This window comes from Roseovarius halophilus (ex Wu et al. 2025), assembly GCF_047086965.1.
The window spans coordinates 1-51,282 of sequence record NZ_JBKOTX010000020.1; the positions used below are offsets into that span (position 1 = coordinate 1).

52 protein-coding genes, 1 tRNA gene and 1 riboswitch are annotated in these 51,282 nt (G+C 64.0%); of the genes, 29 read left to right on the forward strand and 24 right to left on the reverse strand.

Going from position 1 to position 51,282, the window contains the following annotated elements:
- The 5 genes from ACH107_RS06050 to ACH107_RS06070 form a co-directional block, all read right to left on the reverse strand.
- On the reverse strand, positions 1-806 hold an 806-nt coding region (locus tag ACH107_RS06050; protein WP_412505051.1), incomplete at its 3' end, for a glycosyltransferase.
- On the reverse strand, positions 803-1,852 hold the full coding sequence (locus tag ACH107_RS06055) for a glycosyltransferase family 2 protein (protein ID WP_412505052.1): 1,050 nt from the start codon (positions 1,850-1,852) through the stop codon (positions 803-805). The genes ACH107_RS06050 and ACH107_RS06055, both read right to left, overlap by 4 nt.
- A 102-nt stretch (positions 1,853-1,954) precedes the next feature.
- On the reverse strand, positions 1,955-3,070 hold the full coding sequence (locus ACH107_RS06060) for a site-specific DNA-methyltransferase (RefSeq protein WP_412505053.1): 1,116 nt from the start codon (positions 3,068-3,070) through the stop codon (positions 1,955-1,957).
- Between the two features lie 91 nt (positions 3,071-3,161).
- On the reverse strand, positions 3,162-3,794 hold the full coding sequence (locus ACH107_RS06065) for a ribonuclease HII (protein WP_412505054.1): 633 nt from the start codon (positions 3,792-3,794) through the stop codon (positions 3,162-3,164).
- Between the two features lie 72 nt (positions 3,795-3,866).
- A complete protein-coding gene (locus ACH107_RS06070; protein ID WP_412505055.1) occupies positions 3,867-4,397 on the reverse strand; it encodes a hypothetical protein in 531 nt (176 codons plus the stop codon).
- A 189-nt stretch (positions 4,398-4,586) separates the two neighbouring features.
- On the opposite strand from ACH107_RS06070, the gene ACH107_RS06075 reads away from it, so the two are divergent.
- Both ACH107_RS06075 and ACH107_RS06080 read left to right on the forward strand, forming a co-directional pair.
- Positions 4,587-4,826 carry a hypothetical protein gene (locus ACH107_RS06075; protein ID WP_412505056.1) on the forward strand — a complete coding sequence of 80 codons (240 nt, stop codon included), beginning with the start codon at positions 4,587-4,589 and terminating at the stop codon, positions 4,824-4,826.
- Positions 4,827-4,848: 22 nt separating this feature from the next.
- The gene (locus ACH107_RS06080) at positions 4,849-5,553 is read left to right on the forward strand and encodes a winged helix-turn-helix domain-containing protein (protein WP_412505057.1); all 705 of its coding nucleotides are present in this window, start codon (positions 4,849-4,851) and stop codon (positions 5,551-5,553) included.
- A gap of 6 nt (positions 5,554-5,559) precedes the next feature.
- Here the strand turns inward: ACH107_RS06080 and ACH107_RS06085 are convergent, their stop codons facing one another.
- The 6 genes from ACH107_RS06085 to ACH107_RS06110 all read right to left on the reverse strand — a co-directional run bounded on the left by ACH107_RS06085 (position 5,560) and on the right by ACH107_RS06110 (position 12,766).
- Complete coding sequence (locus tag ACH107_RS06085) at positions 5,560-6,744, reverse strand: aromatic amino acid transaminase (protein WP_412505058.1); 1,185 nt, start codon at positions 6,742-6,744, stop codon at positions 5,560-5,562.
- Positions 6,744-7,601: a 3-mercaptopyruvate sulfurtransferase gene (gene sseA / locus ACH107_RS06090; protein WP_412505059.1), complete on the reverse strand. Its 858-nt coding sequence runs from the start codon at positions 7,599-7,601 to the stop codon at positions 6,744-6,746. The genes ACH107_RS06085 and sseA overlap by 1 nt, the downstream gene beginning before the upstream one ends.
- A gap of 113 nt (positions 7,602-7,714) precedes the next feature.
- The gene (smpB, locus tag ACH107_RS06095; protein ID WP_412505060.1) at positions 7,715-8,191 is read right to left on the reverse strand and encodes an SsrA-binding protein SmpB; all 477 of its coding nucleotides are present in this window, start codon (positions 8,189-8,191) and stop codon (positions 7,715-7,717) included.
- 74 nt (positions 8,192-8,265) lie between these two features.
- Positions 8,266-10,620 carry a TRAP transporter large permease gene (locus tag ACH107_RS06100; protein ID WP_412505061.1) on the reverse strand — a complete coding sequence of 785 codons (2,355 nt, stop codon included), beginning with the start codon at positions 10,618-10,620 and terminating at the stop codon, positions 8,266-8,268.
- A 17-nt stretch (positions 10,621-10,637) separates the two neighbouring features.
- Positions 10,638-11,576, reverse strand: coding sequence for a TRAP transporter small permease subunit (locus ACH107_RS06105; RefSeq protein ID WP_412505062.1), 939 nt, complete (start codon positions 11,574-11,576; stop codon positions 10,638-10,640).
- Between the two features lie 104 nt (positions 11,577-11,680).
- Entirely contained in the window at positions 11,681-12,766 is a 1,086-nt protein-coding gene (locus ACH107_RS06110; protein ID WP_412505063.1) for a TRAP transporter substrate-binding protein, read from the reverse strand.
- Between the two features lie 496 nt (positions 12,767-13,262).
- Between ACH107_RS06110 and ACH107_RS06115 the strand changes: the two genes are divergently transcribed.
- Positions 13,263-15,020, forward strand: coding sequence for an acetolactate synthase 3 large subunit (locus tag ACH107_RS06115; protein WP_412505064.1), 1,758 nt, complete (start codon positions 13,263-13,265; stop codon positions 15,018-15,020).
- Here the strand turns inward: ACH107_RS06115 and ACH107_RS06120 are convergent.
- Complete coding sequence (locus tag ACH107_RS06120) at positions 14,997-16,019, reverse strand: hypothetical protein (RefSeq protein ID WP_412505065.1); 1,023 nt, start codon at positions 16,017-16,019, stop codon at positions 14,997-14,999. The genes ACH107_RS06115 and ACH107_RS06120 overlap by 24 nt on opposite strands.
- A gap of 209 nt (positions 16,020-16,228) precedes the next feature.
- On the opposite strand from ACH107_RS06120, the gene ilvN reads away from it, so the two are divergent.
- From ilvN to ACH107_RS06175, 11 genes are all read left to right on the forward strand, one after another.
- Positions 16,229-16,786 (forward strand): acetolactate synthase small subunit, encoded by a 558-nt coding sequence (gene ilvN / locus ACH107_RS06125; RefSeq protein ID WP_412505066.1) that lies wholly within the window; start codon positions 16,229-16,231, stop codon positions 16,784-16,786.
- A gap of 218 nt (positions 16,787-17,004) precedes the next feature.
- Positions 17,005-18,165: an aromatic ring-hydroxylating oxygenase subunit alpha gene (locus tag ACH107_RS06130; protein WP_412505067.1), complete on the forward strand. Its 1,161-nt coding sequence runs from the start codon at positions 17,005-17,007 to the stop codon at positions 18,163-18,165.
- Positions 18,162-18,374 carry a hypothetical protein gene (locus tag ACH107_RS06135; RefSeq protein WP_412505068.1) on the forward strand — a complete coding sequence of 71 codons (213 nt, stop codon included), beginning with the start codon at positions 18,162-18,164 and terminating at the stop codon, positions 18,372-18,374. Before ACH107_RS06130 ends, ACH107_RS06135 begins: the two co-directional genes overlap by 4 nt.
- 197 nt (positions 18,375-18,571) lie before the next feature.
- Complete coding sequence (gene rpsT, locus ACH107_RS06140) at positions 18,572-18,835, forward strand: 30S ribosomal protein S20 (RefSeq protein ID WP_412505069.1); 264 nt, start codon at positions 18,572-18,574, stop codon at positions 18,833-18,835.
- Between the two features lie 484 nt (positions 18,836-19,319).
- Positions 19,320-20,693, forward strand: coding sequence for a chromosomal replication initiator protein DnaA (gene dnaA / locus ACH107_RS06145; RefSeq protein WP_412505070.1), 1,374 nt, complete (start codon positions 19,320-19,322; stop codon positions 20,691-20,693).
- 138 nt (positions 20,694-20,831) lie between these two features.
- Positions 20,832-21,950, forward strand: coding sequence for a DNA polymerase III subunit beta (dnaN, locus tag ACH107_RS06150; protein WP_412505071.1), 1,119 nt, complete (start codon positions 20,832-20,834; stop codon positions 21,948-21,950).
- A 193-nt stretch (positions 21,951-22,143) separates the two neighbouring features.
- Positions 22,144-23,256, forward strand: a complete 1,113-nt coding sequence (gene recF / locus ACH107_RS06155) for a DNA replication/repair protein RecF (protein ID WP_412505072.1) — start codon at positions 22,144-22,146, stop codon at positions 23,254-23,256.
- A gap of 2 nt (positions 23,257-23,258) precedes the next feature.
- Entirely contained in the window at positions 23,259-23,690 is a 432-nt protein-coding gene (locus ACH107_RS06160; RefSeq protein WP_412505102.1) for a VOC family protein, read from the forward strand.
- Complete coding sequence (locus ACH107_RS06165) at positions 23,687-24,307, forward strand: LysE family translocator (protein WP_412505073.1); 621 nt, start codon at positions 23,687-23,689, stop codon at positions 24,305-24,307. Before ACH107_RS06160 ends, ACH107_RS06165 begins: the two co-directional genes overlap by 4 nt.
- Before the next feature lie 119 nt (positions 24,308-24,426).
- Positions 24,427-26,844 (forward strand): DNA topoisomerase (ATP-hydrolyzing) subunit B, encoded by a 2,418-nt coding sequence (gyrB, locus tag ACH107_RS06170; RefSeq protein ID WP_412505074.1) that lies wholly within the window; start codon positions 24,427-24,429, stop codon positions 26,842-26,844.
- A 403-nt stretch (positions 26,845-27,247) separates the two neighbouring features.
- Positions 27,248-28,144, forward strand: a complete 897-nt coding sequence (locus ACH107_RS06175; RefSeq protein WP_412505075.1) for a LysR family transcriptional regulator — start codon at positions 27,248-27,250, stop codon at positions 28,142-28,144.
- A gap of 12 nt (positions 28,145-28,156) precedes the next feature.
- Here the strand turns inward: ACH107_RS06175 and ACH107_RS06180 are convergent, their stop codons facing one another.
- From ACH107_RS06180 to ACH107_RS06215, 8 genes are all read right to left on the reverse strand, one after another.
- On the reverse strand, positions 28,157-28,936 hold the full coding sequence (locus ACH107_RS06180) for a carbon-nitrogen hydrolase family protein (protein ID WP_412505076.1): 780 nt from the start codon (positions 28,934-28,936) through the stop codon (positions 28,157-28,159).
- On the reverse strand, positions 28,933-29,964 hold the full coding sequence (locus ACH107_RS06185; RefSeq protein ID WP_412505077.1) for an alcohol dehydrogenase catalytic domain-containing protein: 1,032 nt from the start codon (positions 29,962-29,964) through the stop codon (positions 28,933-28,935). Before ACH107_RS06185 ends, ACH107_RS06180 begins: the two co-directional genes overlap by 4 nt.
- On the reverse strand, positions 29,957-30,757 hold the full coding sequence (locus ACH107_RS06190; protein WP_412505078.1) for an ABC transporter permease: 801 nt from the start codon (positions 30,755-30,757) through the stop codon (positions 29,957-29,959). The genes ACH107_RS06185 and ACH107_RS06190 overlap by 8 nt, the downstream gene beginning before the upstream one ends.
- Positions 30,754-31,608, reverse strand: coding sequence for an ABC transporter permease (locus ACH107_RS06195; RefSeq protein WP_412505079.1), 855 nt, complete (start codon positions 31,606-31,608; stop codon positions 30,754-30,756). The genes ACH107_RS06190 and ACH107_RS06195 overlap by 4 nt, the downstream gene beginning before the upstream one ends.
- Positions 31,605-32,651, reverse strand: coding sequence for an ABC transporter ATP-binding protein (locus ACH107_RS06200; protein WP_412505080.1), 1,047 nt, complete (start codon positions 32,649-32,651; stop codon positions 31,605-31,607). The genes ACH107_RS06195 and ACH107_RS06200 overlap by 4 nt, the downstream gene beginning before the upstream one ends.
- Positions 32,652-32,714: 63 nt before the next feature.
- Positions 32,715-33,785 (reverse strand): ABC transporter substrate-binding protein, encoded by a 1,071-nt coding sequence (locus tag ACH107_RS06205; protein WP_412505081.1) that lies wholly within the window; start codon positions 33,783-33,785, stop codon positions 32,715-32,717.
- A gap of 2 nt (positions 33,786-33,787) precedes the next feature.
- Positions 33,788-34,762: an agmatinase gene (gene speB / locus ACH107_RS06210; RefSeq protein ID WP_412505082.1), complete on the reverse strand. Its 975-nt coding sequence runs from the start codon at positions 34,760-34,762 to the stop codon at positions 33,788-33,790.
- 205 nt (positions 34,763-34,967) lie between these two features.
- Positions 34,968-35,105 carry a hypothetical protein gene (locus ACH107_RS06215; RefSeq protein WP_412505083.1) on the reverse strand — a complete coding sequence of 46 codons (138 nt, stop codon included), beginning with the start codon at positions 35,103-35,105 and terminating at the stop codon, positions 34,968-34,970.
- 34 nt (positions 35,106-35,139) lie between these two features.
- Here ACH107_RS06215 and ACH107_RS06220 point away from each other — a divergent pair, with 34 nt between their 5' ends.
- The 4 genes from ACH107_RS06220 (at position 35,140) to ACH107_RS06235 (ending at position 36,277) form a co-directional block, all read left to right on the forward strand.
- A complete protein-coding gene (locus ACH107_RS06220) occupies positions 35,140-35,427 on the forward strand; it encodes a hypothetical protein (protein WP_412505084.1) in 288 nt (95 codons plus the stop codon).
- Positions 35,424-35,630, forward strand: coding sequence for a hypothetical protein (locus tag ACH107_RS06225; protein WP_412505085.1), 207 nt, complete (start codon positions 35,424-35,426; stop codon positions 35,628-35,630). The genes ACH107_RS06220 and ACH107_RS06225 overlap by 4 nt, the downstream gene beginning before the upstream one ends.
- Positions 35,627-35,884, forward strand: coding sequence for a hypothetical protein (locus ACH107_RS06230; protein WP_412505086.1), 258 nt, complete (start codon positions 35,627-35,629; stop codon positions 35,882-35,884). Before ACH107_RS06225 ends, ACH107_RS06230 begins: the two co-directional genes overlap by 4 nt.
- Before the next feature lie 123 nt (positions 35,885-36,007).
- Positions 36,008-36,277 (forward strand): hypothetical protein, encoded by a 270-nt coding sequence (locus ACH107_RS06235; protein ID WP_412505087.1) that lies wholly within the window; start codon positions 36,008-36,010, stop codon positions 36,275-36,277.
- Between the two features lie 26 nt (positions 36,278-36,303).
- Here ACH107_RS06235 and hemE read toward each other — a convergent pair whose 3' ends face one another.
- Positions 36,304-37,338: a uroporphyrinogen decarboxylase gene (hemE, locus tag ACH107_RS06240; RefSeq protein WP_412505088.1), complete on the reverse strand. Its 1,035-nt coding sequence runs from the start codon at positions 37,336-37,338 to the stop codon at positions 36,304-36,306.
- Between the two features lie 97 nt (positions 37,339-37,435).
- Between hemE and hemC the strand changes: the two genes are divergently transcribed.
- Together hemC and ACH107_RS06250 are read left to right on the forward strand one after the other, a co-directional pair.
- On the forward strand, positions 37,436-38,395 hold the full coding sequence (hemC, locus tag ACH107_RS06245; protein WP_412505089.1) for a hydroxymethylbilane synthase: 960 nt from the start codon (positions 37,436-37,438) through the stop codon (positions 38,393-38,395).
- A gap of 101 nt (positions 38,396-38,496) precedes the next feature.
- A tRNA-Met gene (locus ACH107_RS06250) sits at positions 38,497-38,573 on the forward strand.
- A 578-nt stretch (positions 38,574-39,151) separates the two neighbouring features.
- On the opposite strand, the gene ACH107_RS06255 is transcribed toward ACH107_RS06250, so the two are convergent.
- Positions 39,152-39,676 (reverse strand): YcbK family protein, encoded by a 525-nt coding sequence (locus ACH107_RS06255; protein WP_412505090.1) that lies wholly within the window; start codon positions 39,674-39,676, stop codon positions 39,152-39,154.
- Between the two features lie 142 nt (positions 39,677-39,818).
- Here ACH107_RS06255 and ACH107_RS06260 point away from each other — a divergent pair, with 142 nt between their 5' ends.
- The 4 genes from ACH107_RS06260 (at position 39,819) to ACH107_RS06275 (ending at position 43,719) form a co-directional block, all read left to right on the forward strand.
- A complete protein-coding gene (locus ACH107_RS06260) occupies positions 39,819-40,760 on the forward strand; it encodes a LysR family transcriptional regulator (RefSeq protein ID WP_412505091.1) in 942 nt (313 codons plus the stop codon).
- A gap of 418 nt (positions 40,761-41,178) precedes the next feature.
- Positions 41,179-41,649 carry a hypothetical protein gene (locus ACH107_RS06265; protein ID WP_412505092.1) on the forward strand — a complete coding sequence of 157 codons (471 nt, stop codon included), beginning with the start codon at positions 41,179-41,181 and terminating at the stop codon, positions 41,647-41,649.
- A gap of 32 nt (positions 41,650-41,681) precedes the next feature.
- Positions 41,682-43,046, forward strand: coding sequence for a magnesium transporter (mgtE, locus tag ACH107_RS06270; RefSeq protein WP_412505093.1), 1,365 nt, complete (start codon positions 41,682-41,684; stop codon positions 43,044-43,046).
- Positions 43,047-43,059: 13 nt separating this feature from the next.
- The gene (locus tag ACH107_RS06275) at positions 43,060-43,719 is read left to right on the forward strand and encodes a cell wall hydrolase (protein WP_412505094.1); all 660 of its coding nucleotides are present in this window, start codon (positions 43,060-43,062) and stop codon (positions 43,717-43,719) included.
- Positions 43,720-44,417: 698 nt separating this feature from the next.
- Here ACH107_RS06275 and ACH107_RS06280 read toward each other — a convergent pair.
- On the reverse strand, positions 44,418-45,005 hold the full coding sequence (locus ACH107_RS06280; protein WP_412505095.1) for an SAM-dependent methyltransferase: 588 nt from the start codon (positions 45,003-45,005) through the stop codon (positions 44,418-44,420).
- 115 nt (positions 45,006-45,120) lie between these two features.
- Between ACH107_RS06280 and ACH107_RS06285 the strand changes: the two genes are divergently transcribed.
- From ACH107_RS06285 to ACH107_RS06305, 5 genes are all read left to right on the forward strand, one after another.
- Complete coding sequence (locus ACH107_RS06285) at positions 45,121-45,606, forward strand: flavodoxin family protein (RefSeq protein ID WP_412505096.1); 486 nt, start codon at positions 45,121-45,123, stop codon at positions 45,604-45,606.
- Positions 45,607-45,617: 11 nt separating this feature from the next.
- Entirely contained in the window at positions 45,618-46,226 is a 609-nt protein-coding gene (locus ACH107_RS06290) for a methyltransferase domain-containing protein (protein WP_412505097.1), read from the forward strand.
- On the forward strand, positions 46,216-47,499 hold the full coding sequence (locus ACH107_RS06295) for an MgtC/SapB family protein (protein ID WP_412505098.1): 1,284 nt from the start codon (positions 46,216-46,218) through the stop codon (positions 47,497-47,499). Before ACH107_RS06290 ends, ACH107_RS06295 begins: the two co-directional genes overlap by 11 nt.
- Before the next feature lie 188 nt (positions 47,500-47,687).
- Complete coding sequence (locus ACH107_RS06300) at positions 47,688-49,178, forward strand: SulP family inorganic anion transporter (RefSeq protein WP_412505099.1); 1,491 nt, start codon at positions 47,688-47,690, stop codon at positions 49,176-49,178.
- A 13-nt stretch (positions 49,179-49,191) separates the two neighbouring features.
- Entirely contained in the window at positions 49,192-50,049 is an 858-nt protein-coding gene (locus ACH107_RS06305) for a universal stress protein (protein WP_412505100.1), read from the forward strand.
- A 31-nt stretch (positions 50,050-50,080) separates the two neighbouring features.
- Here the strand turns inward: ACH107_RS06305 and ACH107_RS06310 are convergent, their stop codons facing one another.
- Positions 50,081-51,016: an ABC transporter substrate-binding protein gene (locus tag ACH107_RS06310; protein WP_412505101.1), complete on the reverse strand. Its 936-nt coding sequence runs from the start codon at positions 51,014-51,016 to the stop codon at positions 50,081-50,083.
- A 63-nt stretch (positions 51,017-51,079) separates the two neighbouring features.
- Positions 51,080-51,183: riboswitch (TPP riboswitch) on the reverse strand.
- Between the last annotated feature and the right edge of the window lie 99 nt (positions 51,184-51,282).

The following is a 51,282-nucleotide window of genomic DNA, read 5'->3' on the forward strand; positions in this document are numbered from 1 at the left end:
GCGGCGCGGCGGTACAATCCGGCCCCGAAGACACGACCCCGGGCCGGGCTTTGCTCAATGAGGCGCATGGCCTCGGCTGCCCGGCGCGTTTCGGCGACCCAGTGACGTTCCGGCGCGGCCCCGTGCAGCGCCGCGCCCTCGGCAAAGGCATGGCCGGCGCGACGGCTGCGGCGCCACCATTGCGACAGCCGCGTCATCGCCGCGTCGTGCCATGTCATCTCGGCGTCCAGCCGTTCGATCCGCCACCCCGCCTTGCGCAGCCGCACGCACAGCTCCGGCTCTTCTCCCGCGATCAGGTCGTCGCGGAACCCGCCCACCGCGCGCACCGCGTCGAGGCGCATCAGCGCGTCACCGCCGCAGGCTTTCGCGGGGCCCACGGGCGTATCCCATTCCGCGTCGCAAAGCCGGTTGAAAACGCTCGCCTCCGGGTGGCGTTCCCGGCGCCGGCCGCAGACGACCGCCAGACCGTCATCCGCCCGCAACGCGGCCAGCCCGCGCGCGACCCATCCGTCGCGCAGCGCGCAATCGCCGTCGATGACCTGCACGAACACGGCGGCGTCACCGTCCAGCGCGGCCAGCCCCGCATTGCGCGCCCGCGCCGCGGTAAAGGGCATGTCGGCGTCCAGCGTCACAACGCGCGCGCCGGCCTCTCGCGCCGCGGCCACGCTGCCATCGGTCGATCCCGAGTCGACATAGACCACCGGCGCGACCGTGTCGGGCAACGCCGCGAGGCAGGCAAGGAAACGCGCCCCCTCGTTCCGCCCGATGATGACCACGGCAACGCCCGGCCGTGCCCCGGCGCTCATGTCGCGGTGCCCGCCGCGCCGGCCACGGCCCCGGTACCACCGGGCGCGCGGATCAGGAACCCCTCGTGATAAAGCTGGTCCAGCCCGAGCAAGCGCCGGCAGTCCGCGGTATGAAGCGTCAGGTCGGGCGTGGCGTCGAAAACGCTCAGCCGCTTGTGATCGTCCCCGTGAAGGATCGCCTGCCGTCGCGCCACGTCGGCATCGCGCGCCGCCGGATCATTGGCGAACTTGTAATGCCGGATCACCGCGGTAAAATCGGCACAGCGCACGTTCGTGGCGCAATGCGGATGCACGCCCGGCACGACATCACCCACCACGTGCACCAGCGGATGTTTCGTCAGGCAGCACATCTCGCCGAAAACCCGGGCCCGGACCCCGCCCGAGAAAACCTTGATCGCCGGGTTCGTGACCTCGTTGGCCTGCAGGAAATAGGAAAAGTCGATGGCGGGGTCGTGATACGCCTGCCGCAGCAGGTAATCCGGTTCGTAATGAACGAATTGCGCCAACACGTCGGAATACGGCAGGCTGGCGACCTCTCTCAGCGGCCGGTCGGGAAACAGGTCCAGCATCTGCGCGACCAGCGCCGTGTGGCCGCGCGCCTCTAGCCGGGCGGTCAGGCCGCGCAGGCCCATCTCGGCCGCGCCCTCGAAATCCAGCATCTCGTCCATGTCCGCATAAAGGCACCACCGGCCGGTGGCGTATCGTTCGGCGGCATGGCGGCGGAAATCCGATTCCATGTGCCCCCAGGGCTCCAGCGATTGCAGGATCACGGTGTCGGGCTCGGCCCGGAGCCTGTCGAGCGTGCCATCGGCCGACCCGTTGTCGCAAAAGACGAAAAGCCCCGCGCCCAGCGCCCGGTAATGGGCAAGGAATTCGTCAAGGTAGAACATCCCGTCGCGCACCAACGCGACCACGACCACCTCGCGCGGGTCATCACCCGGCCCCTTGGGGCCGTGCAGATGCCGGATGGAACGGCGATTGCGCGCCGCGCGCGCCTTGCGCCGCACGCGCGCCGCGACACGGCTGACCATGTTCCCGCCTTTCATCCCGCGCGCCTCGATCTCCGGAAACCCTTTCAGGTCGCGAGCCTAGTCGATGAATACCGCATCGCAAAGTCCGCCTTGCGCCTCGTTGGCGGAAATGCGGGCTCAGTTCGGGCGCTCGCCCATTTCCGCGCGGATCTGCTGGCGGAAGATGTCTATGGGCACGCGCTTGCCGTCCCGCTTGATGCACCAATAAGTCCAGCCGTTGCAGCTGGGCGCCCCTTCCAGCGCGGCCCCGACCTGGTGGATCGACCCTTTGACGTCGTCGCCCACCAGCGTCCCGTCGGCGCGCACCTTCGCCTTGTGCCGGTCGTTCATCGAGTACAGCTCCTCGCCCGGGCGCAGCATGCCGCGCTCGATCAGCTGGCCGAAGGGCACGCGCGGCGCGGCGCGCTTGCTGGTCGAAACCTCCAATGCGGCGCTGTCGTACTTGCGGATCGTGGCCAGCCGCCGCTCGGCTACCTCGCGATAGGACGCTTCGCGCTCGATCCCGATGTAGTCGCGGCCCAGCATCTTGGCCACGGCGCCCGTGGTGCCGGTGCCGAAGAACGGGTCCAGCACCACGTCGCCGGGGTTCGTCGTGCCCACCAGCACCCGGTGCAGCAGGCTCTCGGGTTTCTGCGTCGGGTGCGCCTTCTCGCCATCCTCGGTCTTGAGGCGCTCTTGCCCGCTGCAGATCGGCAGAACCCAGTCGCTGCGCATCTGCACCCCGTCATTGAGCGATTTCAGCGCCTCGTAGTTGAACGTGTATTTCGCGCCTTCCTCCTTGCTGGCCCAGATCAGCGTCTCATGCGCGTTCGTCAGCCGCTTGCCGCGGAAATTCGGCATCGGGTTCGATTTGCGCCAGACGATGTCGTTAAGGATCCAGTATCCCGCGTTCTGCATCGCCGCGCCGACGCGGAAAATGTTGTGATAACTGCCGATCACCCAGATCGCGCCGTTGGGCTTAAGCAACCGCCGCGCGGCGCGCAACCATTCCTGCGTGAACCGGTCATAGGTCGCGAAGGAATCGAACCTGTCCCAATCGTCGTCCACCGCATCGACCTGGCTGTTGTCGGGGCGGTGCAAATCGCCGCGCAATTGCAGGTTATACGGCGGGTCGGCAAAGATCAGGTCCACCGACGCCTCCGGCAGGCTGTCCATCACCTCGATGCAATCGCCGTCCATGATCGTGTTGAGGGGGAGCGCAGTCGCGCCCTTGGGCTTGGTCATCGTTTTCATTCTCTGCCTCTATCCACGGCGCGTTGCTGCGCTCTGGTTCATTGAAGACAAAGATGAGTCAAAGGCGATTCGCCGTCAATTTCTTTTTAAATCAGGGACTTATACTTTTTTCTTGATACAATATATTGTGTACCGGTTTGAACGATCGCCTATGGTGTGGGGTGACCCCGAGATTTAGGAGCGCCGCCCGATGGCTTTTCGACGGGTAGCCCGCATTGGTCTCCCAGCCATAGCCGGGAAACTGTTGCGCCAAATCCCGCATCAGCCTGTCACGCCGTGTTTTCGCCACGATCGACGCCGCCGCGATACTCAGCGAAACGCCATCGCCCTTGATCACCGCCCGGGCCGGCACGGCCATGTCGCGCGGGATCATGTTGCCGTCCACCAGCACGAACCCCGGCGCGCGCACCAGACCCGCCACCGCGCGCGCCATCGCAAGGTGCGACGCGCGCAGGATGTTCAGCCTGTCGATCTCCTCGACGGTGGCATGCGCGACCGAAACCTCGGCCACGGCCATCAAGCTGTCGTGCAGGGTCGTGCGCCGCGCCGCCGTCAGCTTCTTGGAATCGTTCAGCCCCTCGGGGATGTTGCCCGGATCAAGGATCACGGCCGCGGCCGTGACCGGCCCGGCCAGCGGCCCGCGGCCCACCTCGTCAACGCCGGCAACGGGGCCGGTATTTCCGGCAATCGCCGCGCGTTCCAGTTGGTAATCGGGTCCCGTCATGCCGCCACAAAGCACGGATCGCCCGGCGATGCAAAGCCGGACGGGAAGGCCGAACCTTCCCGCCGGTGACGGTCAGCGGCGCCCGGTCCCGTAGCCGTGGCCCGAAAGGCATTTGTCGCGGTAGATCGTCCCGAACTGCCCGCCGACCACGATCGCGCAGCGTCGCGGCAGGCCGCGATACCCGGCATAGTGCTTGCGCAGGCAGCGGCCCGAATAGCCGTAGCGTGCCCCGTGTTCGGCATGGTGGTAGACCCGGCAGGCGCGTGGCAGGGCCGCCTTGCGCCGTTTCCCGTGCCGGTACCCGTCGCGGTGATCACCCCGGTGGTAGCGGTCGCCCCGGTAACGATCGTGGCGATGCCTCTCTTTCGCCCGGGTGCCGCGGTGCCTGTCCTTGTCATGCGCGAAACCGCCGCGATGCCGACGCGATACCGCACCGTCATCCCGGCCCCGATGCTCGGCGATCGCGGCCCCGATCAGCCCCAACGCGACAGCGCCCGCGATGATCTTCGCAGCATCCTTGCCATCCGCCCGGGCCGGCGCGGCCCCGAGGCTGGCCACGGCCAACGCCGTCACCAGAACGGTTGCTATGAATTGTCGATGCATGGTCGAGTTTCCCTTGTTTTGATGGCGTGACAGCCGCCCCGGCAACGGCCGGCGCCAGCATGTCAAAGGCTGCACGCCACTTGCCCGACAGGCAATAACGGCCCCCTGCTATCGGATATCACCGCTATCCGTGCCCCCGGCCCACCGGGGTCATTGAATAGCAACACGATTGCGCGCATGTTGGCGGGCATGAAATGGATGTTGCATATCGCGGCCCTCGCCACCGCCCTCGGCTTTTTCGCCACGGGCGCCCACGCCGCCTGCCTCGTGGAATACAAGGCCAAGCGTGATAGTCCGCTGGAACTGTTCTACGATGTGGCGTCCGTGAGCGGCCCCTGCACCGTGGCCGCCGCCCGGCAGGAGTTGAAGACACGTCTCGAACGGCAAGGTCTGACCCTGCTCAAGATCCTGTCGGTAAAGGAAGAATGAGCCCCCTGATGGAGAAAACGCGGTGACCCCTCCCGACGGCACCGCCGCGGATGCGCGCCGCTCGGGCAACCGGGTTGTCATTGCCGGGGTCGTGGCGATCGTCGCGATCCTGTCGCTGGCGGCGGTTTTCCTGTTCCTGTCGCTGCCTGACGCGAATGCCTTCAACGCCCGCGTCGAGCGGATATTCGTTGAAAACGACGCGCTGACCTCGGACGCTGAAATCAAGCTGCTGGAAATCCTTGCGCTGTCCGGCACCGCGTTTTCCGAAACGCTGACAAGCTACCGGATGGTGATCTTCGTGCTGCTTGTCTTTGCCGCCGCGCTGCTGGTGGCGTCACTTGTCTTTCTGGTCATGCTGGTCGCGCTTAACCGCCGCATGGCCCAGATCGAACGCTCGGGCATCCAGGTTTCGTCGCTGCTCATCAGTCGCGACGAAAAGAAGGTCTACCTCAACAACATGGGGTTCCGGCTGACAGACGCGGCAATGGAAACCCTCGGCGTGCTGGCCGAGGCGCGGTTGGATGACGACGTGCTGTCAGGCGCCGAGATCGAGGCGATGATTTCCGGCCGCCCCGCCGCAGATTGCGAGGAAGCCGCCGGCGCCACACGCATCAAGCGGCTACGCGATTCACTTGGCAATCAACTTGTCAGCGAATTGCTGGTCAAGAACATCGCGCGTCGTGGTTACATGCTGGCCATCGAGAAGGACGTCATCAAGATGATGTAGGCGGGGTCAGCCCCCCGCCTCCATGATCGCCTTGGCCAGCACCGGCACCGTCCGGGTATTCAGCCCGGCAATGTTGATCCGGCTGTCACCGGTCATGTACACGCCGTGATCCGCCCTGAGCCGCGCCACGGTGTCGCCATCCAGCCCGAGACGTGAAAACATGCCGCGATGCTGCGCGATGAACCCGAACCTGTCAGACCCCGACAGGCGCTGGAGTTCGCCGGCCAACTGCTCACGCAGGGCCAGCATACCCAGCCGGACCTCCTCAAGCTCAGCCTGCCAGTCGGCGCGCAAGGCGTCGTCCTGCAAGACCAGCGTCACAAGCCGTGCGCCGTGATCCGGCGGAAACGAATAGGTTTGCCGGTTCAGATATGTCAGGTTATCCTGGGTCACTTTTTGCAGGCGCTTGTCCTGCCCCACCGCCATGATCAGTCCGGCACGTTCGCGGTAGATACCGAAATTCTTGGAACAGCTCGCCGCGATCAACACCTCGGGGCATCCCGCGGCAACCGCGCGCGTCCCCGCCGCGTCGGCCTCGAGCCCGTCACCGAACCCCTGGTAGGCGATGTCGATCATCGGCAACGCGCCGGCATCGTTCAGGCGCTCGATCACGCTGTGCCATTCCGTCATGTTCAGGTTGGCACCAGTGGGGTTGTGGCAGCAGCCATGCAACAGCACCACGTCCCCCGCGCGTAACCCGCCCAGATCCGCCATCATCCCGGCAAAATCGACACCGCCCGTGGCGGCATCGAAATACCGGTAGGGCACGGTCTCCATCCCCATGTACTTGAGGATGCTCAGGTGGTTGGGCCATGTCGGGTCGCTCACGAAAACCCGCGCGTCAGGGTTCATCATGCGTGCCAGTTCCAGCCCCTGCCGGACAGCGCCCGTGCCGCCCGGCGTGGCAACCGCCGCCACGACCTCGCCCGGCACCGCATCACCGAGGATCAGGCCCGACAGAGCCTCGGCATAACCCGTGGGGCCCGCGAGCGAGGTATAGGCTTTCGTGGTTTCCTCCTGCCACCAGCGCTTCTCGGCTTCCTTCACCGCGCGCATGATCGGCGTGACCCCTTCGGCGTTGCGATAGACCCCGACGCCAAGGTCAATCTTGGTCTCGCGCGGGTCGGCACGGAATTCCTGCATCAGGGCAAGGATCTTGTCGGCAGGCTGTTCCTTGAGTTGGTCGAACATCACTCGTCTCCGGTCGCGACGGGCACGGTGGGGAAGGCGCCCCATTCCGCCCATGAGCCGTCGTAAAGCGCATGGTCGGTCTTGCCGATCCGCTCCAGCGCCAGGTTGATGATGGCCGCCGTCACACCCGAGCCGCAGGTCGTGATCGCCGGCTTGGCCAGGTCCACGCCGGCGGCGGCGAACGTTGCGCGCAGAGCCTCGGGCGATTTCATGGTGCCGTCGTCGTTCAGCAGGCTGGCATAGGACACGTTCCGTGATCCGGGTATGTGCCCGCTGCGCAAGCCGTCGCGCGGCTCCGGCGCGTCGCCGCGGAAACGGTCCGACGCGCGGGCATCCAGTATCTCGTGATCCCCCAGCTTGGACGCCGCCGAAACCTGCGTGACATCCTTGATCATGTGATTCTGCCGGCGCACCGTCATGTGCCTGTCGCGGATGACGGGCGGCATGTCCTCTACCGGCCGCCCCTCGGCCAGCCATTTGGGCAGGCCGCCATCCAACACCGCGACACTGTCCTGTCCCATCAGCCGGAACAACCACCAGACACGCGCGGCCGAAAACATGCCGGCCGCATCGTAGACGACCACCTGATGCCCGTCACCCACGCCCATGTCCCGCAAGCGTGACATGAACTTTTCAACCGGGGGCACCATGTGCGGCAGGTCGGACCGGTGGTCACTGATGTCGTCGATGTCAAAGAAGCGCGCCCCGGGAATATGCGCGGCGTCATACTCGGCCTTCGCGTCGCGCCCGTCCTCGGGCATGAACCAGGTGCCGTCGAGCACCCTTAGATCCGGGTCTTTCAAGTGATCCGCCAGCCAGGCGGTTGACACGATTGTTCTGGGATCATCCTCGGCCATGGTGCCCTCTCTCGCTGTGAAAGTCCTACAACCCGCACCGCCCGAGGGCAAGCGCGCGTCTCGCGCTGCGCGCCCTGCCGGAACCGGTTGCGACCGTTCGGTCAGTGTGGGGCTCAGTTGCGCTCCTTCAACAGGCGCTGTTTCTGGCGGTTCCAGTCACGCTTGGCCTCGGTCGCGCGCTTGTCCTGTTTCTGCTTACCCTTGGCGATACCGATCTTCAGCTTCGCCAGCCCCTTGTGATTGAAATAAAGGACCAGCGGCACCAGCGTCATACCCTTGCGCTGCGTTTCGTTCCACAGCCGTGCAAGCTCCTTCTTGGACACCAGCAGCTTGCGCTTGCGCCGCTCCTCGTGGCCAAAGGTGCGCGCCTGTTCATACGGGGCGATGTAGCAGTTGATCAGCCACAGTTCACCATCCTCGACAGCAGCGTAGCTCTCGGCGATGTTGGCCGAGCGCTCGCGAAGGGATTTGACCTCCGACCCTTCAAGGATGATTCCGCATTCCAGATCGTCCGAAATCGCGTAATCGTGCCGTGCGCGCCGGTTCTCGGCGACGACCTTGTAATTCGGGTTGTCCTTCGGTTTGGCCATGGCCGCGTCCTACTGCTTCCGCCGGAGCGTGTCCAGCGGAGCAGCAGGGTACGCGGCGCGTGCCCGCGCCGCAATCAGTTCCCGATCAGTTGCGGCACGATCGTAACGATCTCGGGGAAGAACCACAGGAGCGACAGCCCGGCCACTTGGATTAGAACGAAGGGAAACACGCCGCGGTAGATATGCATGGTCGTCACCTCGGGCGGCGCGACCCCCCGCAGGTAGAACAGCGCGAACCCGAAAGGCGGCGTGAGGAAGCTGGTCTGAAGGTTCACCGCGATCATGATCGTGACCCATTTCGGGTCGAATGTGCCCCCGTAGATCACCGGGCCGACGATGGGCACGACGATGTAGATGATCTCGAGGAAATCCAGAACGAACCCGAGGATGAACAAGACCAGCATCACGATCAGGAAAACCGTGAATTCGTTGTCGAAGCTGCGCAGGAACTGCTGGATGTAGTGCTCACCGCCAAAGCTGATCACGACGAGGTTCAGCAATTGTGACCCGATGAGGATCGTGAAGACCATCGAGGTCACCTTGGCCGTTTCCCGTACCACCGGGGTCAGCACACCGCCCGAGAACAGTACCCAGCACGAGAACAGCAACCCGAACGCCGCGTAGAGATAGGCCGCGTACGCCGCGAAGAAGGCCATCCAGCTTTCGAAGCTCACGACGTCCTGGTTGATCCGCAGGTCGAAGTTGATGCCCAGCAGGATGGAAAGGATGATCGCCAGCGTGGACCAGATGATGATCCGGCCCGAGCGTTCCTCGTCACGCAGTCGCCGGTAGGCGGCCAGCATGATCGCGCCGCCAGCCCCGAGCGCGGCAGCCGGGGTCGGGTTGGTGATCCCCCCAAGGATCGACCCGAGCACGGCAACGATCAATACGAGCGGCGGAAACACCACGCGGATCACTTCGTTCTCGGCCAGCCGCACGGCGCCATGCCCACAGCCGTAAAACGCCATGCCATAAGGGATCGCGAGCAACAACAAGGACACGCCCGGCCCCGTCGATGGCGCGATCAGGGCAATATCCACCAGCAGGCCCAGCACCACGCCAAGCCCGCCGATGATCAGGGGCGTCGGCGTCGCCGTGGGCTTGATGCCCCGTGCCACCGCCAGGATCAGCGAAAGGATCAGGAAGATGGTGGCGACGCCGCTTCCGATCGGGGCCGCCGAGGCCTCTTTCTCGGCCACTTTCTCGGCGATTTCCTCCTCGGTGAGCTTGACGCTTTCGGTGACGCCGCCGGATTCCTGTATGGCCTCCCGCTCTGCGACGGCCTGATCCCACGCGGCCTGACCGTGCAGGTCGATCATGGAGTCGCGGCACTCATCGCTCACGTTCGTTCGAAGTGACGCGGTTTCCCCGGCATCGGTGAAACTGTCCACCGTCAGGTTCTGGGAGCCAATGACATTGACCTGGCCCAGAAGCAGTACGCCCGCGATCAGCGCAACGGGCACCCCCACGAACCACGTGAAAGTCTCCCCGCGGGTCCGCGGCTCACTGCCGCCGCCGCCGAGTTCCACGGCCGGAGCCTTGGACGGGTTCAGAAGCGCGTAGGTGAATGCATAGCCCGCGTAAAGCAGCGCCAGCAGGATGCCGGGCAGCAGCGCCGCCTGGAACAGCGTTCCCACCGACACGACCGCCGGTTCACCCAGGTAGGTCAGGGCATCGGAGCAGCCCGCTTCCTGCGCGCGCGTCTCCTGCGCGGTCGCATACAGATCCCCCGCCAACGTGCCCAGCAGAACGATCACGATGGAGGGCGGGATGATCTGGCCCAGCGTCCCGCTGGCCGAGATGACGCCGGTCGCGATCTCGGGCGAATAATTGTTGCGCAGCATCGTCGGCAGGCTCAGCAGGCCCATCGTCACCACGGTTGCACCGACGATCCCGGTGGAAGCCGCGAGGAACGCGCCCACCACGACGACGGAAACCGCGAGACCACCGGGAAACGGGCCGAAAACCTTGGCCATCGTGGTGAGCAGGTCCTCGGCGATCTTCGAGCGTTCAAGCGTGATGCCCATCATGACGAACATCAGCACGGCCAGTAGCGTCTCGATGGATTGCCCCGCCAGCACGCGCTCGTTGATGCGATTGACGATGAAGCTGATGTTGCGATCCAGTGCGGTTTCCCAGCCCCGGGTGAACACGGGCTCCGCGATGCGCGGCAGGTCGGGGTATCGGAAAACCGATATGTTTTGCGGCTTCACCCCCGAGGCGATGAGCGCGTCATAGGCCTGGCTGCCCGTGTCGATCGCCTGATGGATGAGCAGCCCGGCGCTGTCCAGCGCCGCGATGATCGCGAAGGAAAGCACCCCGGACCCGGCAATGGCGAACGCCACGGGAAACCCGGAAAGAATGCCACCGAAGAGACAAAGAAAGACGATGATCAGGCCGATCTCGACACCGTCAAGTCCGAAGAGCATGAGTTCCCGTCCCTTCCTTACTGGTAAACGCCGTCGTAAGCGTCTTCACCCTCGCCAAGATTGTCGTGGTCGAGGAACTTGTTTTCGCTCTCCGGGCCTTCCCTCCACTCGAGGTAGGAGCGGTAGAAGAACGCCACGGCATGAAGGAACACCATCGCGGTAAAGGCCACGAGAAGCACCTTGAAAAGAAAGTAGCCGTTGAAACCGTTGGGTGAAAATCCGATGGTTTCCACGTTCCAGCGCATTGCACGCGATTTCAGCAGCAACCGGTCGAGCGTGTCGCTCGCCGATGGTTTGGGCACGATCAGGTGGCGCCACAGGAAAAACCACCCGTACATCCAGATCAGCACCGTGACGGGCATCATGAACAGCAGGCTGCCAAGCATGTCGATCACCCGCTTCGTGCGATAGCTGACGGCCGAATATATCAGGTCCACCCGCACGTGTCCGCCCTGCACGAAGGTGTAGCTGCAGCACAGCGTGATCACCATCGCGTTGTAAAGCTTGAGTTCCTCGGCATACCAGCTGATATCCATCTCCAGCGGGATACCGAAGCCCAGCACGATATCCGGCCGGGTGAAAATGCGTTGGATGAAAACGATGATGATCTGCTGGATCACCATCAGCAGGCCGGCCCACGCAAAGAACCTGCCGACCGTGTTGGCGAAACCTTCAAGCCCGCGCACCACGCCCCACAGGACGCCGTTGTAGCGCAGGCCGACGACGGTCAGGGTGAGGAACGCCGTGAATACGACAAAGAAGAATTCAACCGATCCGCCGTAATAGACGAACCGCATGACCGCTTCCTTGTCGGACCAGTCCAGCCAGCTGCCGGGATGGGAGATCGCGTAGACAAGGTTGTAGAAGGCCATGGCCACGTTTTGCGCGACCCATGCAAGGCCACTACCAAGCCCTTGCAGGATCTCGACGAGGCCAATGCCGTTGTCACTTTCCATGAGCTCCCCCAAGACCAGCTTCACATGAGGCGTTCGACCGTACCGGGCCGACTGGCACGGCAGGCCCGCCCCGGTCCCGGGGCGGGCTTCCGTCATGGTGTGGCTCAGATGCCCACCACGCGGTTACGTTGCCGGGTAAAGGCCCCTTCCGAGCGGCTGCCCCATGCGGCCGAACTCTTGAGCGACGCCATGTAGCTGTCATAACAGGTCTTGTAGATGTCGTCGTCCATCGGCTCCTGCACGACCTCGGCCGCGGCGGCACCGAAGGCGTCCCACACGCTATCGGGGAATTCCATGAGCTTGACGCCACCCGATTGCAGACGCTGCAGCGCCGCCGAATTGTTCGCCATGAACTGCGACATCGACCAGATGTTGGCCGCCTGGGCCGCGTGGCTGACGATGGATTGATGCGCGGGCGACAGCCCTTCGTACATATCAAGGTTGACGGTCAGGTTCAGGTTGGGGCCGGGTTCGTGAAAGCCTGCGGTATAATAGATATTGGTGATCTCCTGGAAACCCGCTTTCTCGTCCGCCCACGGACCGATCCATTCGGTCCCGTCGATGGCCCCTGTCGAAAGCGCCTGGTACACTTCCGACCCCGGCAGGTTCTGAACGCTGGCGCCCAGCTTGCCCAGCACCTGGCCCCCCTGGCCCGGCATCCGGAACTTGAGGCCCTGGAAGTCATCAGGGCTGTTGATTTCCTTGCTGAACCAGCCGCCGGACTGCGGCCCCGTGTTGCCGGCCGGAAACGCCTTGAGCCCGAAGATCGAATACAGGTCATCGGCCAGCTCGCGGCCGCCGTCGTGATAGAACCAGTTGTTGAATTCCTGGAAATTCATGCCGAAAGGCACCTGGCTGAAGAATGACAGTGCCGGGTGCTGGCCGAGGAAGTAGTAATCAACCCCGTGATACATGTCGGCCTGCCCGGCGGACACGGCATCGAAGACCTCGAACGCGCCGACAAGCTCACCGCCAGCCTTGAGCTCAACCGTCAAATCACCGTCGGACATCGCGGTAATGGTGTCCGCGCAGTATTGGGCGGCGTCATGCACCCCGGCAAGCCCCCGGCCCCACGTCGTCACCATCGTCAGCGTGCGTTTTCCCTGCGCATAGGCCGGTGCGGCCAGACCGGTCGCGGCGGCGGCGCTCCCGCCAAGCGCGGATTTCTTCAGAAAAGAACGACGATCCATCAAGATACTCCTCCCAGATCATAAGGATATCCGCCCAGCGATATCGGTGGGCGGATCATTGCAAGTAATACGGATCCTATCGCGCCCCCACCAAGTTGGGAATACCCGTCGCTGCGTAAAAATCCCGCAGATAGCTTGGAATTTCGGTGATCTTACAACTCTGGCCGCCAATGCAGGCCGATCGAGCATAACATTGCCTAACCTCCAACGTGCCCGCGCTTTCGCGAGACAGCGAATTGCGCGCAATAATCGCAAAGAAGACCACGGCTCACGCGACATTTTTTCGTCAAGCGCGCTTGACGCTCCCGCGCCCCGCTCATACTGTTTGCCCTAGACGCAGCGAGGAGCCTTCGACAATGTCCGATCTTATCGTACGTGTAGGATCATGGCGCATGGGCCGGTAACGGATACCATAAAGAGACCCCATGCGCCCCCGTCACCAGCGGGGGCTTTTTTATGTGCAGTATATGGATGACGTCATGAACGGAGCAAGACAATGACACGTCAGATGACCGGCGCGAAAATGGTGGTTCAGGCCCTCAAGGATCAGGGTGTGGACGTCGTATTCGGATATCCCGGCGGCGCGGTGCTACCGATCTATGACGAAATCTTCCAGCAGAACGAGATCCGCCACGTGCTGGTGCGGCATGAACAGGGCGCGGTGCACGCCGCCGAAGGTTATGCCCGCGCGACTGGCAAGCCCGGGGTGTGCCTTGTCACTTCAGGTCCCGGCGCGACCAATGCCGTGACCGGCATCACCGACGCGCTGATGGATTCGATCCCGATCATCGTGTTGTCCGGGCAGGTGCCCACCTTCATGATCGGCAACGATGCCTTCCAGGAGGCCGATACCGTGGGTATCACCCGCCCCTGCACCAAACATAACTGGCTGGTCAGCGACACCGCGCGGCTGTCGGACACGCTGCATCAGGCATTTCATGTCGCGGCTTCGGGGCGTCCGGGGCCGGTTCTGGTAGACATTCCCAAGGACGTGCAGTTCGCCAGCGCGGACTATACCCCGCCGGCACAAGCGCGCACGTCGCATTACCAGCCACAGGTCAAGGGCGACATGGAAACGATCACCGAGCTTGTCGAGGCGCTGGAAACAGCCGAACGCCCGATCTTCTACACGGGCGGCGGCGTGATCAATTCCGGCACCGCGGCAAGCCAGTTGTTGCGCGAACTCGTCGATGCCACCGGCATCCCGATCACGTCAACGCTGATGGGCCTTGGGGCCTATCCGGCCTCTGGGCGCAATTGGCTGGGCATGCTGGGGATGCACGGCCTCTACGAGGCCAACATGGCGATGCACGACTGCGACCTGATGATCAACATCGGCGCCCGCTTCGACGACCGGATCACCGGGCGGGTCGACGCGTTCAGCCCCGGCTCGAAGAAGGCGCATATCGACATCGACCCGTCCTCGATCAACAAGGTGATCAAGACCGACATCCCCATCGTCGGCGACATCGCCCACGTGCTCGAGGACATGCTCAAGGTGTGGAAGTCACGCGGCCGCAAGACCAATTCCGAAGGCATCGCGAAATGGTGGACACAGATCGAGGACTGGAAGAAGGTGAACTGCCTCGCCTTCACCCAGGAAGGTCCCACGATCCGGCCGCAATACGCGCTTAAACGGCTCGAGGAACTGACCAAGGATCACGATCGCTACATCTGCACCGAGGTCGGTCAGCACCAGATGTGGGCCGCCCAGTACATGGGATTCGAGGATCCCAACCGGTGGATGACATCGGGTGGCCTCGGCACCATGGGCTATGGCTTCCCGGCGTCGATCGGCGTGCAGATGGGCCATCCTGACGCGCTGGTCATCAATGTTGCCGGCGAAGCATCGTGGCTCATGAACATGCAGGAAATGGGGACGGCGGTGCAATTCATGCTGCCCGTCAAGCAATTCATCCTCAACAACGAGAGGCTTGGCATGGTCCGGCAATGGCAGGAGTTGCTGCACGGGGAGCGGTACTCGCAATCCTGGTCCGAGGCATTGCCGGATTTCGTGAAACTCGCCGAAGCGTTCGGCGCCAAGGGGATTCTCTGCGATGACCCGGCCGATCTGGACGATGCCATCATGGAAATGATCCGGCATCCCGGCCCGGTGATCTTCGACTGCTTGGTCGAGAAGCACGAGAACTGCTTCCCGATGATCCCGTCGGGTGAACCGCACAACAAGATGCTTCTGGGTGAGAACGCATCGACGAAAGACGCGATCAGCTCAGAGGGAGCGGTGCTGGTGTGACCTTGACCATGCCGCGCTGCTGGCGGGCTCGTTGGCCAGCCGGCGTGGTGCGGCATGGCGTGCAACCTCACGCATCACCAAGAGAAAGGCGACTGCCGAAAGCGTTTCGCGTGCTTCGGCCAGCCTTAGCGTCGGCATGGGCTCCATGACGGCATAAACGACCGGGTCCAGCATCAGCCCGACGGCTGTCATGCCGAACGCCAGACCGATCGACGGCACCGGGAACCCGATCCGCAGCAACATCTGCCTGACCGGCCGGAACAGGTGATAGCCCAACGGGATGATGGCCGCCCATGTCAGGAAACCGAGAATGAAGACATGATCGAACAGGTAGCCGAACATGTTGTGAAGGTTGGTTTCGGCCTGCACGTTCACCGCCTTGATGCCTTCGGGCGTGTCGAACCCCAGAAGTCGCTGGCCCCAGCTTATCTCTTCTCCGCACATGACAACGAAAAGCGCCGCAAGCATCGCGTGGAAGATGAAACGCGGATGGCCACGCCCGACATTGCAGGCTACCACCCCGCTCAGGCCGGCCGCGACGATCAGGATGATGGCGGACGCGGTTTCGAGCGCGCCATCCTCGGCATTCAGCGTCCAGAGCACGTCGGTAGGAATGAAACCGGCACCGAACCGGATGTAGCCCAGCATGCCGACAAGCGCGGCAATCAGGATCAGGGCCTCGGGGGACGTCAAGCGGCGCAATTCACGTTCATAAGCCGCCGGCATCACCGGTCGATAGCCCAGCAGGCGGTGGTAGCGCGCCGAACGCTCGATCCCGGTCCAGAAAACCGCGCCGGTAACCGTCACCGCGGCGAGCACGAACAAGACAACGCGCGCCACGGCGACCTCGATCTCGGCCACGCGCCTCGTCAACGCGACATCGGATGTCAGCGACGCATCCATGAGACCGATCGCCACAAGGTTCCGCGGGGTCAGCCAGACAGCACCGGCCGCGAGACCACAGGCGACCAAGAGCGCGATGAAGCGCTTGAAACCCATTTGACACACCCCCGTTACATTCACGCCCCTCTCAGGCGGCGGACGCACGCCGAACCCACGGCAAAACATAGATCAAAAACGCGAGTCTGTCACATAATTGTCATGAAACACTCTGTTGCCATGCCTTCACGACCGTGTCTTGCGGCAGCCCGGCCGGAAGTTTATCAAACGTAAACCGCCCAGATGTACCGCCTGAAAGGAGGCCGGAAATGTCAGCCCTGAAGATCAAGAAAGGCTCGTCCAAGCATTCTGCCTACAACCTTCGACCGAATTTCTCGGACGTGAGCGAAACCCACACGCTGGCGGTCATCGTCGACAACGAGCCGGGCGTTCTGGCGCGGGTGATCGGCCTGTTCTCGGGGCGCGGATACAACATCGACAGCCTGACAGTGGCCGAGGTCGACCATACCGGCCACACCAGCCGGATCACCATCGTCACGACCGGCACGCCGCAGGTGATCGAACAGATCAAGGCCCAGCTCGGCCGCATCGTCGTGGTACATGACGTCCACGACCTTACGGTGGAGGGTCACTCGGTGGAGCGGGAACTCGCCCTCTTGAAAGTGGAGGGAACCGGCGACAAACGGGTCGAGGCGCTGCGGCTCGCTGACATTTTCCGAGCCAACGTAGTTGACAGCACGCTTGACAGCTTCGTTTTCGAAATCACCGGAACCCCCGACAAAGTAGACGCGTTCGCCGAGCTGATGCGCCCACTGGGACTGACTGAAGTCGCGAGGACAGGGGTTGCAGCCCTCCCCCGCGGATAGTCAACGCCGGCCGGTGAACGGTGTGACGGCCTGTCTTGCGACGCGGGACAGGCAGGCCATCGGCTGTATGCCGGGTTCGTGACGCGCGCGGTTTTCGCGTCTCCACCGCCTACCCATCACGATCTCTTGTCGCCTTGGGGAAAATCAGGTCGCGGATAGTCGGTTTTCGTGCGCTGTTTTCTGGTCAACGGGTCATATCCGCCAACGAGGAGTGCCCCATGACGCAGAACGTAACAGATCTGTCCAATGTCCGGTCGCGCGTGGATCGCGCGAATGGACTGCCGAATGCCCACTACATCGATGCGGGCGTCTACGAGGAAGAAAAGCAAGCGCTCCTCTTTTCGCAGTGGGCGGGCCTTGCGGTGGCCGCGGACGTGCCTGCCCCCGGTGACGCCGTTCCAATGGAGTTTCTCGGGATGCCGCTGCTGCTCATCCGGGACAAGGACGGCGCGGTGCGGGTATTCCAGAACATCTGCCGCCATCGCGGCATGATCCTGGTCGAGGAACCCCGGAAGATCGAAGGCGCAATCCGCTGCCCTTATCACTCATGGTGCTATTCCACCAAGGGCAAGCTGGTGAGCACGCCCCATGTCGGCGGTCCGGGGCACAACACCCACGACGCGATCAAGCGCGACGACCTTGGCCTTGTCGAGGTGCGCAGCCATGTCTGGCGTGACGTGGTCTGGATCAACGTCTCGGGTGATGCGCCCGCTTTCGAGGAGGCGATGGCCGACATCATGGACCGCTGGTCCGAGTTCGACCTGCCGCTCTATCACGGCGGGCATGACAGCCGCCTTCAGCTCGAAGTCGCGACCAACTGGAAACTGGCCGTCGAGAACTATTGCGAAAGCTACCACCTGCCGTGGGTCCATCCGGGATTGAACAGCTACTCGAAACTGGAGGATCACTACAACATCGAGAAGCCCGGCGAATATTCCGGCCAGGGGACGCTGGTCTATCGTCAACTCACCAACGAGAACGGTGAGAAATTCCCCGATTTCAAGGATGTCGGCGCCAAGTGGAACGAGCAGGCGGAGTATATCGCCGTCTACCCGAACGTGCTTCTGGGCACTCATCGCGACCACGCCTTCGCGATCATCCTCGAACCGCGGGGCCCGGAACGGACGGTCGAGAACATCCACCTCTACTATGCCGTGCCCAATAGTGACGAGGGACTCAGGATGCGCAACACGCAACTGTGGAAAACCGTGTTCGAGGAGGACATCTTCGTCGTCGAGGGGATGCAGCGCGGTCGTCATGCCACGCAATTCGACGGCGGCCGATTTTCGCCTGTCATGGACAGCCCGACCCACTGTTTCCATGAATGGGTCGCCGGCAAGATCGAAACCCACCGGGCCAAAGCGAGGGCGGCGGAATGAAGGATCTGGACCAGCGCATGATTTCCGCGCACGAGGCGAACGACCGTCGGCAACTGATAAAGCTCTACACGACCGCCGCCGACACGATGAACGACCTCGACGCGGCATGTTTTTACCTGACGCACGCGTATGTCTTCGCACTCGAAGCCGGTGCACCGCAGGCGTGGGACCTGCACGCGCGGCTCAAGGCCCATGGCCGCGAGGCCTGAACCGATCGCCCCGCCGCGCCATGCGCGGCGGGGGGTGGTATTTGATGTTGCAATTTCCGAAAACTTGGCTAGGAACCCCGATGCAAATGCGCGTGCGGCCCGCCTCGGCCAGAATCACGCCGGCTTGGTGGCCGGGCAGGGTTTCGCTGTGCAACCGAAAGATACACTGAAACCCGAAGTAAAGGTCTGAGTCGAAAATGGCAAACACGCCGCAGTCCAAGAAACGCGCCCGCCAGAACGCGCGCCGCATCAGCGTCAACAAGGCACGTCGCTCGCACATCCGCACCCACCTGCGCAAGGTAGAGGAGGCTATTGCGTCAGGCGACAAGGACGCCGCGCAAGCGGCCCTGCAGACGGCACAGCCGGAACTTATGCGCGGCGTGACCAAGGGCGTCTTTCACAAGAACACCGCAGCGCGCAAGATGTCGCGGCTGGCGGCACGGGTAAAGGCGCTGAGCTAAGCGCTGACACGAACCCCTTGAAAAACAAAGGCGCCTCCTTGCGGGGCGCCTTTTTCATGCATGCGTGTTTTTTGACGGGCCAAGATTCTTTCCACGACTTTAACATGTCAAGCGCTAAGAACGGTTGCCGCTCTGCCAGACAACTTGCTACTTTAATCCTGCGATTCACGCTTGGGGGGACAAGCTGCCGCCAACGTTGAAGGGACGTACCCTTCAGAGGCTGTCATAGGCTTCACGTGTGGCTTTGTCCATCTGGTATGCACGGGTAAGTAACGAACGGGTAAGGCGGCTTGTGGGGACTACCGCAATCGAGCTCGTTTGTTTTGTTGGTCAGGTTGGGTTGTTATGACACCGCTTCGGCGCGGCTACGTCGCAAGCGGGAGCTTGACCTGTACGTGTGTGGTATTCCCGGCGCGGAACGCAGGCAGAAGAGCCATAATTCCACTGTCCACGAGGCGGTCGGAAAATTCGCGGAACGGGATGAATGACCAAGGAACAATGGGGCCAAATCCGGCAACAACTGCTCGAATCTGTCGGGCAAAACAACTTTAAGACGTGGATAGAGCCGCTTGAACTATCTGGGGTTGAAGAGGGTGTTGCCACCTTCACCGTCCCCACCAGCTTCATGGGCAATTACGTGTCGCAGAATTTCGGCGACCTGATCCTGTACCAGATGAATACCTGTGCGCCCGAGATACGGCGCATACACTTCAAGGTTGTCACGCGTTCTGCCGACAAGCAGGTGTCACCGACCACCAAAACCGCCACTACGCCCGAACAACCAACAAGCGAGCGGGCCGGCACCGCAAACGGGAACCTCCCGACGGCACCGTTGGAAGAGCGGTTCACGTTCGAACGCTTCGTCGTCGGCAAACCCAACGAACTTGCCCATGCAGCCGCGAAACGCGTGGCCGAAGGCGGCCCGGTGACCTTCAACCCGCTGTTCCTTTACGGCGGCGTGGGCCTCGGCAAGACGCACCTGATGCATGCAATCGCATGGGAACTGCGCCAGAATCGGCCCGAATTGTCCGTGCTCTATCTTTCTGCCGAACAGTTCATGTACCGGTTCGTTCAGGCCCTGCGCGATCGCCGGATGATGGATTTCAAGGAAATGTTCCGCGCGGTCGATGTGCTCATGGTCGACGACGTACAGTTCATCGCCGGCAAGGACAGCACGCAGGAAGAATTCTTCCACACCTTCAATGCATTGGTGGACCAGAACAAGCAGATCGTGATCTCCGCCGATCGTGCGCCGGGCGAGATCGAGAATCTCGAGGAACGCATCCGCTCCCGCTTGCAGTGCGGGCTCGTCGTGGACTTGCATCCCACCGATTACGAATTGCGCCTCGGCATCCTGCAATCCAAGGTGGAACATCAACGCCCGCAATATCCCGACCTGGTGCTGGACGACGGCGTGCTGGAGTTCCTTGCGCACCGCATTTCCACCAATGTCCGCGTGCTGGAAGGGGCCCTGACACGGCTTTTCGCCTTCGGCTCGCTGGTCGGCCGCCCCATCACCCTCGATCTCGCACAGGATTGCCTCGCCGATGTGCTGCGCGCGTCGGATCGCAAGATCACCATCGAGGAAATCCAGCGCAAGGTGTCCGAGCACTACAACATCCGCCTCTCCGACATGATCGGGCCCAAGCGCCTGCGCAGCTTCGCACGGCCGCGGCAGGTGGCGATGTACCTGTGCAAGCAGATGACGTCTCGCTCCCTCCCCGAGATCGGGCGCCGCTTCGGCGGGCGCGATCACACCACCGTCATGCACGGGGTAAAACGCATCGAGGAACTGCGTACGCAGGATGGCCAAATCGACGAGGACCTCGAACTGCTGCGCCGCACCCTCGAAGGGTGACGGCGCGGGCCGGCACGCCCCTTGACTGCCGGCGTGAATGCCCCGAAAACATCCGAAACAAAAGGCTTGCGCGGCCGGGGGCTTTTGCTACCGTGCCCATCCCGGCGCCAGACCGATACCTGACCAGGGAGCGAGGGCATGAAACTCAGCATCGAACGCGGCACGCTGCTCAAGGCCGTGGCACAAGCGCAATCCGTCGTGGAGCGGCGCAACACCATACCGATCCTCGCGAACGTCCTGATCGAGGCCGAGGGCGACTCCGTGCATTTCCGCGCCACCGACCTCGATATCGAGGTCGTCGATCGCGCCCCGGCGCAGGTGGAGCGCGCCGGCGCCACCACCGTCTCGGCCGTCACGCTTCATGAAATCGTGCGCAAGCTTCCCGACGGCGCGCTTGTCACCCTCACGGATGACAGCACGGCAGGGCGCCTCACGGTCGAGGCCGGGCGCTCGAATTTCAACTTGGCGACCCTTCCCAAGGAAGATTTCCCGGTCATGGCCTCCTCGGAATACACGGCCAACTTCTCGGCCAAGGCGCCCGCCCTGCGCCGCCTTTTCGACAAGTCCAAGTTCGCGATATCGACCGAGGAAACACGCTATTACCTGAACGGCGTTTACATGCACGTGGCCGACGCAGAAGGCGGGCAGGTGTTGCGCTGCGTGGCCACGGACGGCCACCGCCTTGCCCGGATCGATGCCGACCTACCGGTGGGCGCCGAGGACATGCCGGGCGTCATCGTCCCGCGCAAGACCGTCGGCGAGCTGCGCAAACTGCTTGATGACGACGACACCGAGATCGCCGTCTCCGTCTCGGAAACCAAGGTACGTTTCGCCACGCCCGACATCACCCTGACCTCCAAGGTGATCGACGGCACGTTTCCCGATTACACCCGCGTCATCCCGCAAGGGAATACCCGCAAGATGGAAGTGGACGCCGCCGAATTCGCGCAGGCGGTGGATCGCGTCGCCACTGTCAGTTCCGAACGCTCCCGCGCCGTGAAACTCGCGCTCGACGAGGACAGGCTGGTTCTGTCGGTCAACGCCCCAGACAGCGGCGCCGCCGAGGAGGAGCTTGCCGTCGCCTACGGGGACGAACGGCTGGAGATCGGCTTCAACGCGAAGTACCTGCTGGAAATCGCCAGCCAGGTTGACCGCGAAAACGCGGTGTTCCTGTTCAATTCCTCGGGTGACCCGACCCTGATGCGCGAAGGCAATGACACGAGCGCCGTCTATGTCGTGATGCCGATGCGGGTGTGAGCAGACGGTTTTACCGGTCAAGATATGAACCTGAGGGGCGCGGCACTGGAAACATCCGCTTCAAGACCTTTCTGTTGCAAGGCCATCAGGCCCTCCGGCGATACCAAGCTGTGACCTGATGCAGTCAAGCCCTGCCAAGATGCCGGGCTTTTTGCTTCTGGAATGATGTTTGGTATTTGGTTACTCACCTCCCATGCCGGGCCTCCACCTCTCGACCCTGACACTTTCGCATTTCCGGTCGCACAAATCCGCACGGCTGGCGCTGGATGCGCGCCCGGTGGCAATTCACGGCCCCAACGGCGCGGGCAAGACCAACGTGCTTGAAGCGGTCTCCCTTTTTTCGCCGGGCCGCGGGATGCGTCGGGCCTCGGCCCAGGACATGGCCCGCCGGCCCGAATCCCTCGGTTGGAAAATCACCGGTATCCTGCACGCGGCCGATCAGATTCACGAGATCGAGATCTGGTCGGAGGATGGCCAGCCACGCCAGACCCGGATCGACGGCAAGCCCGCCGCACAAACCGCGCTCGGCCGCATCGCCCGGGTGCTATGGCTCATCCCCGCTATGGACAGGCTCTGGATCGAGCCCGCCGAGGGCCGGCGGCGTTTCCTTGACCGCATGACAATGAGCTTCGAGCCCGATCACGCGGAAACCTCCCTGAGCTATGAAAAGGCGATGCGCGAACGGAACCGGCTGCTCAAGGATCAGGTTCGCGACGGGCACTGGTACGTTGCGCTCGAACGGCAGATGGCTGAAGCCGGCTACGCCATCCATCGCGCCCGCCACGCCGCGCTCGAGCGCCTGCGGACGGCACAAGAACGCGCCGAAACGGCCTTCCCGACCGCCGAGCTCGACTTGACCATGACCGAGGGCGCCATGCCTGCAACGCCATCGGATTTCCGCGACGCCCTGCATGAAAGCCGCTTCCGCGATCTGGCTGCCGGGCGCACGCTGATCGGGCCGCACCGGGCCGACCTTCATGGCGTCTACGCGGCCAAGGGCGTGCCGGCGCGCGACTGTTCCACCGGCGAACAGAAAGCGCTTCTCGTCTCTCTTATTCTCGCGAACGCCCGCGCGCTGGCGCGGGATACGGGCGCGGCACCGCTCCTCTTGCTGGACGAGGTGGCGGCCCATCTCGACGCCGACCGCCGCGCCGCGTTGTACGACGAAATCTGCGCGCTCGACGCACAGGCATGGATGACCGGCACTGGCGCCGAACTCTTCGCCGAGCTGGGCTGTCGTACCCAGCATCTAGAAGTCACCGAAACCGGCGACAACAGCCAAGTGAAACGAAAGGCAGCTCCATGACCATGCCATCGCAACGTGTCAGCCTCATCACCCTCGGCGTGAATGATCTCGACCGTTCCAAGGCATTCTACGCCGCACTGGGCTGGTCTCCGGCACAGGAACAGCCCGGCATCGCCTTCTACCAGTTGCGGGGTTTCGTGCTCGGCCTGTTCGGCCGCGCCGCCCTCGCCGCCGATCAAGGCCGGCCCGATGCGACGCTCGGCACCGGCGCGGTAACGCTCGCCCAGAATTTCCCGACACGAGACGAGGTCGATTCCGCCTACGCCGCCGCGCTTGCCGCCGGGGCCACCGCGCTCAGACCGCCCGAAGCGGTATTCTGGGGCGGTTACTCGGGCTACTGGGCCGACCCCGACGGCCATATCTGGGAAACGGCGATGAACCCTTTCTGGCCGCTCGACGCCGATGGCGGCCTCACGCTGCCTGACGAATCATGACGCTCTCGATGGCCGAACTCTGGCTTTATGCCGGCGGGATCCTCGTGCTTTTCCTGACGCCCGGTCCCGTCTGGCTGGCGCTCATGGCACGCGGCATGTCCGGCGGCTTCCACGCGGCGTGGCCGCTGGCGCTCGGCGTGGCGGTGGGTGACGTTCTCTGGCCGCTGCTGGCGGTTCTGGGTGTCAGCTGGCTGGTCTCGGCGGTCGACGGCTTCCTGATCCTTCTGCGATGGGTCGCGGTGATCATGTTCGCGGCGATGGGCCTGCTGCTCATCCGCCATACCGACCGGACGATCACGGCCGATAGCCGCCTGACCCGGCCGGGACGCTGGGCCGGCTTCATGGCCGGACTGGCGGTGATCCTCGGCAATCCCAAGGCGATCCTGTTTTACATGGGCATGCTGCCGGGCTTTTTCGACCTCACGCGGGTGACGCCGCCGGACATCGCCGCGATCGTGACGATCTCGTTCATCGTGCCGCTGGCCGGCAACCTGACGCTGGCACTTTTCCTCGGCCGGGTGCGGCGCCTGCTGGCCTCGCCCCGCGCACTGCGCCGCACCAACCTCGCCTCGGGTGCGCTGCTGATCGTTGTGGCCGGGCTGATCGCGCTGACATGACCGCCCCGCCCACGAAAGCCCGCTGACCTGGCCATATTCGGCACAAAATATTGTGTGCGGCCCGTGACATTGCCCCCATAAAATCGTATAAAATCAAAAAAGTGCGAAGGAAATCACGCATGGCCGAAACTGCACCGGCAAAAGAAGAATACGGCGCCGATTCCATCAAGGTTCTCAAGGGGTTGGAGGCGGTTCGTAAACGCCCCGGCATGTATATCGGGGACACGGATGACGGATCGGGCCTGCACCACATGGTCTACGAGGTCGTCGATAACGGCATCGACGAAGCTCTTGCCGGCCATGCCGACGCGGTGACCGTCACGATCCACGCCGATTCCAGCGTTTCGGTCAGCGACAACGGCCGCGGCGTTCCCGTCGAGATGCACGAGGAAGAGGGCGTTTCAGCGGCCGAGGTCATCATGACCCAGCTGCATGCGGGCGGCAAATTCGACCAGAATTCCTACAAGGTATCGGGCGGGCTGCATGGCGTCGGTATCTCGGTGGTCAACGCACTCAGCGACTGGCTCGAGCTGCGCATCTGGCGCGCGGGCAAGGAACATGTCGCCCGGTTCGAGCGCGGCGAGACCGCCGAGCACCTGGAAGTCGTCGGCGACGCCGATGGCCGGCGCGGGACCGAGGTGCGCTTCCTCGCCTCAACGGACACCTTCTCGAATCTCGACTACAGCTTCGAGACGCTGGAAAAACGCTTGCGCGAACTGGCCTTCCTCAACTCCGGTGTCCGCATCATCCTGCGCGACGAACGGCCCGCGGAAACGCTCGAGGCCGATCTGCATTACGAGGGCGGCGTGCGTGAATTCGTCAAGTATCTCGACCGCCACAAGTCCCCCATGATCCCCGACCCGATATTCATCACCGGCGAACGTGACGACATCGGTGTCGAGATCGCGATGTGGTGGAACGACAGCTTCCACGAAACGGTGCTGCCCTTCACCAACAACATCCCGCAGCGCGACGGCGGCACCCACATGGCGGGCTTTCGCGGCGCGCTCACCCGGACGATCCAGAAATACGCCACCGATAGCGGCATCGCGAAGAAGGAAAAGGTCAGCTTCACCGGCGACGACGCGCGGGAGGGGCTGACATGCGTCTTGTCGGTCAAGGTGCCCGATCCGAAATTCAGCTCCCAGACCAAGGACAAGCTGGTCAGCTCCGAGGTCCGCCCGGCGGTGGAAAGTCTCGTGACAGAGAAACTCTCCGAATGGTTCGAGGAAAACCCGAACGAGGCCAAGCAGATCGTCGGCAAGATCATCGAGGCCGCGCTGGCCCGCGAGGCTGCCCGCAAGGCCCGCGAACTGACCCGCCGCAAGACGGCGATGGATGTCAACTACCTTGCCGGCAAGCTCAAGGATTGTTCCGAGAAGGACCCGGCCAAGACCGAGCTCTTCCTCGTCGAGGGTGACAGTGCGGGCGGCTCCGCGCAGACGGGGCGCGACCGCGCCACGCAGGCCGTCCTGCCCCTGCGCGGCAAGATCCTCAACGTGGAACGCGCGCGCTTCGACCGGATGCTGTCGAGCCAGGAAATCGGCAATCTCGTCATGGCGCTCGGTACGGGGATCGGGCGGGACGAGTTCGATATATCGAAACTGCGCTACCACAAGATCGTCGTCATGACCGATGCCGACGTGGACGGCGCGCATATCCGCACCCTGCTTCTGACCTTCTTCTATCGCCAGATGCCCGAACTGATCGAGGGCGGATATCTCTATATCGCGCAGCCGCCCCTCTACAAGGTGATGCGTGGCAAGTCCGAGGTCTATCTCAAGGACGAACCGGCGCTCGAGGATTACCTGATCGCGCAAGGAACCGAGGACGCGGTGCTGCGCCTCGGCTCGGGCGAGGAAATCGTCGGCCAGGACCTGGTGCGCGTGGTCGAGGAAGCCCGGCAGACCCGGCGCATCCTGCACGCGTTTCCGACGCACTACCCGCGCCACATCCTTGAACAGGCCGCCATTGCCGAGGCCTTCGTGCCCGGTCGGGTGGATGCCGACCTTCAGGGCGTGGCGGATGCCGTGGCCGAAAGGCTGGACCTGATCGCGGTGGAATACGAGCGCGGCTGGCAGGGGCGCCCGACACAGGACAAGGGCCTGCGCCTGTCGCGCGTTGTCCGAGGCGTGGAAGAAGTGCGGACCATCGACGGGCCAGTCCTGCGCTCGGGCGAGGCGCGCATGATCGGCCAGATGACGGATGCACTGCGCGAAATCTACGTCCAGCCCGCCACGCTCGTGCGCAAGGAACGCAGCCAGACTATCCAGGGGCCGCTCGACCTGCTCGACGTGATCCTCAAGGAAGGCGAAAAGGGCCTGACCCTCCAACGCTACAAGGGCTTGGGCGAGATGAACCCGGATCAGCTCTGGGAAACGACGCTCGACCCCGAGGCGCGCACGCTCCTCCAGGTCCGGATCGACGACGTGGCCGAAGCCGACGACCTGTTCACCAAGCTCATGGGCGATGTCGTCGAGCCCCGCCGCGAATTCATCCAGCAGAACGCGCTCAACGTCGAGAACCTCGATTTCTAGCGCGTTTGGCGCTCTATCGGCTCTGTACCCGGCGGCCTTGAGCCATCAACGGCAGCCGTGAGACCGAGCAACGATACACTGTCAGACCGTGCTCCGCGCCCAGCGTCGCCGGCAAGTCATCATTCCCCGAATACGCCAGTGCCGCGACCCGGAAGCGCACCCAATCCTTCAGATCCGACACATTGCCGTGTCCGGGATTGCCGTGCTGCTTCGGCCCAAGCACGCGGTCTCACGCTTGAGACGCACCATGTTGTTGACGAACTTGACCGAAACGCACAGCCGCCGTGCCGCGCCCGGCCGGGGGAACCGCCGCTTGTGGCGATGTCCCGTGCCTGCTTAAAGATCACGTAATCCCGTGCCGGGGTACTTGTTAAGGGCATCACTTGCTTGGTTCTATACAGCCATGAAAATCACCGGAACCGAACTGCATCTTCTTGCTGTCTTCAACAGCGTCGTTCGAAACAGCGGCATTTCTGCCGCGCAGGTCGAACTTGGCCTCAGCCAGCCAACGATCTCCAACCACATCACCGCGCTGGAAGAGCGGTTGGGCGTCAAGCTCTGCCAGCGGGGGCGGCGCGGATTCCTGCTGACGGAAAAGGGCCGGATCGTCCACGAGATGAGCCAGTCGCTGCTGGCGACCATGGCCACCCACGAAAGCAAGCTGGCCGAGCTGCGCGGCAGCCTCGTGGGCAACATCAAGATCGCCATGGTCGACTGCCTCGCCAGTGATCCGGCATTCCACCTGCCCGAGGCGATCAGGGTCTTCGTCGAAACCGCGCCGGCGGTTCGTGTCGAACTGACGGTCGAGCGGCCGCAGGATATCCTGAGCGGCATCCTCGACGGCAGCTTCGACGTGGGAATCGGCGGCTTCGACAACGTTGTCGGCGGGCTGGAGTACCAGACCATCTACCACGAACGTCATGGGCTTTATTGTGGCCGGCCCCACGCCCTGTTCGACCAGCCGGACGATACCATTTCAGGCTGCGACTACACCGGCTTTGCATGGGCGCATCGCCGTTACTGGAGCCGGCGGCGACAGCGCGGCTGGCAGCTTTCGGAAAAGGACGTCTTCGTTCAGGAGATCGAGGCACAGATGGCACTGGTTCTCAGCGGCGCGTTCCTTGGCTTGTTGCCGGAACATGCCGCAAAGGTCCACGTGGACGCCGGCAAGCTGCGCCGGTTGCCCTTCGACGACCCCAATCTCGACGTTCCGATGAACCTGCTGACCCGCAAGGGCCCCCTGCCCGCGACGATAGAGCTGTTCCGCAAGGAGCTCCTGTCGCTTTACGCGCGTACCTGACCCTTCAAACGGTCAGCGGCTTCTTAAAAGCTCGAGGTCATCGAGATAGCTGTTCTCGGCGCGTTCGCGCTGCAGCAGCCCCGGATCAAGATCGGCCAGCAGAAGTTTCGGCGTCTTCCCGGCGGACGAGAGCGTTTCGCCGTTGGGCCCGTTGATCGACGACAGGCCGACGAATTCCAGACCGGACTCCGAACCGATCCGGTTGGCGTAGCCAAGGAAAATCTGGTTCTCCATCGCCCTGACGGGCACCAGTTGGCGCGCGATGCGTTCATGGGGCGCCATGAGCGCGGTCGGCACGACGACCAGATCGGTACCGGCCCGTGCCTCTGCCCGGACGAGTTCGGGAAACTCGACGTCATAGCAGATCAGCACGCCGATGCGCAGGCCGCCGATCTGGACGCGCGCGGGGTGGTTGCCCGGCACGAACGTTTTTTTCTCCCACGCCCCGAACAGCAGGCGCTTGTAGTAGCGGTCCAGTTCCTCGCCGGCTGCCGAAAAGACCACCGCCGCGTTGCGCACCCCGTCGGTCGACAGCAAATGCGATCCCATCACCACCGCCACGGCCTGCTCGGCCGCGATCCGGCCGACGGCGGCCAGTGCCTCTTCGACATCCGCAAGATCGGCGGCTTTCAACCCGGGAACATGGTACCCGGTCAGGTAGCCCTCGGGGAACACCACGAGGTCCGCCCCCGCCTCGGCGGCATTCGAAACAACGCGCTCGGCCTCTCGCACCGTGTTAACGCGGTCATTGGGCACGCCCACCCCCTGCCACATGGCCAGTCTGAGCATCATCCTGTCTCCGTCTTTCCGAAATCGAGCACGATCCGCCCGCGCACATCGCCCCGGGCAAGGCGATCGAGGCCCTCCGTGACACGCTCGAACGGCAGCACCTCGTGATCGACCGCGAGCGGATGATCCCGCGCGAAGTCGAGGAACTGCCGCAGGTCCGCCCGCGTGCCCACCGACGACCCCATGACCCGGTGGCCCCCATCGATCAGCCACATCATCGACAGCGGCACGGGATCATGCACGAGCGCGACCGCCACGATCTGGCTGATCGGGTTCGCGACCTCGGCGATCAGGTCCCAAACGGCGGGCGTGGGCGCGAAGTTGAGCGTGATGTCCGCGCCGCCCCAGTCGCGGATGTCCTGCGCCGCGCCCGGCGGCACGACAAGGTCAGCCCCGAGGGCCCGCGCCTCTGCCCGGCGGCTTTCGTCGGGTTCGGCGACCGCCACGCGCAGGCCCTGCGCCCGTGCGATCGCGATCGCATATTGGCCCAGCCCGCCCGCACCCACCACCAGCAGGCGTTGGCCGGCGCGCAGCTCGCAGCGTGCCAGCGCCGACCATGAAGTGAGCCCGGCACACAGCAGCGGGCCGGCGGTGACTGGGTCGATCTCGTCGGGGATACGCGTTGCGAACCGGGTATCCAGAAGCGCGAACTCCGCGAAGGCCCCGGCGGCATCAAGGCCGCGGGCCTTCTGTTGCGGGCAGTAGGTTTCCCGGCCGCGCAGGCAGGGATCGCAGTCAAGACATGCCCCGTATAGCCACGGCAGGCCGACGCGTGTGCCCACGCCAAGCGGCCCGTCCCCGGCCACGATCCGCCCCACCCCTTCATGCCCGAGGATCAGCGGAAAGGCCTCAGCCGGCATCGGCTCTTCGCCCTGCTGAACGTGGAGGTCGGAATGGCAAAGCCCACAGCTTTCCATCATGACCAGATACTCGCCAGCGGCGGGCTGGGGCACCGGGACACGGTCAAGCCGCAACGGCTGGCCCGGCGCGTCGCAGAGCGCGGCCACCATGGTCTCGGGCAGATCAGTCATTGCCGATCCTTTCCGCCCCGAGAAGACGCGGAAGATTGCCATAGCGCCCGATCAGGCCGAACGCCAGCGCGGCAAGCGCCACGAAGATCACCGAGACAACGCCCATGATGGGCGTGTACCCGTAACGAAGGGAGTTGAAGATCTTGATCGGCAGGGTTTCCACGGTGAACCCGGCGACCATGTAGGCGATGATGTACTCGTTCAGCGAAAGCACGAACGCAAAGGCGTACCCCGAGATCATGAAGGGCGTCAGTAGCGGCAGGATGACCGTCCGCAGGACCTGCCCGCGCGTCGCGCCCATTGTCCGGGCCGCCTCGATCAGCGATGTATCCACCGTGGCCAACCCAAGGCTGATCGTGACGACCGGCAGGGTCACCAGGAACACCGCGTGCGACACGATCGTCGCCGTCATCTGGCCGTACATGCCGACGGACACCCAGAACACCAGGAACCCGAGCGCGGAAATCACCGGCGGCAGCATAAATGGCGCGACCCCGAGCACGTAAAGCGTCCGCGCGAACCAGTTGTTCCGCGACCAGACATGCAGCGCCAGCGGCAGCGCGACGGCAACAGCCAGCAGGCTGGAAACAGCCGCGATGACGAGCGAATTGCGCAGCGGCACCAGCCAGTCGGAATTGCGGAAAAGCTCGGCGTACCATTTCAGCGACAGGTCCTGCGGCGGAAATCGGAGGCTCTGCTGCCCGTTCAGAGAGATGCCCGCCACGACAACGATCGGCGCCGCCAGCAGCAGCAGGATCGCGACGACATAGATGACCTGCAGGCGGCGCGTCATGTGTCACCCGCCTTGTCACGGCCAAGCAGCAGGGAAAGGCCGACCATCAAAAGCGACACCAGCAACAGCAGCACGGCCATGGCGGCGGCGAAGGGCAGGTTCGACTGGAAGATCGCCTGATCGGTAATGTGCACCGACAATGTCCAGTGCTGCGGTTTGCCCAGAACCTGTGGCAGCAGGTAGATGCCGAGCGTGAACACGAAAACGAGGATGAGCGCGCCCACCATCGGCTTGCGCAACATCGGAAGCGTGACCGTCCTGAATGTCTGGAACGGGCTCGCGCCCATAATCCGGGCCGCCTCGCCCAGTTCGGGGTCGAGCCGCGACACCGGCGGGTAAAGGACAAGCACCGAATACGGCAGCGCCAGATAGCACATGCCTGTCATCAGCGCGAACAGGCTGGGCGTATAGGCCCGCGACTCCTCGATGATCCCGAGCAAGGACAGCAGGTTGCCGACCCCGGCAGTTTTCGACAACAGGGTGGACAGCGAGAAACCGATGATGACTTCGGACAGGGACAGGACAGACAACAGGATCACAAGCACGACCGTCTGCCCCCGCCGTTTCATCCGCGCAAGGCTGAGGGTGAACGGAAAGGCCAGCAGAACGCAGATCGCCGCCGCGCTGGCCGAAATCAGGACAGAGGTCAGCAGGATGCGCCCGAAGAACACGGAGAAGAACCGCAGGTAGCTGTCGAGTTCGAAACCCGGTTCGTAGAAACCGCCCGGCACCCGGTGCGCCACGCTGACCGACAGCATGATGGCGAAGGGCACGAGGAAAAACACCAGCAGCCATATCGTGGGCACGACCGGCAGCCACCGCGATGTGGGTTTCCGGGACAGCGTGCTCATGACGGAAGGACCACCCGCTTGCCCGGCGCGAACGCCACGCCGACCTCGTCGCCGAGCCCAATATCGGGCCGGGCGCTTGGCGCATAAAGCGCGGTGATTTCATGATCGCCCTGCTCGAGCACGTACTGGATGCTTTCGCCGAGGTCGCGAATGAAAGTGACCTTGGCCGTCAGCCCCGTGTCCGCCGCCCCCAGCCGCACGTCCTCGGGCCGCACCGAAAGGACAAGACCGGTGCCGGGATCGCTCTTGATCCGGTCCGACTTGTCCACCGCGAACCTGAAGCCGGAAACCTCGATGCTGTTATCGGCGGTAAGCGTGCAGGGAAGCAGGTTGGACGTGCCGATGAAGCCGGCGACGAAGGCATTGGCCGGATCGCGGTAGATTTCCATCGGCGAACCGACCTGCTGAACCCGTCCCTCGTTCATGACGATCACGACATCGGCCATGGTCAGCGCCTCTTTCTGGTCGTGTGTCACGACGATCGTGGTGACTCCGAGGCGTTTCTGAAGCTGGCGCAGTTCCACCTGCATGTGTTCGCGCAGATTGGCATCGAGCGCCGAAAGCGGCTCGTCCAGCAGGAAAACCTGCGGGTCGATCGCAAGACCCCGTGCAATGGCCACCCGCTGCCGCTGGCCGCCCGAAAGCTGGTGAATCCGCCTGTCACCAAGGCCGAAAAGCTGCACGAGGTCCAGCAACTCCTCCGCGCGCGCCCGGGCCTCGGCCCTTGGCCGTCCGCGGATCATGAGCGGATAGGCGATATTTTCCGCAACGCTCAGATGCGGAAACAGCGCGAGCGACTGGAACACCATGCCGAACTCGCGCTTTTCCGGCGGAACCGCCGTCTGATCCTCCCCCGCGACGATGAGCCGTCCATCGCTCGGCACTTCAAGTCCGGCGAGCAGACGCAAGAGCGTGGTCTTGCCGCAGCCCGACGGGCCGAGAAGGCAAACGAATGTCCCGTCGGGGATCTCAAGGCTGACATCCTCGACCGCGGCCAGGCGCCCGAAACGCTTGGTCATGCCTCGCAGCGACAGCTCGGTCATGGGGGTATCCTTCTTGTGGTGACCGGCCCGGGTAGGTCACGGGCCGGTCGCGGGCCACGAGTTTCAACCCGTGACGAGTTCGGACCATTTCTGGTTAACCCAGTCGGCCTTGTCGACGTAAAGTTCATACCGCGGCAGGATCGGCGGCACCTCCGACGAGACGGCGGCGAATTCCTCGTCCGTCAGGTCCGTCATGCTGCGCGGGATCGTCGGCGCGGTGCCGACGAAGCGCGACAGCTTGGACTGGATTTCGGGCTGGGACATGTAGTCGATGAAGACCTGGCTGGCCTCGATGGCGTCGGAGGCCTTGGAAACCACCCACGACCCTGCATCGAGGACCGCGCCTTCCGTCGGAAAGGTCGAGCGCACGGGCTTGCCATCGGCCGCCGCCAGCCCGGTCACGTCGTGGTAATACTGGCCCATCGGTATTTCGCCGGTTTCCAGCGCTTGCTGGAACTGCCCTTCGTCCCGGTACCACAGTCGGACATTGGGCTTCACTTCCGCCAGCTTGTTCATGACTTCGAGCACACCCTCCTCGGTGGCGAGGATGTCGGTGCCGCCAAAGAAGCAGTGCCCCGTGATCTCCAGCAGGAAGGAATTCGATGCAAGCGCCAGCAGGCCGAGGCGGTTCTCGTTTGCCGGGTCCCAGAATGTCTTCCAGCTCTCGGGGGGGGCGGGATACACGTTGGTGTTGGTCACAAGCGAAATGTACCACGCAACGGCACCGGTGCCGTAGAACCCGTCACCGTCATATCCGTGAATGAAGTGATCGGGCAGGTTCTCGACGTTGGGCATGGCGCCCCGGTCCAGCTTGGCCCAGAGGCCCGCACGCTCACCGCGGATCCGCGGCACCTGCGCCATCATCGAGACATCCGCCGGCGCTTGGCCGGCCCGCGCCGCCTGTTGCAGCTGGACAAGCCACGCCTCGCCCGTGGGTTCGGCGATCGAGTCCACCTCGATCCCGGTGGCGGCGGTGAAATCCGGGTAGATGTGCTTCTTGAAACTTTCCTCGAAATACCCGCCGTAGGTGCCAACCTTGAGCGTGCCGCCCTGTGCCAGCGATAGCGACGGCGCGGCGAGCGTTCCCAGAGCCGCCGCGCTGGTCGAGGTTATGAATTCGCGTCTTTTCATCATGGTCAGTCTCCCTGATTTATGGGTGTTGTTGTGTCCTGCGGTACATTTGGAATCACGCAGAGCATTTCGTACAGCAAATTCGCACCGATCAGCGCCGTGTTCCCCGACGGATCGAAGGGCGGCGAGACCTCGACAAGGTCACAGCCCACGATGTTCAGGTCGCCGCACCCGCGCACGACCTCCAGCGCCTGCCATGTGGACAGGCCGCCCGGCTCCACCGTTCCGGTACCGGGCGCGAAGGCGGGATCAAGGCTGTCGATGTCGAAGGAAATGTATACCGGCCTGTCCCGCACCGTTTCCCGCACCCGCTGCATCAAGGGCGCAAGGGACCGGTACCAGCACTCCTCGGCCTGCACCACCGTCCAGCCCTGCGCCCGGCCCCAATCAAAATCGTCGCGGGAATAGCCAGTGCCACGCAGCCCGATCTGGAATACCCGGTCGTTGTCGAGGCAGCCGTCCTCCCAGGCGCGGCGGAAGGGGCAGCCATGCGCCACCCTTTCACCGAACATCGCTTCGTTGATATCAGCATGGGCATCCACGTGAACCAGCGCCACCGGGCCATGAACCTTTTTCATCGCCTTCAGGATCGGCCATGTCAGCGTGTGGTCGCCCCCCAGCGTCAACGGGATCGCATCGGCCGACAGGATATCGTCGTAATGGGCCTCGATGATTTCGACGGAATTCTTGAGATCGAAGGTATTGATCGGCACGTCGCCAACGTCAGCGACCTGAAGGTGATCGAAGGGCGCGGCCCCCGTGGCCATGTTGTACGGGCGCAGCATCCGGCTTTCGTCGCGTATCTGGCGCGGCCCGAGGCGCGTGCCCGGGCGGTTCGAAGTGCCGATATCCAACGGGATGCCCACGAAACACGCGTCAAGGCCCTGCGCGCTGTCCTGCGCCGGAAGCCGCATCATCGTCGCCGGCCCGCCGAAACGCGGCATTTCGTTCCCGCCAAGGGGTTGGTTCAAACTGCGCATCCGGAATTGCCGCCCACCTGACTTGCGTCCATGTCGTTACCCTACCGAAGTTCCCCGCAGCTCGAATACCAGTCTGCGAACGAATACATTTGCTTTGGCGAATGTATTTCCGGCTTCGCGCGATCGGGCGGCAGGCAACCGGAACCCGCCTTGTCATCAGGGGCTCAGGCGTCGCGCCGGGGGCGGGCGGAGCTCCGACCTCCGATCAGTTCGTGCGCCGCGACCCAGATGAGGGCGGGTCGCCCGGCACGTCCAGCCCCGGCCGCCGGGCCTCCAGCAACGTCCCGGTGGCGAACATGTCCGTGCTGCACATCAGCGCCGTCGGCGGCGCACGATACTCCATGAAGGCGCGCAGGGTTGGCCCGCGGGCTTCCTAGGTGGACGGCTTCGACATGTCGGTGCCGATCTCGTCCACCGCCCCATACATGTCATCCATCATGCTGACATTGGCCCGGAACGTGAAGCCGCTCGGGATCAATCTCAGCGTGCGGGAACTCGACCACACCCAATGGTCTACGCATTCATGTCGCACGAGGGTCCCGGCATCCAGATACGCCGCTATTTCCCCCTACGCGGCGCTGCTTCTGCCCGCGGCCATGATCGTGGTCACCGCCGGCCGTATCAACATGCTGGGCGACCCGACCCGGGAGGCGGCCGCGAAATGAACGGACCGGTCCTGACCGTCGAGACCCTCATCGTCCGCACCGCGGCTGGGAACACGCTTTTGCGGGACCTCGGGTTTTCGCTCTCGCGGGGCGAAATCATCGGTATCGCCGGCGAAGACGGCTCGGGCAACATGCGCCTCGGCGCGACGGACCTTCTGCGCCCCGGTGCGGGGCGGCGCACAGGGGCCGGCGCATCACCATGATGTTCCAGGACCCGTTCACGATGCTCAACCCGCTCCAGCGCGCGGGCGACACGCTGGAAGGGGCAGCCGTGGCCGACCCGGCCACGGGCACCGCCGCGGTGCTGGCCGGTTTCCGCCGCGCGGTGCAATTCGTCTCTTTCAGGGTCTCCATGCCACGCTCAGCACGCGCCACAGCATCCGCAAGTGCCTTGACCAGATCCTGCGCGCCGACGGCAGGCCCGACGGGACGGACGCGGCGAAAACGGGTTTGCTGAAACAGGTGGGCCTGACACACGCCTATCTGGACCGTCGCCCGGCGCAGCTATCGAGCGGGAACGTCAACGGATCGCCATCGCCCGCGCCCTCGCGTCGCGGCCGAGCTGATCTGCGACGAGGCGGTGTCGACGCTCGATTTTTCGGTGCAGGCACAGATCCTGACCCTGCTCAAGCGCCTCGTCCGCGACCGCGGGCTGGCCTATCTCTTCGGCACGCACGACCTCGCCGTGGTCCGCCAGATGGCCCATCGCGTCACCATGCTCGAGAATGGCCGGATCGTCGAGACAGGACCGGTCGATCGCGTGATGGACCACCCCGAGGCACCTTACACCAAGACCCTCGTATCCCCGTTGCCCGGCAATTTCTCGCGGGCGGCACCGCCGGCGGACTGATACGTCACTCCCGCCTAGGGCGGCGCTCACCCGCCACGGACCGTGTCGATCATCAGTTGGACATTGTCCGGGTCCGCATCCGGCGTGATCCCGTGCCCGAGGTTGAAGATATGCGGCCCGCCGTGGAAGGCGTCGACGATATGCCGCGTCTCGCGCACCAGTGCCTCGCCGCCCGTCACCATGTGCGACGAGGCGAGATTGCCTTGAACACAGCCCGACACCTGCACGTTCGCTGCCGCCCATTCGGGGGTGACGGTTTCGTCCACCGCCACGCAGTCGGCCCCGGTGGCGGCATGGAAACCCACGTATTTCTCCCCCGCCTGACGCGGGAAGGCGATGACCGGGATGCCCGGATGCCGCGCCTTGAGTTCGCCGATGATGCGTTTCGCCGGCGCCGTCGCGTAACGGTCGAAATCCGCGCCCGACAGCGACCCCGCCCAGCTGTCGAACAGCTTGACGCATTCCGCGCCCGCCGCGATCTGCGCCGAGAGATATTCGATCGTGCCTTCCGTCAGCCGTTCCATCAGCGCATCGAACAGCGCCGGATCCTCGGCCTTGAGCGCATGGGCCGGCCCCTGGTCCGGGGTGCCGCGCCCGGCGATCATGTAGGTGGCGACCGTCCACGGCGCCCCGGCAAAGCCGATCAGCGTGACATCGCCCGGCAGCGCCCCGGACAGGTTGCGTACGGTCTGGTAGATCGGGTTCAGCGTGTCATGTATCTCGGCGGCGGGTTTCAGACGGTCGAAATCTGCCTGTGCCGTGACCGTCGACAGGCGCGGCCCTTCCCCGGTCACGAACCACAGGTCGGCGCCAAGCGCCTGCGGCACAAGGAGGATGTCCGCGAACAGGATGGCGGCATCGAACGCGTAGCGGCGTATCGGCTGAAGCGTGACCTCGGTTGCCAGCTCGCTGTTGTAGCAAAGCGACAGGAAATCACCCGCCTGGGCACGCGTGGCGCGATATTCGGGCAGGTACCGGCCCGCTTGGCGCATCATCCAGATGGGCGGTACATCCAGCGCCTCACCGGCCAGCGCGCGCAGAATCGTCTTGTTGGCAGCCATTCGCATCCTCCGTTTGCCCGTCGTGGTCCCTTCCCGGCGGCAAGATGTCAAGCACGGGCTGCTTGCCACACCGATTTGCCGCGTCTAAACCGCCTGTATGAAACCTGACATGCCTTCCCCCGCGAAACCGCTCAAGATCGGGACGCGCGGCTCTCCCCTCGCCCTGGCGCAGGCCCACGAAACCCGTGACAGGCTGGCCGCGGCCTTCGACCTTCCGCAGGATGCCTTCGAGATCGTCGTCATCAAGACGAAAGGGGACGACAAGGCGCTGATCGCCTCGGACACGCCGCTCAAGGAACTGGGCGGCAAGGGCCTTTTCACGCGCGAGATCGAACAGGCCCTGCTGGATGGCGGCATCGACATCGCGGTGCACTCGATGAAGGACATGCCGGTTCAGCAGCCCCCGGGGCTGGTGCTCGACACGTATCTCCCGCGCGAGGACGTGCGCGACGCCTTCGTCTCGCCCCGGGCCGAGGGGCTGGCGGCACTGCCCGAGGGCGCCATTGTCGGCACCTCGTCGCTGCGGCGGCGGGCACAGGTGCTGGTCGCCTACCCGCACCTCGAAGTGGTGGAATTCCGCGGCAACGTGCAGACGCGGCTGCGCAAACTGGATGACGACGTGGCCGCCTGCACCTTCCTCGCGATGGCGGGGTTGAATCGTCTGGGCCGGCCCGAGGTGGCGCGCAACGCCGTCGCGCCGGAAGAAATGCTGCCGGCCGTGGCGCAGGGCGCCATCGCGATCGAACGACGCGAGGACGACAGCGCCACCGCCGACATGCTGGCCGCGATCCACGATGCACAGACCGGCAAACAGCTTGCCGCCGAACGGGCCTTTCTCGCGGCGCTCGACGGGTCCTGCGAAACGCCCATTGCCGGACTCGCGGAACTCGACGGTGGCACGCTGCGCCTGCGCGGCGAGATCCTGCGCCCGGACGGCAGCGAAAGGCTGGGCGACGAACGCCATGCCCCGGTGGAGGACGGCGCCGCGCTCGGGCGTGCCATGGCGGCCGATCTTCTGGCGCAAGCTGGCGATGGCTTCTTCGATTGGCGCGGCTGACCCGCGCCGGCCGGTAAACCGCGGCGGGAAGGAACGGGGCGATAAAGCGGGAAATAGGGCTTGACGCCACAAAAGGCCTGTCATACTTGTCCGCGCGGTTTGGCGGAGTAGCTCAGTCGGTTAGAGCAGTGGAATCATAATCCATGTGTCGGGGGTTCAAGTCCCTCCTCCGCTACCAAGTCGGCCCAAACTCATTTGACACCTTGTGGAAAGGCGCATAGGCCAAGAAATTGGGTCAGGAGTCCGGCGATTTCGACCTTGACGCCGCCCTTTCGATCGGAGCCCCGTGAAACGGTAATCGTGTCGGCGCGTTTGACGCGTCAACAGGTTATTCTGATTCAGGCCTCGGCTGCTGACTTCAACGAGACACGCCCACATTCGGCGCTTGGCAATCAGACGCCAATGGAATTCGCGGAACACCTTACCACCGCAACCGGCAGCCGCGCTGCGCCATCTGAAAGCTCCGCACGGATGTCGGTTGCTCCACCTGCGCCAAGCGGTGTATCCACTCACCCGGCTCCGGTTCCGAACGGATGAAAGTTCTGTGGCAGGTCAGATAACTTGTTGGTTATCAAGATGGGGCGGGAAGCGATTCGGGCCGCGGATGCTCGGGGCATCCCTGATAAAAGAAAATTTGGATACTCATACATAGCGGGCTGCCTGCTCTTTTTGCGACATCCGAGAAATCAATGACCCTGCTACGCAGATAGTATCCTTTTGTCTGCTTGGACAGAACGGCCGGTGACGAACGCTCGTTTAACGCCGCCAATCACGACGCGGTCCGGTGTCGACGTGCAGGAAGCCGCGCGACGGATACCATCCGATTCCGCCTGCCTCCTCAGCGCGCGCCAGTTGCCGTAGGCGGCGCGTCGACAAGCCCGGTGCGTGAATATCAAGCGCCTGACCGCGCATATGAAAACTGTTTGTCGCGCTGCCCCGCAGCGCCGCGTTGGTTGCTTTTGTGCGGTAGGCCGAGTTGATCACCACCGGCCGGTCGCCGATCCGGCGCTGGATTCGTCCGATCAACTTGATCAGGTCGAGGTCCATCTTCGTGGACTGACCGGCACGCACATCGCGCAACAGACGGTTCAGGGCCGCAAAGGCGGCTTGGTCCGGTTCATGGCCGAACAGGCGCTTGCGGACAAGATCGCCACGAAAAACTTCGCCCGTGCGTTGACGGACCAGGTGAAGATCCAGATCACCAAGCGCCAGCGCGGGCATCGCCAAAGCGCCTGTCGCCAGTGAAACGGCACCGGTCAGAAATTGTCGCCGGGACTGCATTGCGCATCCTCCTGTTCTTGCCGCATTTCGAGAACCGAGGAGGTATCGGGGTGGTTCATAAGTGTAAAATTGATAATATTCAGGATTGAGGTGAGATATTCTCGTCTCAAGTATGCCGGTCCTTACGTGATGGAGTGCGCGAATGGATATTGCCCTCGTTAAAACCTTTCTCGAAGTCGCGGCAACGGGGTCTTTCGTGCATGCCTCCGAACGGTTGTTCGTGACGCAATCGGCGGTCAGCCTGCGAATACGCCGGTTGGAGGAAATGCTCGGCCATGAGCTGTTCACCCGATCCAAGGCCGGGGCATCCCTGACATCGGCGGGGCAGGAATTCGAAGGCTATGCGCTCAGCCTTCTGAAACTTTGGGAGGAATCGCGTCAGCAAATCGCCCTTCCAAAGGGTTATACCGAAAGCATCAGCATCGGCGCGCAGTATTCACTTTGGCCGCGTCTCGGGTTTCGGTGGATCGACGAGATGCGCACCGCCATGCCCGAGCTCAGCATCCGCAGCGAGGTCGGCATGCCGGACCGCCTGACCCGGCAATTGCTGGAAGGGACATTGCAGGCGGCGCTGCTTTACACACCGCAACTGCGGCCCGGCCTGACCATCAAACCCTTGATGTCCGAGGATCTGGTCATGGTTGCCGCGTGGCCTGATCCAGATCTGGAGGCGCTGGGCGGGCATTACGCCTTCATCGATTGGGGGCCGGAATTCGTCCATGCTCATGCGCTGCATCTGCCCGAGCTGACCAACCCCGGTTTGACGCTTGCGCTGGGATCACTCGGGGCCGATTTCATCATGAATCGCAAGTTCGCCGCCTATCTGCCGGCCCGCTATGTCAAATCCTATGTCGACGCGGGGCAACTGTTTTACGTGCCAGATGCACCAAAATTTCCCTTCCCGATCTGGTCGGTCTGGCGCGAGGACCTTGATGATCGCGTGGCCACTGTTGCAAACGCGGCCCTGCAAAAGGTGATTTCGACCCTCGAGGAGGATCAGGAGGCCGTTCAGGAAGAGTTGGAAGACCTGAGCGAGGATGGCGAAATCGAGACCCTTGGGGATATTTTCACCGAAGAAAAATGAGTTCTTCTTATCTTATCCATATTTCAAATTCGTTTTCTTCAACATTTTGATTGGCATAGGCTGCGGTCGGCCTGTTGACCCATGAGGTCGAGGTCATGGTCGCCTGCCGGTGTGTCATTGCCGTTAACGAGAGTGGCAGGCGACCCACGCAGGTTGCGGCCCGGCCTTGGCCGGCTACGCGACCCGTGCAAGGCATGTAATCGCTTCCAACAGGGAAATTGCCTCAACTCAGGGCGGGGTCACCCCCGCCCTTTTTTCGTACGGCTGGCAGGGAATGGCCGGTGTGATCGCGTGAGGCTTGATTCAAAACGTCGTTTGGCGGAAGGCTGGCATGAACGCTATTAAAATGAGTAATTCTTGTCTCAAGCCTAAATATAATTCGTTTTCCATATGGCCGGGCCGATAATATCGTTACGGTATGATGGAAAAGTGGAAACCAAGCCTTGCGGCCCGGGTCGAGGGCGAGCCGCAGAAATCTCATATCTCGGAACTGTATCTACCGGGGTCGAACCATCGGTTTGGCTTTCGTATCGGTGGGTTGTTGAATGGGCCCGATGTTGTCGTTGCCTGTCAGGCCGCGCTGGCGCGGCAGGTGTACCAGCGGCTTTTGCTGATCCCCGGCCTCAACCGCCTGAAGGGGCGTTTGTTCCTGATCTCGCTGGATCGTCTGGATGACCTGCACGACTTTGGGTCCTTGCGCGGCCTTCTTGGCGTGAGCGGCCCGATTGATCATATCCTGACATTACCGGCCGTGGAGCTGGAGACACTCGATGAGTCAGCCGCAGCCGAATTGGTGCGGCGCAACTACTATGCCGTTCTGCGCCTCTGCGCACGAATGGGCATGGTGCAAGGGTGGGGCATTCCCGACCGTGACGCGCCCCTGGCCTAAGCGCCCTCTTTACCTTGCAGAACGGACGGCCAATGACGACTCTCGATATCGACGACCGCACCTTGGAAGGTCGCCTTTTGGAGGCGGTCCGGGCCGAGCATAGTGCCGCGCTCGCTGCCGTTCTGGACCCCCTGCCATACAGTGACGCCTTGCGGCTTTTGTTGAACCTGCCAGAGCAGGAACGCGACCGCGCCTTTGCCTTGATGCCGCCGCAGCTGGCCGCTGAAATGGTTGAAGAAGCCCCACACGAAATGGCGGCGACGCTTGTGGCCCACATGCCCCCGATCAAGGCGGCCGAAGTGCTGGACGCACTTGGATCGGACGTGCAGGCCGACGTTGTCGCCGAGATGGAGGCAACCGACGCCGAGGCGGTTCTGGGCGAAATGGAGGATGGACACGCCGAAGACGTGCGGCGGCTGATCGCCTATCCCGAGGGGACGGCTGGTGCCTTGATGACGGCCGAGGCGTTTTCGTTTCCACAAGATGCTACTGTTGGCACCGTGTTGCGCCGGTTGGCGAGTGAAGACGAGGATTTCGAGCGCTACCGCGGCCAGCATCCCTACATGCTTGACGAGTCAGGCCGGCCGGTGGGGGTCGTCTCTCTGCGCGGCCTTTTGACGGCCAAGCGCAGCATGAAACTGTCCGAGGTCATGACCGCGCCAATGACCGTTTCGGTCGAGACATCAATGGAGGCACTGGAAGACATCTTTGACGAACATCCGTTCCTCGGCCTGCCCGTCGTTGACGCTGACGGTCGGCTGGCCGGGGCACTGTCGCGCGCCGCTGTGGACGAGGCGCTGGCCGAGCGCGCCGAAAGCGAAAGCCTGCGCCGTCAGGGCGTTTTCGGAGACGAGCTGCGCTCGATGCCGACGCTGCTGCGTTCACGCCGCCGCCTTGCGTGGCTGTCTGCCAACATCGTTCTGAACATCATCGCCGCCAGCGTGATCTCGGCCTACGAGGAGACGCTGGCCGCCGTGATCACCATCGCGGTATTCCTGCCGATGGTATCCGACATGTCAGGCTGTTCCGGCAATCAGGCCGTGGGCGTGACCATGCGCGAGCTGTCCCTGGGCCTTGTGCGCCCGGTCGATGCGGTCCGTGTCTGGCTCAAGGAGGTCAGCGTCGGAGCCATGAATGGCGTGGCGCTGGGGGTCCTGATCGGCATCGTGGCCTGGGCGTGGAAGGGCAACCCGTGGCTTGGCCTCGTGATTGGAACCGCATTGGCGCTGAACACGGTGCTGGCGGTGTCGATTGGCGGCGTGGTTCCGCTACTGCTGAAACGTCTGGGGCAAGACCCCGCTGCCGCGAGCGGGCCGTTGCTGACCACAATCACCGACATGGCCGGGTTCTTCCTGGTGCTCAGCCTCGCCAGCCTCGCGATGCCTTGGCTCATCTGAGACGGAGGAAAAAATGAAAAGAAAAACCGAACACGCGTTCATTTTCATGACGGCCATTGTGATGCTGATTTTGTTATCGGGCTTTTTGTGGTTTCAAGGCGAAACGGATCACGGATCACAAGAACATGCCGTGGACAAACGGGGCGCCCCCTTCACCGAGGTAACCCCGCTCAAGATATCCCGGCTGAAGAACGCTACACCGCGTTTTGACATGGAATGGATTCGGGCTCTGCCATCGCCCCCGAAGCTGAGTGAGCAGGAGATGTGTCTTGCAGAAGCTCTCTATTTCGAAGCGAGAGGAGAGCCGGTGCAAGGCCAGATCGCCGTGGCCGAGGTGATCCTGAACCGCGCCCGGAGCGCACGTTTTCCCGACACAATCTGTGATGTCATTTACCAAGGCAGCCACCGGCGCAACGCCTGTCAGTTCAGCTATGCTTGCGACGGTGCACCCGAACGGTTCGATGAGCGTGACGCCTATGACCGCGCACAACGTCTGGCCGCGCATCTTTTCAATGCAGGACGCGCAGGCCTGGCCCGCGGGGCGGAGTTCTACCACGCGGTCACGGTGCAACCGTCCTGGGCCAAAAAGCTGCATCAGGTCGCACGGATCGGTGACCACGTTTTCCTGCGGCATCCGGAGTCTCGTGCCGCAGATGCGCGCGGCCGCGAATGACACTTCAAGATGCATCAGTGGGCGCACCCGCCCGCAGCCGGAAGACAATAAAACAAGGTCACCGGTTCTGATCGCGTGGCGTGCTTGAATTATGCTGCTGTCTCTTGGTTTGGACAATATCGCGGCCCGTTGACAACGGCGCGCGAATGACCGCACTGCCCACCGGCCGTTTGCCAAGGCATACTGCGTGGGCCAAGCAACATTCACGCATGGCGGCTTGGACCAGCACTGCGTAAGGTCGGAAGCTCCCGGGTTTGCCCTCGCAGCGAAAGTCAGGGTTGGCCGACCACGCCACGGGGTCGAATGTCACATTTCAATGGCGACTAAGGGCCGGAAACCACAGACCTTGGACGCAAGAAAGGATGCGGAGTCGGACCTCTGGCCACTTCTTTCCCATGTCTCCTTCGCTTTGAACGCACCTCCGCTACCGAGTGCCCCGAACGGTATCGAGTTCGCGCCGCAACACCCGCGGCGGCGCGAACGGCGCCATAAAAGCCACCCGGGCGATCATCCATGCGGGCCGGGCAGGCAGACCCGGCGGGCTGACGCGCTAGGTTGCGTCGGTCAGTACGGCCCGGCCAGCACCGTCATAACGGCGCCAAGCGGCAGGTGCCGGGGCGGTCCGCTCATTCGGGCGGATGCCCGTCAACCTGCCGAAGCAACCTGTCAAGCTCGCGCTCACCGAGCTTGACTTGGTACTACGTCTCGTAGAACGCGCGCGTCTCCGCGCGCAGGTCGCACTGCCACCCTTCCGGACATAGAAGCCCCGCCATCCAGACGGGCCCCATGACCCGGTTGAGCGATGGCGGCCTGTCGATCCAGCTGAAAGGCGCCTTGGGGCTGAACTCGCAGCGGTCCGGTTTGACATCCGCCAGCGTCGTGCCGTCGAGGCAGTCAAGACCCCGCACGACAAGCGTCCGCCCCTCCAGCCGTTCCAGACGCACCATGGACGTTCCCAGCGGGTTCGGCCGCTGGAGAGACCGGAGGGCGAAGGTGCCGAAGAACCGCGTGCCGTCGCCCTTGCGATTCTGGCGCACGGGGTTCCGGCGCGCACGGTCGAGCCAGTATATGATCTCGAGCTTACCGTACGCCTCCATCCCCTCCAGCGCGGCCTCCCACCGCGGAAAGATCTCGATGCGGCATTCGGGGCCATCCAGCCGTCCGTCGCGGGGGCAATCCTCGCGCCGGCACCACGGCGTCGCGATCCGGCCGATGAAGAACAGACCGGCATCCGCCTGCTCGGGCAGGTCGGTCAGCGCCTCGCCTTCCCTGAGTCTCGCTTTCATGACTTTCTCCGTCAAAGCCAACCCTTTCCGATTTGACCCGTTGGCGTGATGCCGCACGCGTTCCGGCAACCGGCACCCTGTGGCCCCCGGCGCCGCCAATGGTTAGAATGCGGGCATGGCAGAACTTCTCATCGTCTATCACTCGAAAACGGGCGGCAGCCGCCAGATGGCCGAGGCGGCCGCCCGCGCGGCGGAGGCGGAAACGGCCACCCGTTTGATCACCGCACGCGATGCCGGGCCGGATGACCTGCTGGGCGCCGACGGCTATGTCTTCTGCGCCCCCGAGAACCTTGCCGCCATCGCCGGCGTGATGAAGGATTTCTTCGACCGGTGCTATTACCCGGTCCTCGGCCGGATCGAGGGCCGCCCCTACGCCCAGATGATCTGCGCCGGCTCCGACGGGCAAAACGCGGCCCGGCAGACCGCCCGGATCGCGCAGGGCTGGCGCCTGCGCGAAGTGCAACCGGCCCTGATCGTCTGCACCCATGCGCAGACGCCCGACCGGATACTTGCGCCGAAAACAATCCCGGAGGATGATCTTGCCCTCTGCCGGGATCTCGGCGCCGGTCTCGGGGCCGGGCTTGCCATGGGCGCGTTCTGACGGACGACCGGATGGCGACGGCGCTTCACGCTGAAAGGTTCGACGCCGCGCTCGGGGCCCTGCGCGACAGCGGCGCCGCCAGCGTGCTCGACCTCGGGTGCGGCGACGGCGACCTGTTCCTTCGGCTCGCGGCAGATCCCGGCATCCGGCACCTGACCGGGATCGACACCGACCCACGCGCGATCGACCGGCTGCGCCGCCGGCTCGCGTCGGTTGATACCGGGGACAGGCCCGTGGCCCTGCGCCTCGCCTCGATCACCGGGGTCGGCACTGACCTTGCCGGGTATGACTGCGCCCTGATGATCGAGACGATCGAACACGTCCCGCCCGCGCACCTGTCACGCATGGAGCGGGCCGTGTTCCATCACATGCGCCCCGCGACCGTGGTCGTCACCACCCCGAATGCCGAGTTCAACCCCCTGCTAGGCGTACCCGCCCACAGGTTCCGTCACCCCGGTCACCGGTTCGAATGGTCCCGCGGGCAATTCCGCGACTGGGGCCGCCGCGTCGCCCGTGCCGACGGGTACCGCGTCAGCTTTGCCGACATCGCGGGATGTCACCCCGATTTCGGCGGCGCCAGCCAGATGGCCGTTTTCCAAGCCGGCGAAAATGGATCATAAAGACGGCATGGATGAAACCGACCTCCTCCGCCGTCTGGGCCTCGCCCTGGCCATCGGCCTGCTCTTCGGCCTCGAACGGGGCTGGAGCGCACGCCGCCGCCCCGAAGGCGGGCGCATCGCGGGCCTGCGCACCTTCGCGCTCGCCGGGCTCCTGGGCGGCATCTGCGGCTGGCTGGCAACGATCACCACGCCTGTCGTGCTGGGTTTCGCGTTTCTTGGCGTAGCGATGCTGGTATCCGTCAGCTACGCCATCCGGCTTCAGCAGGATGATGATCGCGGACTGACAACCGAGATCGCGCTGCTCGTCGCGTTCGGCCTTGGCGCCGGCGCCGTGCTGGGCGACATGCCGACGACCGCGGCAGCGGCCGTGCTGGCCGCCGCGCTGCTCGCCCTCAAGACAACCCTTCATCGGTGGGTCAAGCATTTGCGGCGCTTCGAATTGATGGCCGTGCTTCAGCTTGCCGTGATTTCCGTGGTCGTTCTGCCTGTCCTGCCCGACCGTGGTTTCGGCCCGGGCGGGGTGCTGAACCCCCATGCGATCTGGTGGGCGGTGATCCTCGTGGCCGGACTGTCCTTCGCGGGGTACGCGGCAATGCGGCTGGCAGGCGACCGGCTGGGCGCGATCATCACCGGCCTGTTCGGCGGTCTGGCATCATCCACGCCCACCACGCTCGCCCTTGCCCGGCGCGCGCGGGCCCAACCGCCGCTCGCACCGGTCCTGTCCGTCGGGATCGTGCTGGCCGGCGCCGTGACCTTCCTGCGCATCACGGTCCTTGCGGCCCTGTTCGCCCCGGCGCTCCTGGACCGGCTGGCCGTGCCGATGGCCTGCATGGCGCTGGCCGGGCTGGGCGGGGCGGGCCTCATTTTCGGGAGCCTGTCTCCCGAGGCCCAGAAGGACCGCGCGACGCCGCCACCCATTTCGAACCCTCTCGGGCTCGAGGCCGCGCTGCTCTTCGCGCTCTTGCTGGCGGCCGTTCTGCTGGGCACCCATTACCTGCGCCAGTGGTTCGGCGATGCCGGGGTCTACACGGCCGCCGCCCTGTCGGGGATCACCGACGTGGACGCCATCACCATATCGCTTGCTCGCATCGCCGAAACGGGTATCACGGTGCGCACCGCCGCGATCGGGATATTCGTCGCGACCGGTGTCAATACGCTGATCAAGGCGGCCATCACGCTGGCAGTGGCCGGATGGCCGGCAGGCTGGCGCGTCATGGCCGCGCATGGTGCCAGCCTCGCCACGGGGGCCGCCGTGATCGCCGCCACCGGCTGACGGCGCCTGCTGCCGAAAAGCAAAAGCGGGTTGCGCTCTCCCCGTGCGCGGATTATGCCGCGATGCAGCATCACGGCATCCGGGCCTGACCCGGCGTGATCCGCACGACCGGCCGCCCGGACCAGCCCGACCGACAAGGACATGACCCAAGACCGCCGGCAAGGCGCGGCCCAAGGAAACGCGATCACATGCTCTCTCTTACCGCCTACCGGCGCGACTGGACCTCCAACATACGCGGCGACATCCTGTCCGGGCTCGTGGTCGCCCTTGCGCTCATCCCCGAGGCAATCGCCTTTTCCATCATCGCGGGTGTCGATCCCAAGGTCGGGCTCTATGCCAGCTTCTCCATCTCCGTGATCATCGCGATCACGGGTGGCCGGCCCGGCATGATCTCGGCCGCCACCGCCGCGACGGCCGTCCTGATGATCACGCTGGTCAAGGATCACGGCCTGCAATACCTGCTGGCGGCCACGGTGCTGGCCGGCATCCTGCAGATCGGCGCCGGGCTGCTGAAACTGGGCTACGTGATGCGCTTCGTGTCGAAATCGGTGATGACCGGCTTCGTCAACGCGCTGGCGATCCTGATCTTCATGGCCCAGCTTCCCGAACTGGACCCCGGACGCGTGCCGCCCCTGACCTACGCGCTGGTCGCGGGCGGTTTGGCCATCATCTACCTGTTCCCGCGCCTCACGCGGGCCGTTCCCTCGCCGCTGGTGACGATCATCGTGCTGACGGCGCTGACCGTGGCCATGGGCTGGGACGTGCGCACCGTGGGCGACATGGGCGAGCTGCCCGATACCCTGCCCGTCTTCCTGATCCCCGACATCCCGCTGACATTCGAGACGCTGCAGATCGTCTTTCCGTACGCGCTGGCCGTGGCCGTGGTCGGCCTGCTCGAAAGCCTGATGACCCAGCAGATCGTCGATGACCTGACCGATTCCGGCTCGGACCGCAACCAGGAGTGCATCGGCCAGGGCCTTGCCAACACCGCCACCGGTTTCATCGGCGGCATGGCGGGCTGCGCCATGATCGGCCAGTCCATCATCAACGTGAAATCCGGCGGGCGCGGCCGGCTGTCCAGCTTCGCCGCCGGGGTCTTCCTGCTGATCATGGTGGTGGCGCTCGGCGATATCGTGGCGATCATCCCGATGGCGGCGCTGGTGGCGATCATGATCATGGTCTCGATCGGCACCTTTTCCTGGTCGTCGATCAAGAACATGCGCGAGCATCCCAGATCGTCGTCGATCGTGATGCTGGCGACCGTTTTCTTCGTGGTCTACACCCATAACCTCGCCATCGGGGTGCTGGTCGGCGTGTTGCTGTCGGGCATCTTCTTTGCCTGGAAGATCGCGCAGCTTTTCCGCGTCAGGACCGAGATCACCACCGACGGCACGCACCGCACCTATCTCGTCGAGGGCCAGCTTTTCTTTGCCTCGTCCGAGGATTTCATGCGCGCCTTCGATTTCAAGGAAGCCCCCGAGAAGGTGACGATCGACCTCAGCCGCGCGCATATCTGGGACATTTCCTCGGTTGCGGCGCTCGACATGGCCGTGCTCAAGTTCCGGCGCGAGGGCGCCGATGTCGACCTCATCGGCCTGAACGAGGCGTCCGAGACCATCGTCGACCGGCTGGCCATCCACGACAAACCCGGCGCAATGGACGAGTTGCTCGGTCACTGAAGGGAAACGGAACATGACAACCAACACGCTCATCGCCCTTGTCGACGGCTCTGCCTATTCCGAAAGCGTCTGCCACCACGCGGCATGGATCGCGGCGCGCACGGGCGCGACGGTGAAGCTTTATCACGTGATGGGCCGCCGCGACGCCCCCGAGAAACAGGACCTGTCGGGCGCCATCCGCCTCGGTGCGCGCTCCCGCCTGCTTGAACAGCTTTCCGATCTCGACACGCAGCGCGCGAAGCTCGCCCACGAACAGGGCCGCGCCATACTCGACGATGCCCGCGCGTTGATCGAGGCACAGGGCGACATCAAGGTCGAAACGCGGCTGCGGCAGGGCGACTTGATCGAGACGATCAGCGCCAAGGAGGATACCGGCGACATGATCATCGTCGGCAAGCGCGGCGAGGCCGCCGGGCTGGCCGCGGCACACCTGGGATCCAACCTCGAACGGGTCGTGCGTGCCAGCCACAAACCGGTTTTCGTGGCCAACCGCGCCTTCAGGGCGCCGGAACGCCCGCTCGTGGCCTTCGACGGCGGCGCGTCATCGCTCAAGGCCGTGGATCACATCGCGCGCAACCCGCTATTCGCGGGGCTTGCCGTGACGCTGGTATTTGCCGGCACCGAAACCCCGGAGATGACTCGCGCGCTGGAGCGCGCGGCCGCCACCCTGCGATCGGGCGGGATCGAGCCCGAAACGCTCATCCGCCAAGGGGAGCCGGAAAAGGTTCTCGCACAGATGACCGAATCCGACGGGTACGACCTGCTGGTGATGGGGGCCTACGGGCACAGCCGGGTACGCGCCCTGCTGATCGGCTCCACCACGACCGAAATGATCCGCTCCTGCAAGGTGCCCGTCCTGCTCGTGCGGTAACGGGGGCCGGCGCGGCCGGCCCCGCGCCGGGTCATCTGGCGCCCAGATCGACGGCCAGGTCGGATACCGGGCGCTCGCCCTCGACAAGGCCCGCCTCCGCAAGGAACTTCTCGAACCGCGCGTACCGGCCGGCGTCAAGCGCGGCCGGGCGCAGGGCGAACCGGGGCCACGTGTCCACCCATGCCTTCTCGTTCAACGCGTCCTGCAATTCCTTCGACGTGCCCGAGAACACGTCCCAGCTTTCCTGCGGGTGGTTCGTGATGTACTGCGTGGCAAGTTCGGTCGCGCTCAGGAAACGGCGGATCATGTCGTCGTCCATCCGCTCGGGGTTGGCGACGTAGACGAGTTCGTCATAGGGCGGCACGCCCTCTTCCTCGAGGTAGAAACACCGCCCCGGGCGGCCCTCGATCTCCATCTGGTTGAGTTCGAAATTGCGATACGCGCCGATCACCGCGTCAACCTGCCCGGACATCAGCGAGGGCGACAGCGACCAGTTGACGTTGACAAGTTCGACATCGCTCAAGCCCAGGTCATGCGGCTGCAGCAACGCGCTCAGCAACGCCTCCTCGACCCCGGCGACCGAGAAACCGACCTTGCGGCCCTCAAGATCCGCGATGCTCTCGATCGGGCCGTCCTCCAGCACCAACAGGCAGTTGAGCGGCGTGGCGACCAGTGTGCCCACCCGCGTCAGCGGCAGGCCCTCGGCCACCTGAAGATGCAGTTGCGGCTGGTACGATATCCCGAGGTCGGCCTGACCCGCGGCGACCATCTTGGGCGGGTCCGCCGGATCAGCCGGCGCGATCACCTCGACCTCCAGCCCCTCATCGGCAAAGAAGCCCTTTTCCTGCGCGATGACGATGGGCCCGTGATCGGGGTTTAGGAACCAGTCGAGAATCAGGGTCATCTTGTCCTGCGCGGCCGCGGGCGCGGCAATCAGCAGGGCGAAAACGGTTGGTAACAGGCGCATGGCGCGTCTCCTCTGGTGTTGCGTCAGATCAACGGGGAGACGGGAAATCGGCGGCCGGGGCCGCCTTGCAGGTTTTCCGTTCCCTCCGCCGGTGCTGACCGGATCAGGTTCGATGGGTTGGCGCACGGCCTCTCAGCCCCGAAAGCGGGGCACCCCAACGGATGTTGACAATTGATATCATCGCACGGGCCGGCGGGCAAGCGGAACACGCCCGCGTTCAGCCCGACCCGCCCCGGCACGGGCGGCGCGTTTCAGCCCGCGCGCGC

Excerpts from the sequence above, each read along its gene's own strand:
- ACH107_RS06105 (WP_412505062.1), bottom strand. The coding sequence starts at position 11,576 with ATGGAAAGTGACAACGGCATTGGCCTCGTCGAGATCCTGCAAGGGCTT.
- ACH107_RS06075 (WP_412505056.1), top strand. The coding sequence starts at position 4,587 with ATGAAATGGATGTTGCATATCGCGGCCCTCGCCACCGCCCTCGGCTTT.
- ACH107_RS06280 (WP_412505095.1), bottom strand. The coding sequence starts at position 45,005 with ATGAAAGCGAGACTCAGGGAAGGCGAGGCGCTGACCGACCTGCCCGAG.
- hemE (WP_412505088.1), bottom strand. The coding sequence starts at position 37,338 with ATGGCTGCCAACAAGACGATTCTGCGCGCGCTGGCCGGTGAGGCGCTG.
- recF (WP_412505072.1), top strand. The coding sequence starts at position 22,144 with ATGCCGGGCCTCCACCTCTCGACCCTGACACTTTCGCATTTCCGGTCG.
- ACH107_RS06215 (WP_412505083.1), bottom strand. The coding sequence starts at position 35,105 with ATGGAGTATCGTGCGCCGCCGACGGCGCTGATGTGCAGCACGGACATG.
- ACH107_RS06185 (WP_412505077.1), bottom strand. The coding sequence starts at position 29,964 with ATGACTGATCTGCCCGAGACCATGGTGGCCGCGCTCTGCGACGCGCCG.
- dnaN (WP_412505071.1), top strand. The coding sequence starts at position 20,832 with ATGAAACTCAGCATCGAACGCGGCACGCTGCTCAAGGCCGTGGCACAA.
- ACH107_RS06060 (WP_412505053.1), bottom strand. The coding sequence starts at position 3,070 with ATGAAAACGATGACCAAGCCCAAGGGCGCGACTGCGCTCCCCCTCAAC.
- ACH107_RS06200 (WP_412505080.1), bottom strand. The coding sequence starts at position 32,651 with ATGACCGAGCTGTCGCTGCGAGGCATGACCAAGCGTTTCGGGCGCCTG.
- ACH107_RS06290 (WP_412505097.1), top strand. The coding sequence starts at position 45,618 with ATGGCGACGGCGCTTCACGCTGAAAGGTTCGACGCCGCGCTCGGGGCC.
- rpsT (WP_412505069.1), top strand. The coding sequence starts at position 18,572 with ATGGCAAACACGCCGCAGTCCAAGAAACGCGCCCGCCAGAACGCGCGC.
- ACH107_RS06065 (WP_412505054.1), bottom strand. The coding sequence starts at position 3,794 with ATGACGGGACCCGATTACCAACTGGAACGCGCGGCGATTGCCGGAAAT.
- ilvN (WP_412505066.1), top strand. The coding sequence starts at position 16,229 with ATGTCAGCCCTGAAGATCAAGAAAGGCTCGTCCAAGCATTCTGCCTAC.
- ACH107_RS06190 (WP_412505078.1), bottom strand. The coding sequence starts at position 30,757 with ATGACGCGCCGCCTGCAGGTCATCTATGTCGTCGCGATCCTGCTGCTG.
- gyrB (WP_412505074.1), top strand. The coding sequence starts at position 24,427 with ATGGCCGAAACTGCACCGGCAAAAGAAGAATACGGCGCCGATTCCATC.
- ACH107_RS06055 (WP_412505052.1), bottom strand. The coding sequence starts at position 1,852 with ATGAAAGGCGGGAACATGGTCAGCCGTGTCGCGGCGCGCGTGCGGCGC.
- ACH107_RS06120 (WP_412505065.1), bottom strand. The coding sequence starts at position 16,019 with ATGGGTTTCAAGCGCTTCATCGCGCTCTTGGTCGCCTGTGGTCTCGCG.
- ACH107_RS06225 (WP_412505085.1), top strand. The coding sequence starts at position 35,424 with ATGAACGGACCGGTCCTGACCGTCGAGACCCTCATCGTCCGCACCGCG.
- ACH107_RS06110 (WP_412505063.1), bottom strand. The coding sequence starts at position 12,766 with ATGGATCGTCGTTCTTTTCTGAAGAAATCCGCGCTTGGCGGGAGCGCC.
- ACH107_RS06130 (WP_412505067.1), top strand. The coding sequence starts at position 17,005 with ATGACGCAGAACGTAACAGATCTGTCCAATGTCCGGTCGCGCGTGGAT.
- ACH107_RS06230 (WP_412505086.1), top strand. The coding sequence starts at position 35,627 with ATGATGTTCCAGGACCCGTTCACGATGCTCAACCCGCTCCAGCGCGCG.
- sseA (WP_412505059.1), bottom strand. The coding sequence starts at position 7,601 with ATGGCCGAGGATGATCCCAGAACAATCGTGTCAACCGCCTGGCTGGCG.
- ACH107_RS06255 (WP_412505090.1), bottom strand. The coding sequence starts at position 39,676 with ATGCAGTCCCGGCGACAATTTCTGACCGGTGCCGTTTCACTGGCGACA.
- ACH107_RS06175 (WP_412505075.1), top strand. The coding sequence starts at position 27,248 with ATGAAAATCACCGGAACCGAACTGCATCTTCTTGCTGTCTTCAACAGC.
- dnaA (WP_412505070.1), top strand. The coding sequence starts at position 19,320 with ATGACCAAGGAACAATGGGGCCAAATCCGGCAACAACTGCTCGAATCT.
- ACH107_RS06195 (WP_412505079.1), bottom strand. The coding sequence starts at position 31,608 with ATGAGCACGCTGTCCCGGAAACCCACATCGCGGTGGCTGCCGGTCGTG.
- mgtE (WP_412505093.1), top strand. The coding sequence starts at position 41,682 with ATGACGACTCTCGATATCGACGACCGCACCTTGGAAGGTCGCCTTTTG.
- ACH107_RS06300 (WP_412505099.1), top strand. The coding sequence starts at position 47,688 with ATGCTCTCTCTTACCGCCTACCGGCGCGACTGGACCTCCAACATACGC.
- ACH107_RS06070 (WP_412505055.1), bottom strand. The coding sequence starts at position 4,397 with ATGCATCGACAATTCATAGCAACCGTTCTGGTGACGGCGTTGGCCGTG.
- ACH107_RS06205 (WP_412505081.1), bottom strand. The coding sequence starts at position 33,785 with ATGATGAAAAGACGCGAATTCATAACCTCGACCAGCGCGGCGGCTCTG.
- ACH107_RS06305 (WP_412505100.1), top strand. The coding sequence starts at position 49,192 with ATGACAACCAACACGCTCATCGCCCTTGTCGACGGCTCTGCCTATTCC.
- ACH107_RS06135 (WP_412505068.1), top strand. The coding sequence starts at position 18,162 with ATGAAGGATCTGGACCAGCGCATGATTTCCGCGCACGAGGCGAACGAC.
- ACH107_RS06180 (WP_412505076.1), bottom strand. The coding sequence starts at position 28,936 with ATGATGCTCAGACTGGCCATGTGGCAGGGGGTGGGCGTGCCCAATGAC.
- smpB (WP_412505060.1), bottom strand. The coding sequence starts at position 8,191 with ATGGCCAAACCGAAGGACAACCCGAATTACAAGGTCGTCGCCGAGAAC.
- ACH107_RS06265 (WP_412505092.1), top strand. The coding sequence starts at position 41,179 with ATGATGGAAAAGTGGAAACCAAGCCTTGCGGCCCGGGTCGAGGGCGAG.
- speB (WP_412505082.1), bottom strand. The coding sequence starts at position 34,762 with ATGCGCAGTTTGAACCAACCCCTTGGCGGGAACGAAATGCCGCGTTTC.
- ACH107_RS06295 (WP_412505098.1), top strand. The coding sequence starts at position 46,216 with ATGGATCATAAAGACGGCATGGATGAAACCGACCTCCTCCGCCGTCTG.
- ACH107_RS06260 (WP_412505091.1), top strand. The coding sequence starts at position 39,819 with ATGGATATTGCCCTCGTTAAAACCTTTCTCGAAGTCGCGGCAACGGGG.
- ACH107_RS06160 (WP_412505102.1), top strand. The coding sequence starts at position 23,259 with ATGCCATCGCAACGTGTCAGCCTCATCACCCTCGGCGTGAATGATCTC.
- ACH107_RS06310 (WP_412505101.1), bottom strand. The coding sequence starts at position 51,016 with ATGCGCCTGTTACCAACCGTTTTCGCCCTGCTGATTGCCGCGCCCGCG.
- ACH107_RS06115 (WP_412505064.1), top strand. The coding sequence starts at position 13,263 with ATGACACGTCAGATGACCGGCGCGAAAATGGTGGTTCAGGCCCTCAAG.
- ACH107_RS06085 (WP_412505058.1), bottom strand. The coding sequence starts at position 6,744 with ATGTTCGACCAACTCAAGGAACAGCCTGCCGACAAGATCCTTGCCCTG.
- hemC (WP_412505089.1), top strand. The coding sequence starts at position 37,436 with ATGAAACCTGACATGCCTTCCCCCGCGAAACCGCTCAAGATCGGGACG.
- ACH107_RS06100 (WP_412505061.1), bottom strand. The coding sequence starts at position 10,620 with ATGCTCTTCGGACTTGACGGTGTCGAGATCGGCCTGATCATCGTCTTT.
- ACH107_RS06165 (WP_412505073.1), top strand. The coding sequence starts at position 23,687 with ATGACGCTCTCGATGGCCGAACTCTGGCTTTATGCCGGCGGGATCCTC.
- ACH107_RS06285 (WP_412505096.1), top strand. The coding sequence starts at position 45,121 with ATGGCAGAACTTCTCATCGTCTATCACTCGAAAACGGGCGGCAGCCGC.
- ACH107_RS06275 (WP_412505094.1), top strand. The coding sequence starts at position 43,060 with ATGAAAAGAAAAACCGAACACGCGTTCATTTTCATGACGGCCATTGTG.